At 59.3% G+C, this 56,950-nt stretch carries 53 protein-coding genes and 2 tRNA genes (2 of these 55 only partly in view); 43 read left to right on the forward strand and 12 right to left on the reverse strand.

Going from position 1 to position 56,950, the window contains the following annotated elements; translation table 11 throughout:
- From tsf to HRU82_19390, 9 genes are all read right to left on the reverse strand, one after another.
- Positions 1-38: the 5' portion of a translation elongation factor Ts gene (tsf, locus tag HRU82_19350; protein QOJ36972.1), read on the reverse strand. 559 nt of this gene lie to the left of the window's left edge; 38 of the gene's 597 nt are visible here — the first part of the coding sequence; its start codon is at positions 36-38; the stop codon falls past the left edge of the window.
- 44 nt (positions 39-82) lie between these two features.
- Positions 83-862 carry a 30S ribosomal protein S2 gene (rpsB, locus tag HRU82_19355; protein ID QOJ36973.1) on the reverse strand — a complete coding sequence of 260 codons (780 nt, stop codon included), beginning with the start codon at positions 860-862 and terminating at the stop codon, positions 83-85.
- 229 nt (positions 863-1,091) lie between these two features.
- The gene (gene argJ, locus HRU82_19360) at positions 1,092-2,303 is read right to left on the reverse strand and encodes a bifunctional glutamate N-acetyltransferase/amino-acid acetyltransferase ArgJ (protein ID QOJ36974.1); all 1,212 of its coding nucleotides are present in this window, start codon (positions 2,301-2,303) and stop codon (positions 1,092-1,094) included.
- 45 nt (positions 2,304-2,348) lie between these two features.
- On the reverse strand, positions 2,349-3,404 hold the full coding sequence (locus tag HRU82_19365) for an N-acetyl-gamma-glutamyl-phosphate reductase (protein QOJ36975.1): 1,056 nt from the start codon (positions 3,402-3,404) through the stop codon (positions 2,349-2,351).
- A gap of 110 nt (positions 3,405-3,514) precedes the next feature.
- Complete coding sequence (gene rpsI, locus HRU82_19370; GenBank protein ID QOJ36976.1) at positions 3,515-3,907, reverse strand: 30S ribosomal protein S9; 393 nt, start codon at positions 3,905-3,907, stop codon at positions 3,515-3,517.
- A gap of 42 nt (positions 3,908-3,949) precedes the next feature.
- Positions 3,950-4,381 carry a 50S ribosomal protein L13 gene (gene rplM, locus HRU82_19375; protein ID QOJ36977.1) on the reverse strand — a complete coding sequence of 144 codons (432 nt, stop codon included), beginning with the start codon at positions 4,379-4,381 and terminating at the stop codon, positions 3,950-3,952.
- 47 nt (positions 4,382-4,428) lie between these two features.
- On the reverse strand, positions 4,429-4,914 hold the full coding sequence (locus HRU82_19380) for a bifunctional nuclease family protein (GenBank protein QOJ36978.1): 486 nt from the start codon (positions 4,912-4,914) through the stop codon (positions 4,429-4,431).
- 2 nt (positions 4,915-4,916) lie between these two features.
- A complete protein-coding gene (locus tag HRU82_19385; protein ID QOJ36979.1) occupies positions 4,917-5,372 on the reverse strand; it encodes a bifunctional nuclease family protein in 456 nt (151 codons plus the stop codon).
- Between the two features lie 120 nt (positions 5,373-5,492).
- Positions 5,493-5,774: a Fe(2+)-trafficking protein gene (locus tag HRU82_19390; protein ID QOJ36980.1), complete on the reverse strand. Its 282-nt coding sequence runs from the start codon at positions 5,772-5,774 to the stop codon at positions 5,493-5,495.
- Between the two features lie 183 nt (positions 5,775-5,957).
- Between HRU82_19390 and HRU82_19395 the strand changes: the two genes are divergently transcribed.
- From HRU82_19395 to HRU82_19405, 3 genes are all read left to right on the forward strand, one after another.
- Positions 5,958-6,044, forward strand: a tRNA-Leu gene (locus HRU82_19395).
- Positions 6,045-6,297: 253 nt separating this feature from the next.
- The gene (locus HRU82_19400; protein QOJ36981.1) at positions 6,298-7,077 is read left to right on the forward strand and encodes a hypothetical protein; all 780 of its coding nucleotides are present in this window, start codon (positions 6,298-6,300) and stop codon (positions 7,075-7,077) included.
- A 147-nt stretch (positions 7,078-7,224) separates the two neighbouring features.
- Entirely contained in the window at positions 7,225-7,485 is a 261-nt protein-coding gene (locus HRU82_19405; protein QOJ36982.1) for a sulfurtransferase TusA family protein, read from the forward strand.
- Positions 7,486-7,508: 23 nt separating this feature from the next.
- On the opposite strand, the gene HRU82_19410 is transcribed toward HRU82_19405, so the two are convergent.
- Positions 7,509-8,237 carry a 16S rRNA (cytidine(1402)-2'-O)-methyltransferase gene (locus tag HRU82_19410; protein QOJ36983.1) on the reverse strand — a complete coding sequence of 243 codons (729 nt, stop codon included), beginning with the start codon at positions 8,235-8,237 and terminating at the stop codon, positions 7,509-7,511.
- Positions 8,238-8,299: 62 nt separating this feature from the next.
- On the opposite strand from HRU82_19410, the gene ccsA reads away from it, so the two are divergent.
- The 22 genes from ccsA to HRU82_19520 all read left to right on the forward strand — a co-directional run bounded on the left by ccsA (position 8,300) and on the right by HRU82_19520 (position 32,385).
- On the forward strand, positions 8,300-9,106 hold the full coding sequence (gene ccsA, locus HRU82_19415; GenBank protein QOJ36984.1) for a cytochrome c biogenesis protein CcsA: 807 nt from the start codon (positions 8,300-8,302) through the stop codon (positions 9,104-9,106).
- 1 nt (position 9,107) lies between these two features.
- Positions 9,108-10,514, forward strand: a complete 1,407-nt coding sequence (locus HRU82_19420; GenBank protein QOJ36985.1) for a glutamyl-tRNA reductase — start codon at positions 9,108-9,110, stop codon at positions 10,512-10,514.
- Positions 10,515-10,601: 87 nt separating this feature from the next.
- Complete coding sequence (hemC, locus tag HRU82_19425; protein ID QOJ36986.1) at positions 10,602-11,534, forward strand: hydroxymethylbilane synthase; 933 nt, start codon at positions 10,602-10,604, stop codon at positions 11,532-11,534.
- Between the two features lie 5 nt (positions 11,535-11,539).
- A complete protein-coding gene (gene cobA / locus HRU82_19430) occupies positions 11,540-13,099 on the forward strand; it encodes a uroporphyrinogen-III C-methyltransferase (GenBank protein QOJ36987.1) in 1,560 nt (519 codons plus the stop codon).
- A 50-nt stretch (positions 13,100-13,149) separates the two neighbouring features.
- Complete coding sequence (locus tag HRU82_19435; protein QOJ36988.1) at positions 13,150-13,542, forward strand: CBS domain-containing protein; 393 nt, start codon at positions 13,150-13,152, stop codon at positions 13,540-13,542.
- Positions 13,543-13,549: 7 nt separating this feature from the next.
- Entirely contained in the window at positions 13,550-14,521 is a 972-nt protein-coding gene (gene hemB / locus HRU82_19440; protein ID QOJ36989.1) for a porphobilinogen synthase, read from the forward strand.
- 8 nt (positions 14,522-14,529) lie between these two features.
- Positions 14,530-15,498 (forward strand): bifunctional riboflavin kinase/FAD synthetase, encoded by a 969-nt coding sequence (locus HRU82_19445; protein QOJ36990.1) that lies wholly within the window; start codon positions 14,530-14,532, stop codon positions 15,496-15,498.
- Entirely contained in the window at positions 15,498-16,952 is a 1,455-nt protein-coding gene (gene tilS, locus HRU82_19450) for a tRNA lysidine(34) synthetase TilS (GenBank protein QOJ36991.1), read from the forward strand. Before HRU82_19445 ends, tilS begins: the two co-directional genes overlap by 1 nt.
- Positions 16,953-16,954: 2 nt before the next feature.
- Complete coding sequence (hpt, locus tag HRU82_19455; protein QOJ36992.1) at positions 16,955-17,506, forward strand: hypoxanthine phosphoribosyltransferase; 552 nt, start codon at positions 16,955-16,957, stop codon at positions 17,504-17,506.
- Positions 17,507-17,594: 88 nt separating this feature from the next.
- On the forward strand, positions 17,595-19,409 hold the full coding sequence (locus HRU82_19460; protein QOJ36993.1) for an ATP-dependent metallopeptidase FtsH/Yme1/Tma family protein: 1,815 nt from the start codon (positions 17,595-17,597) through the stop codon (positions 19,407-19,409).
- Between the two features lie 201 nt (positions 19,410-19,610).
- Positions 19,611-20,489 carry a dihydropteroate synthase gene (gene folP, locus HRU82_19465; protein ID QOJ36994.1) on the forward strand — a complete coding sequence of 293 codons (879 nt, stop codon included), beginning with the start codon at positions 19,611-19,613 and terminating at the stop codon, positions 20,487-20,489.
- The gene (locus tag HRU82_19470) at positions 20,482-21,831 is read left to right on the forward strand and encodes a phosphoglucosamine mutase (GenBank protein ID QOJ36995.1); all 1,350 of its coding nucleotides are present in this window, start codon (positions 20,482-20,484) and stop codon (positions 21,829-21,831) included. The genes folP and HRU82_19470 overlap by 8 nt, the downstream gene beginning before the upstream one ends.
- A gap of 26 nt (positions 21,832-21,857) precedes the next feature.
- The gene (locus HRU82_19475) at positions 21,858-24,389 is read left to right on the forward strand and encodes a DNA internalization-related competence protein ComEC/Rec2 (GenBank protein QOJ36996.1); all 2,532 of its coding nucleotides are present in this window, start codon (positions 21,858-21,860) and stop codon (positions 24,387-24,389) included.
- Between the two features lie 84 nt (positions 24,390-24,473).
- The gene (locus HRU82_19480; GenBank protein QOJ36997.1) at positions 24,474-25,535 is read left to right on the forward strand and encodes a DegT/DnrJ/EryC1/StrS family aminotransferase; all 1,062 of its coding nucleotides are present in this window, start codon (positions 24,474-24,476) and stop codon (positions 25,533-25,535) included.
- 23 nt (positions 25,536-25,558) lie between these two features.
- Complete coding sequence (mtnA, locus tag HRU82_19485; protein ID QOJ37276.1) at positions 25,559-26,590, forward strand: S-methyl-5-thioribose-1-phosphate isomerase; 1,032 nt, start codon at positions 25,559-25,561, stop codon at positions 26,588-26,590.
- A gap of 113 nt (positions 26,591-26,703) precedes the next feature.
- The gene (gene ndk, locus HRU82_19490; GenBank protein QOJ36998.1) at positions 26,704-27,123 is read left to right on the forward strand and encodes a nucleoside-diphosphate kinase; all 420 of its coding nucleotides are present in this window, start codon (positions 26,704-26,706) and stop codon (positions 27,121-27,123) included.
- Positions 27,124-27,128: 5 nt separating this feature from the next.
- A complete protein-coding gene (locus HRU82_19495) occupies positions 27,129-28,676 on the forward strand; it encodes a tetratricopeptide repeat protein (protein QOJ36999.1) in 1,548 nt (515 codons plus the stop codon).
- A gap of 97 nt (positions 28,677-28,773) precedes the next feature.
- A complete protein-coding gene (gene gcvH, locus HRU82_19500; protein QOJ37000.1) occupies positions 28,774-29,160 on the forward strand; it encodes a glycine cleavage system protein GcvH in 387 nt (128 codons plus the stop codon).
- A gap of 32 nt (positions 29,161-29,192) precedes the next feature.
- Positions 29,193-30,614, forward strand: coding sequence for a dihydrolipoyl dehydrogenase (lpdA, locus tag HRU82_19505; GenBank protein ID QOJ37001.1), 1,422 nt, complete (start codon positions 29,193-29,195; stop codon positions 30,612-30,614).
- Positions 30,577-31,026 carry a helix-hairpin-helix domain-containing protein gene (locus tag HRU82_19510; protein QOJ37002.1) on the forward strand — a complete coding sequence of 150 codons (450 nt, stop codon included), beginning with the start codon at positions 30,577-30,579 and terminating at the stop codon, positions 31,024-31,026. Before lpdA ends, HRU82_19510 begins: the two co-directional genes overlap by 38 nt.
- Entirely contained in the window at positions 31,023-32,240 is a 1,218-nt protein-coding gene (locus HRU82_19515; GenBank protein QOJ37003.1) for a tyrosine--tRNA ligase, read from the forward strand. The genes HRU82_19510 and HRU82_19515 overlap by 4 nt, the downstream gene beginning before the upstream one ends.
- Positions 32,241-32,310: 70 nt before the next feature.
- Positions 32,311-32,385 (forward strand) — tRNA-Gly (locus HRU82_19520).
- A 199-nt stretch (positions 32,386-32,584) separates the two neighbouring features.
- On the opposite strand, the gene HRU82_19525 is transcribed toward HRU82_19520, so the two are convergent.
- The gene (locus HRU82_19525) at positions 32,585-33,280 is read right to left on the reverse strand and encodes a response regulator transcription factor (protein QOJ37004.1); all 696 of its coding nucleotides are present in this window, start codon (positions 33,278-33,280) and stop codon (positions 32,585-32,587) included.
- 553 nt (positions 33,281-33,833) lie between these two features.
- Between HRU82_19525 and HRU82_19530 the strand changes: the two genes are divergently transcribed.
- The 9 genes from HRU82_19530 to HRU82_19570 all read left to right on the forward strand — a co-directional run bounded on the left by HRU82_19530 (position 33,834) and on the right by HRU82_19570 (position 44,823).
- Complete coding sequence (locus tag HRU82_19530; GenBank protein QOJ37005.1) at positions 33,834-34,397, forward strand: UpxY family transcription antiterminator; 564 nt, start codon at positions 33,834-33,836, stop codon at positions 34,395-34,397.
- Between the two features lie 49 nt (positions 34,398-34,446).
- Positions 34,447-34,737, forward strand: a complete 291-nt coding sequence (locus HRU82_19535; protein QOJ37006.1) for a transposase — start codon at positions 34,447-34,449, stop codon at positions 34,735-34,737.
- Between the two features lie 371 nt (positions 34,738-35,108).
- Positions 35,109-36,326 (forward strand): outer membrane beta-barrel protein, encoded by a 1,218-nt coding sequence (locus tag HRU82_19540; GenBank protein QOJ37007.1) that lies wholly within the window; start codon positions 35,109-35,111, stop codon positions 36,324-36,326.
- 30 nt (positions 36,327-36,356) lie between these two features.
- A complete protein-coding gene (locus HRU82_19545) occupies positions 36,357-38,552 on the forward strand; it encodes a polysaccharide biosynthesis tyrosine autokinase (protein QOJ37008.1) in 2,196 nt (731 codons plus the stop codon).
- Between the two features lie 2 nt (positions 38,553-38,554).
- Positions 38,555-39,934: a virulence factor MviN gene (locus tag HRU82_19550; GenBank protein ID QOJ37009.1), complete on the forward strand. Its 1,380-nt coding sequence runs from the start codon at positions 38,555-38,557 to the stop codon at positions 39,932-39,934.
- A 25-nt stretch (positions 39,935-39,959) separates the two neighbouring features.
- Entirely contained in the window at positions 39,960-41,099 is a 1,140-nt protein-coding gene (locus tag HRU82_19555) for a glycosyltransferase family 4 protein (protein QOJ37010.1), read from the forward strand.
- On the forward strand, positions 41,096-42,247 hold the full coding sequence (locus HRU82_19560; protein ID QOJ37011.1) for a glycosyltransferase: 1,152 nt from the start codon (positions 41,096-41,098) through the stop codon (positions 42,245-42,247). Before HRU82_19555 ends, HRU82_19560 begins: the two co-directional genes overlap by 4 nt.
- A 29-nt stretch (positions 42,248-42,276) precedes the next feature.
- Positions 42,277-43,509: an O-antigen ligase family protein gene (locus tag HRU82_19565; GenBank protein ID QOJ37012.1), complete on the forward strand. Its 1,233-nt coding sequence runs from the start codon at positions 42,277-42,279 to the stop codon at positions 43,507-43,509.
- A gap of 27 nt (positions 43,510-43,536) precedes the next feature.
- Positions 43,537-44,823, forward strand: coding sequence for an SGNH/GDSL hydrolase family protein (locus HRU82_19570; protein ID QOJ37013.1), 1,287 nt, complete (start codon positions 43,537-43,539; stop codon positions 44,821-44,823).
- Between the two features lie 31 nt (positions 44,824-44,854).
- Here the strand turns inward: HRU82_19570 and HRU82_19575 are convergent, their stop codons facing one another.
- Entirely contained in the window at positions 44,855-46,273 is a 1,419-nt protein-coding gene (locus tag HRU82_19575; GenBank protein ID QOJ37014.1) for a hypothetical protein, read from the reverse strand.
- Between the two features lie 92 nt (positions 46,274-46,365).
- Here HRU82_19575 and HRU82_19580 point away from each other — a divergent pair, with 92 nt between their 5' ends.
- The 9 genes from HRU82_19580 to HRU82_19620 form a co-directional block, all read left to right on the forward strand.
- The gene (locus HRU82_19580) at positions 46,366-47,562 is read left to right on the forward strand and encodes a glycosyltransferase (GenBank protein QOJ37015.1); all 1,197 of its coding nucleotides are present in this window, start codon (positions 46,366-46,368) and stop codon (positions 47,560-47,562) included.
- A 2-nt stretch (positions 47,563-47,564) separates the two neighbouring features.
- Positions 47,565-49,544 (forward strand): asparagine synthase (glutamine-hydrolyzing), encoded by a 1,980-nt coding sequence (gene asnB / locus HRU82_19585; GenBank protein ID QOJ37016.1) that lies wholly within the window; start codon positions 47,565-47,567, stop codon positions 49,542-49,544.
- 26 nt (positions 49,545-49,570) lie between these two features.
- Positions 49,571-50,482: a hypothetical protein gene (locus HRU82_19590; protein ID QOJ37017.1), complete on the forward strand. Its 912-nt coding sequence runs from the start codon at positions 49,571-49,573 to the stop codon at positions 50,480-50,482.
- Between the two features lie 53 nt (positions 50,483-50,535).
- Positions 50,536-51,510, forward strand: coding sequence for a polysaccharide deacetylase family protein (locus HRU82_19595; GenBank protein ID QOJ37018.1), 975 nt, complete (start codon positions 50,536-50,538; stop codon positions 51,508-51,510).
- Between the two features lie 47 nt (positions 51,511-51,557).
- Entirely contained in the window at positions 51,558-52,811 is a 1,254-nt protein-coding gene (locus tag HRU82_19600) for a glycosyltransferase family 4 protein (GenBank protein QOJ37019.1), read from the forward strand.
- Between the two features lie 10 nt (positions 52,812-52,821).
- Positions 52,822-54,087, forward strand: a complete 1,266-nt coding sequence (locus HRU82_19605; protein QOJ37020.1) for an SGNH/GDSL hydrolase family protein — start codon at positions 52,822-52,824, stop codon at positions 54,085-54,087.
- The gene (locus HRU82_19610; protein ID QOJ37277.1) at positions 54,087-54,698 is read left to right on the forward strand and encodes a sugar transferase; all 612 of its coding nucleotides are present in this window, start codon (positions 54,087-54,089) and stop codon (positions 54,696-54,698) included. Before HRU82_19605 ends, HRU82_19610 begins: the two co-directional genes overlap by 1 nt.
- Positions 54,699-54,887: 189 nt before the next feature.
- Positions 54,888-55,910 carry an LLM class flavin-dependent oxidoreductase gene (locus tag HRU82_19615; protein ID QOJ37021.1) on the forward strand — a complete coding sequence of 341 codons (1,023 nt, stop codon included), beginning with the start codon at positions 54,888-54,890 and terminating at the stop codon, positions 55,908-55,910.
- Positions 55,911-55,914: 4 nt separating this feature from the next.
- Positions 55,915-56,950, forward strand: partial view of an amino acid adenylation domain-containing protein gene (locus HRU82_19620; GenBank protein QOJ37022.1) — the 5' portion only. It continues 572 nt past the right edge of the window; only the first 1,036 of its 1,608 coding nucleotides appear in the window; the start codon lies at positions 55,915-55,917; its stop codon lies beyond the right edge, outside the window.

A 56,950-nucleotide genomic window follows, 5' to 3' on the forward strand; every position in this document is an offset into this window, starting at 1 on the left:
TCACGCAATTCTTTCACGAGCTCACTTAAACTTGCCATGGACTCCTCAATTGAATCGAATAGAACATGCTGCCCTGGGGCGCTTAGGATGCCGCCGAGACGCCGGCTAGGTTCCCGGCCGGTTTACCTCCAGGGGTTTGAGCCTGAGCCGCTGCAAACTCGGTCTCTTCCTGTTGCGTTCGGAGGTGCGCCCCCTCCAGGCAGGCGTCCGCTATCTTGGAAATGATCAGCTTGATGGAACGGATCGCATCGTCGTTGCCGGGAATCGGGAACTGGATGTGATCGGGGTCGCAATTCGAGTCCACAATGGCGATGACCGGAATCTCGAGGCGGCTGGCCTCGAGGACGGCAATGTGCTCGATCCTGGTATCCAGTACGAACACGGCACCGGGGAGGGCGCGCATGTTCCGAATGCCGGACAGGTTCTTCTGGAGCTTCACGACTTCCTTCTGCATCTGCCCCAGTTCTTTTTTCGTATGCCCCTGGTGAGACGGATCGGCGAGGGTCGCCTCCATCTTTTTCATTTTGTCGATGCTGCGGCGGATGGTCTGGAAATTGGTGAGCATGCCGCCCAACCAGCGCTGATTGATGTAGAACTGGTTGGCGCGCTTGGCTTCCTCTTCGAGGATTTCCGCGGCTTGCCGCTTCGTGCCGACGAACAAGACGGATTCACCGGCCGCCACGGTGTCGCGTGCAAAGGCATAGGCCTGTTCCAAGCGCTCGACCGTCTGCTGCAAGTCGATGATATAGACGCCGTTTCGTTCACCGAACAGGAATCGCTTCATCTTCGGATTCCAGCGGTTGGTCTGGTGCCCGAAGTGGACACCCGCTTCCAATAGTTCTTTGATCGCAACAACTCCCATACCTTCACCTCCCTCCGAAGCCCGCAGAGCGCCGAGGCAACGCCGACGGCGAGGGGGCATGCCCCCTTATTCTCAGGCTGCGCAGCGTGCGCATCACGCTGGTGTGGATTTAGACGAGATGTCCCTGACTACTGCCTGTCGCAACGAACGATGGGACGAACCGTTCACTGCCCGGAAACGCATGGACGCTAGCACAATCCACCTGGCATTGCAACCGTGCCCGCGATCTTTATGATCGGTAACTCGCATTAATCCGAACGTAGTCATACGAGAGGTCCGTCGTCCACATGTGGGCTTCGGCCTTGCCTTGACCCAGGTCGATGTGGATCGTGAACTCGCGTGCCCGAAAGACTTTGCTCAGGCGCCGTTCCGCCTCGACGCCCAGCCCCTGGCCCTGCCGCACCATGGGAACCCCGCCGAAGTCAAGGCTGACCAGATTCGGATCGATGGCCACCCCGGCGCGGCCCAATGCCGCCATTACCCGCCCCCAGTTGGCGTCACCGCCGAACAGTGCCGTCTTGACAAGATTTGATGTGGCGACCGTCTGGGCCACCTGCTTCGCGGCCTTGATGGTTCGTGCGCCGGCCACCTTGACCTGCACCACCTTGGTGACACCTTCGCCGTCCCAACAAATCTTGAGCGCCAAGGTTCGGCAAACGGCCTCGATCATGGCGCAGAAGGTGTCAAAGTCTTGGGTGTCGCGCAGGAGCGGGCGATTGCCTGCCACGCCGTTGGCCAAGCACAAGACGGTGTCGTTCGTGCTGGTGTCCCCGTCGACGGTGATGCAGTTGAAAGACTGGTTGACGGCTCGCCGAAGCGCCAGTTGAAGCAACGGCTGTTCGATGACGGCGTCGGTGGTGACATAGGCCAGCATCGTGGCCATGTTGGGATGGATCATGCCCGATCCCTTAGCCATGCCGCCGACTGTGACCAGGCGTCCGCCCAGTCGCGCGCGAACGGCCGTTTCCTTGGGTTTGAGGTCGGTGGTCATGATGGCCCGTGCTGCGTCCCGTCCGCCTCGTCGCGAGAGGCGGGTGAGAAGGGAGGGGAAGGATGTCACGATGCGATCGATCGGCAGCGGCTGGCCGATGACGCCGGTAGAGCCGACGAAGATGGTATGGGACGCCGTGTCGAGAGCTTTCGCAACAAGCTGCGCCATCTCCTTGGCAGCGCGAAGGCCAGGCTCACCCGTGCAGGCATTCGCGTTGCCGCTATTGACGAAGATGGCTCGCCCAAGGCCCTTTTTCAAATGCAGGCGGTCCAGCAGCACCGGCGCTGCAGCGACGCGGTTCGTGGTGAAGACTCCAGCCATGGGGCCGGTCTGTTCCGAGACCAGCAGTGCCAGGTCGAGCTGTCGCTTCTCCTGCTTCTTGATGCCTGCGTAGATGCCGGCTGCGAGAAATCCGTGGGGCGCCGTAATGCCCCCAGCGATGGTCTGCATGGATCGTCCTTTGGCTTGTGTCCGACGCGTGAATGACATCAGCGCTCAGGGATACACGCCAGGCGACAGCAATCCTGCCTCTTCCGGGTACCCGAGCATGAGATTCATGGCTTGGATCGCCTGTCCCGCTGCGCCCTTGATCAAGTTGTCGAGCGCCGCCACCGTCACTACCCAGCCGGCGCGCGTATCGGCGTGCACGGCCAGATCGCAGTAGTTGGCTCCACGCACATGGCGCGGGTTCGGCATGGCGGTGTCAAGCAAGCGCACGAATCGCTCGCCCTTGTAGAAATCACGATAAAGGGCCCTTAGAGCCGGCAGGTCGATCGTGCCCTTCACACGTGCATAGGCGGTGCTGAGGATTCCTCGATTCATGGGAACCAAATGCGGAGTGAAGGCCACTGTTATGCCGCCGGGGGCCTTGGTACGGTCCAAACCGCCCAATTCCTGTTCGATCTCAGGGATGTGGCGGTGCCGACCGATCTTGTAGGGCTCCAACGATTCGTGCGCTTCCGGGAAATGGTAGGGGAGCGCCGGGCTTCTTCCGGCACCGGAAATTCCCGATTTTGCATCGATCACGATGGAGTCCTGCGCCACCAGGCCGTGCGCGACCAGCGGTGCCAATTGCAGAATGGCTGCCGTCGGGTAACAACCCGGTGAGGCCACGAGACGTGCCTGTGTGATCGCGGAGCGGTGCAGCTCCGGCAGTCCGTAGACAGCCTGCTGAATGAAATCTGGATGGGTATGGGCAGTCTGGTACCAGGTTTCATAGACCTGCGGATCTTTCAATCGGAAGTCCGCACTGAGGTCGATGACCCGTTTACCCGCTTGGAGACAACTTGCGACCGGACCCATGGATTTGGTGTGGGGCAAGGCGAGGAAGAGCACGTCGGCCCGCTCGGCCAAGGCTTTGGGCTCCAGAGCCTCGAAGGTGAGTGGGACGATCCCCTGCAAGTGCGGATAGACCGACGACACGGATATTCCGGCCGATTTTTCCGAAGTCACCGCCGTCAGGGTGACATGGGGATGCTGGGATAAGAGTCGAACCAATTCGGCGCCCGTGTATCCACTCGCTCCTGCCACCGCTACTCGTACCAGTGCCATAGACCTCCTCCTGACAGCTCACGAACCGATCTGGACCCCTTCGTCGACACGCATAAAAAAAGGGAAGGCTGCGGAGCCTTCCCTTTTGAGCCCTGTGCCCCAAGCCTGTGCTAGCGCTTCGAGTATTGGAAGCGCTTTCTGGCGCCCTTTTGGCCGTACTTTTTACGTTCCTTCACGCGCGAGTCGCGGGTGAGGAGGCCTTCCTTCTTGAGGGGGCCGCGGAAGGCGGCGCTCATGACGACAAGCGCCTTCGAAATCGCGTGTCGCAACGCACCGGCTTGACCGGCGGGACCGCCGCCATACACGGTCGCTCGCACGGAATATTTTCCCGCCACTCCGGCCAACTCAAACGGAAACTGAATCACGTTCCGCAAGGTTTGGCGTGGAAATGCCGTTTCGAGTGGTTTTTCGTTTACGACGATGTCGCCGGCGGCGGCGGTTACCCACGCGCGGGCAATCGCGCTCTTTCTCTTCCCGGTTGCATACTGTGTCAGTGCTGCCATATTCGGCTGTCTCCTTCAGTCCTCAAACTCACAGGATAATGGTCACAACGAAAGGGGTTCCAGTTGCTGCGCTTGGTGAGGATGCGTGGCGCCCGCGTAGACGCGCAGCTTCTTGGCCATGTGGTTGCCAAGGGGAGTCTTGGGCAACATGCCTTTGATCGCTCTGGTCAACAGCTCCGTCGGCTGTTTCTTATGGATGTGCTCGGCCGTCAAGGTCTTCAGGCCCCCTGGGTAGCCCGTATGGTAGGAGTAGGTCTTGTTTTCCATCTTGTTCCCGGTCAGCCGCACCTTTTCAGCGTTGACGATGACGACGTGATCGCCGGTGTCGACGTGGGGCGTAAAGGTCGGTTTATGTTTGCCGCGCAGCACGCTCGCGACTTTGGCCGCAAGCCGACCGAGCGTCTTCCCTTCAGCATCCACCAGGAACCATTTCCGTTTCACATCTGCCGGCTTCTCTAGATACGTTTTTGTCATGATCTCCATCTACTCCTGAACGGGTCTTGTGCGCGCGGCGTCAGGCCTCACGCTTGTTGGGGTTCGATATTCTTGGGATCCAGCTTGTTGACCCAGGCGTCCAAGTGCACAGCGGTTCGTCGATTGAGCACATCCTGTGTCGCATAGATCGGGCATTCGGCACGGAGTGCTAAGGCAATCGCATCACTGGGCCGGGCATCAAGGGTTCGATGCAGACCCTTCGAGGCACAGGCGACGCTGGCGTAATAGGTGCTACCCTTTACGTCGGTGATGATGACTCGCTCAATGCGGACGCCAAGGTGGCCGGCGAAACTTCTGATGAGGTCATGGCTCATGGGGCGGGGAGTGACGACCCGTTCCATGGCCAGACGGATGGCATTGCCCTCGGCCGAACCAACCCAAATTGGAAGCGTGACGGTTCCGTCATGGCTCTTGAGCACGACGATGCGTGTGTCGGTATTTCCGTCGTCGAGTACTTGCGCAACGGTAAGCGCCACGAGTTCAGAGGCCTGGTTGGGAGTGGCCGATTCCATCGTCAACTATCCAGTTTGCCGAAGTCTTCTGGTTTGAGGTTCTCAAGCCACTGTTCGAGTTCTTCAGACGATTGTTTCTTGATGACCTTCTCGCTCGCAAAAATCGGCGCCTGGGTCCGGAGGGCCAGCGCGACTGCATCGCTGGGCCGCGAGTCGACGGCGTACTCCGAGTCTTCGTACATCAGATGGATTTTGGCGTAGTAGGTATTGTCGTTCAGATCCGTGATGACGACGCTGATCACTTTGGCATCGAAGGTTTCCAAGAAGGACTTCATCAAATCATGGGTCATGGGTCGTGGCGCCGTGACGCTTTCCAAAGCCAGTCCGATGACGCTGGCTTCGGATTTTCCCACCCAAATCGGGAGCATATCCGAGTTGTCTTCGTCTCGCAGCACCACGATATAGGCGTTATTGTAGGGGTCGAAGATCAACCCCTTGACCTGCATTTGCGTGATCACGGCAAGATAGTCCTTGCGTGCGCTCTTTCAAAACCCTCGTGAATAGCGCACTTTAGCACTTCGTAAATTCGAGTGTCAATGAATTCGATGGCCGAAGAGGCACAGGGGTGCTGTCGTGCGTTATGATCCGGCCGGCCGATAGTTTTGATCCAGTTTCGAGGTGTCAGCCTGCTCCCCCAATTTCAGAAAGGCCTTCATCTGCTTCTTCACGAGTTCGCGACCGCTTTCGTCGCCCAGGTTGACCTGATATTCGTTAATGACCATCACGCGCATGCCTTCCCATTTTTTCCAGCAGGCTTGGCAGACCTTAGACTTGATCTCGGCCTCCAATTTGCCTAGGAACAGCATGCCTGTAATGGCTTCGCCGGTTTGTCCGCATGTGACGCACTGCACTTCCGCCATACTTCCCTCCTCGCTGGAATCTCGTCGTTGTCTGAAAACGAAGGCGCATTCTAACAAAGGATGTTTTGAGAAGAAAAGAGCGCGAGAGATGAAGCAGCCGATTGACCCTTGCGAGGCTTCATGTTAGAAATGGCGTCCTTATCTCCGAGATTCAGGTTTCGGATCACAATTTGATGCACACGTGCCCGGATGGCGGAACTGGCAGACGCGCCGGACTCAAAATCCGGTTCTCGCAAGAGAGTGGGAGTTCGACCCTCCCTCTGGGCACCATCGTCTAGCGCGATTCATCTCCCATCAAGAAGAGCTGCGTGATCAGGCAACGGAGCAAGGTATGGACCGGGAGGAGTGGCAGCCAACGTCATAGAACACTATATGTGGATGGATGCTCCGAAAACCTCTTGACATGATGTGGGCCTTGTCCTATAGTGCGCGCGAAATTGCGTTGGAATTACTATGGCCTGTTTAGTTCATCGCCGTTCATTATCAATCTCTTATCACTTACAACTCACTAAGGAGGCAGCACATGCGTAACGTGTTGGCACTTGGAGCTGCGGTGCTTTTGGTCGGCTCCGTGGGTGTTGCAGGCGCTCAAGAGCGTTTGCCGCAGTCCTCGTCCGGGTCAGGGTTCGGCGTCGGCGCCGGCGTCGGAGATGTGTCCGGAAACTCGGGCCGTACGGCGGCGTTTGATCGCAACGCTTTCATGGAACGGCTCTCCCAGCCAGAGACCGTTTTCGGCCGTGTGCTGGGCATTGACATCCCGGGTCATAAATTGCACCTGGAGACCGGCGGAAGTTCGCACGATGAGGGTCGGGCCGGAACCGGGGCCATGTCTTCACTGACGTTGTATTTCGACAATCACACCAACTTGGACCAGATCAAGTCACTCAATGCCGGCGATGACATCTCGGTGCAGGTTGTTGAGGCACCGAACGAGAGAGCCGATCTCGGCATTTACGGCTCTGGGCGTAAGCTGGTCCGCGAAGTGTATCTGTTCCGCGGTAACGAGAAGTTAGCTGGTTTCGGTGGATTGGGGCAGCGTCCGAGCCCGTCGAACGAGCGCGGCATTGAAACCAACTCCGGCACTGTGACTGGTGGCCCGGTCGGCGGCGTGATGCCCGGTACGATCAATAGCGGCGTAGTTACCACCAGTGTCGGCGAATTCACGGGGACGGCTCCCTGCTGGAATTGCGAGCCGCAGCCAGGGTGGGGTTATCAGACCGTGGCTCCGGAGACCAAGGTCCAGAACAAGTCGGACTATGGAACCGACGCTGCAAAGCCGAACTTGCAAAAGGGGCTGAACTAATTCGGGTTTCTTTTCAAGCTCTGTAGGTTCAGCGGGGTGCTTCGCAAGAGGCACCCCGCTTTTCTTTGCTCGGTATCGCCTAGAGGTCGTTGTACGCTGTGTGGGCGCTTGGTATCATCCTGCTATTACGAGGAGTGCAAAAGGCTTATGTCCGAGACGTCAGTCAATCTTCCGCCACCTGACGCAGAATTGGATTTACGCGGTGTGATTTGTCCGTACAACTTCGTGAAAACCAAGTTGAAGTTGGAAACCATGGAGGCAGGACAGTTGTTGTTGGTCCGTTTGGACGAGGGAGATCCCATCCGCAACGTCCCGCAGAGCGTCAGCAACGAGGGACATGACATTCTGTCGCAAGAGCGCGAGAATCAATCCTATCGCGTTATGATTCGGAAACGACAGGATGATTAACCGTTTCTTCCTTCCCTTGGTCGTCAATTCCTCCGTCTCCTTCCTTCGAGTACCAGCGTGGCTCGGACGTCGTCGCCGCCAGGAATTGTTGCGATAAAGTCGCTCAGGCTGCCCCGGATGACCTGTTCTTCGGGGCTGGTAAGGTTCAGCACCAACACCGCTCGCCGATCACCCAGAACGTCATGGATCAACGGCAGCATCTGTCGAAGGTCCTGTCCCGAAAAAAAGAACACCAAGGTGCGCGGCTCAGAACGCAAGGCCTCGAGCCGTGTCATCCTCGTACGTGAGCCGCTGCGGCCCCATCTCCCCTCGAACACAAATGCGTCGCCGTCCATTCCTGCCGCGACCACCGCTGCCGTCACGGCAGAGGGGCCGGGAATGACGCAGATCTGAATGTGATGTCGGGCGGCCGCTGCGATGAGCAACTTCCCAGGATCGAACACCAACGGCATCCCGCAGTCGGACACCAACGCAATGTGGTCGCCCCGCATCAGGCGCTGGATGAGAATCGGTACCTTTTCAGCAGCATTGTTCCGGTCGTACGCGGTTAAGGTGACATGAAGGCCATGATGTTCCAGCCATGATCGTGTGGCGAGGGGATTTTTGCTTGCAACGAGAGCAACCTTTCGTAAGGTCGTGAGGGCACGGATCGACACATCGTCCGGATGTCCGATCGGAACGCCGACGATGAACAAGATTCCGGGAGGAGCGATCTTTCGAGCATGCTTTTCTTGACTCCATTCTTGTCGCATCGATATAATTTTCAATTCCAAAAATTCAGTGTTGTTTCGATTGGTTGCGAGGTGGAAGCGAGATGTCGTCCGGGTTTTTTCTGCTTACGATGGCGCTGTACTTCGGGAGTACGGTCTGTTACCTCGCGTATCTCCTCCGGCGAGCGGAAACTCTCTCGAAAGTCTCCTTGGGCATTACCGCGGGTGGCTTCGGCACGCACACTGTGGCGTTGGTTGCCAGGATGACCGACAGTGCCCAAGCTCAGCTTCCGACCTTCCACGAAGCGCTCTCCTTTTTTTCTTGGATGTTGATTTTGGTGTTTCTTGCGGTCGAGTTCCGCCGTCAAATCCACGTGCTCGGTTCTTTCATGGTGCCGCTGGCCCTCGTATCGCTTGTGACCGCGGCGGCGTTTCGGTCCGAGGGAACCGCCACTCTCCAACCGGTTTTTAAAACGCTGTGGGTTCATGTCACCCTCAGCATGTTGGGCACGGTGGGGTTTGCCGTCGCGTTCGTTGCGGGTGTGATGTATCTCATTCAGGACGGGCTTCTCAAGTCCAAGCGGTTCAATATCCTCTATGCGAAATTGCCGGCGCTCGATTATCTGGACCATTTGAACCAGCAGTCCATCGTCATGGGATTTCCGCTCCTGACGCTGGGGATCATCAGCGGGGCCTTTTCGGCTGAGATCGTTCGCGGGACCTATGTGAACTGGAATCCCGAGCAAACCTGGGCCATGGTGACCTGGGGGTTTTACTTCGTGGTGCTCGTCGGCCGCCTCACGATCGGGTGGCGGGCGAAGCGGGCCGCGTATCTGACGATCATCGGCTTCGCGGGCGTCATTCTCACCCTGATCGGAGTCGTCATAAAGAGTCACGGGTCGGTGTCCTGACATGCATGTGATCGTCGTCGGGCTGAGCCATAAAACCGCACCGGTCGAAATCCGTGAAAAGCTCGCGGTTCCGGAAAGTCGTCTCCGGGAGGCCCTCTCGCGGCTCTGTTCGTATCAAGGAGTGCGCGAGGGGCTGCTGCTGTCGACGTGCAACCGCGTCGAAGTGTATGCGGTGGTCGAGGACCTGGAGCACGGATACGGTCGGGTGCAGGAATTTCTGGCCGACACACACCTGTCCCTCTCCTCTGAACACCTTACGCCGCATCTCTATTGGCATGCCGACGACCGAGCCATCGCCCACCTGTTTCGAGTGGCCGCCAGCCTCGATTCCATGATCGTCGGCGAATCGCAAATTCTCGGACAACTCAAAGATGCCTTCGAGGTGGCCTTGATCCATAAGGCCTCGGGCTTGTTCCTCAACAAGATCGTCAAGAAGGCGATCTCCGTCGCCAAGCGTGTTCGCACGGAGACGAAAATCGCTGAAACCGCCGTCTCGGTGAGTTATGCGGCTGTGGAACTGGCCAAAAAGATCTTTTCAAACCTGACCGAGAAGACGGTGCTCCTGATCGGAGCCGGCGAAATGGCCAAATTGGCGGCTCGGCACCTCATTGCCAACGGTGTCCGTCAGGTGCGGATCACGACGCGCAACTTCCAGCATGGGTTGGAATTAGCGCAGCGGTTTAACGGAACGGCGGTTCCGTTCGACGATTACCGGACGGAGTTGGCCGGCGCTGACATCGTCCTGGTCTCGACGGGCGCTGCGCATTATCTCGTCACCGCGGAGGACGTGCAACGGGCGATGCGGCAACGGATGAATCGTCCCATGTTCCTGATCGATATTTCTGTACCCCGTAACATTGATCCCGCCGTTCGGCCCATCGATGACGCGTTCCTGTTCGATATCGACGATTTACACATGCGGGTGGAACAGAACCGGGAAGATCGGCTGCGGGAGGCCTCCAAGGCCGAACAAATGGTGATCAAAGAGGTTGCTGTCCTGGGGCAGTGGTTGCAATCGTTGGAGGTGACGCCGACGATTGTGGCCTTGCGGAACCGAACGGAAGATATCAAACGGCGCGAAGTCGAAAAGCTCCTTGCCAGGCTCGCGCACCTGTCGCCCGAGGATCGAGCGGCGGTGGAAGGGATGGCCTCCGCCATCATCAATAAAATCGTGCATGGGACGATGGTCACGCTCAAGGCCGAGGCTGCATCTTCCAGCGGAGCGGCATATGTAGAGGCCGCCCGCCGATTTTTCAGTTTGGAACCGCCGGCGGCTTATGCCATGGCCCAACCAGGCGACGCGGAGCGCCCGAGCGAGGGTGCCTCCGGCAACGGCGCCGCACGTCTGCCGGAGCCGGCACCATTGATTCCGAAGGCCTCCAAAGAACAGGGCCGGCGCGTCAGTTGACGCAACCGGTTGTGAGGAGCAGATGAATACCAGTATACAAATCGATCGGCATCAGGCTGCCGCTCCATCCAAGAGCGGCGGTCACCAATGAATCGCACCACGCTTGTGCTTGGTACCAGAGGGAGCAAGCTTGCGCTACAGCAGAGTCAGTGGGTCCAGGCACGCTTGCAAGAATTGGCACCGGACGTCACTATCTCTCTGAAGCAGATTCACACCTCAGGAGACAAGATTCTCGATGTCCCATTGGCCAAGATCGGCGGCAAGGGGCTCTTCGTCAAGGAAATCGAAGACGCTCTCTTGAACAAGGAGATCGACCTGGCCGTCCACAGCATGAAGGATGTGCCCACGTCGCTCCCGGAAGGATTGGCCATCCTGTGCGTCCCGCCGCGAGAAGATCCACGTGATGCCCTCATCTCACGAGACGGGCGATCTCTCGACCAGTTGCCGTCAGGGGCCCGCATCGGCACCAGCAGTTTGCGTCGGCAGGCTCTGTTGCTCCACCGTCGTCCTGATTTCGTCATCGACATGTTGCGCGGCAATCTGGACACCCGCTTGAGAAAATTGCGCGAAGGACAGTTCGATGCCATCATCCTGGCTGCTGCGGGTTTGCGGCGGCTCGGATGGGAACAGGAAATTACGGAATACCTGGCAACCGACCTCAGCCTTCCTGCTATCGCACAGGGTGCGCTCGGTATTGAGGCCCGTCAGGACGACCGGTTTGTGGCTGAATTGTTGGCCCGCTTCGAACATCGTCCGACACGTATCACCGTGACCGCGGAACGCGCGCTGCTCCACCGCCTTGAGGGGGGGTGCCAGGTACCCATCGCGGCCCATGCCCTGTTAGAGGACGAGCGGGTGACATTGGACGGTTTGGTAGCCAGCGTGGATGGCCGCCGAATGGTTCGTCATCAGATCCAGGGTGATGCGTCAGAGGCTCGGCAGCTGGGCACTCAGCTGGCAGAGCGACTACTGGCCGACGGCGGCGAGGAAATTTTGAATGCCATCTATGGACGGGCGTGAGTGAGATGACGCTGCGTAGAGGCACGGTTTACTTGGTCGGGGCCGGTCCCGGCGATCCCAAGCTGCTGACGTTGCGCGGCAAGGAATGCCTTGAGGCAGCGGATGTCGTTTTGTACGATTACCTCGCCAATGAGGCCTTGCTGGACCACGTGCTCCCCCACGCGGAACGAATTTACGTCGGGCGGCGGGGGCGAGGGCACTATCGTGATCAAGGGGACATCAATCGGCTCTTGGTCGACCGTGCGGCTGAAGGGAAGATCGTGGTGCGGCTGAAGGGTGGCGACCCCTTCGTGTTCGGACGGGGCGGAGAGGAAGCGGAAGCTGTGGCGGCGGCAGGTCTTCCGTTCGAGGTGGTGCCTGGCGTGACGGCGGCAATCGCCGCACCGGCCTACGCCGGCATTCCCGTCACCCATCGCACCCTAGCTTCTACGGTGACCTTCGTCACCGGCCATGAAGATCCGACGAAGGACCGGAGCGGCGTGGAGTGGAGGCGACTGGCCACTGCGCATGGCACGTTGGTCTTTCTGATGGGGATGACCAACCTACCCAAGATTGTGGATTGCTTGCGCGCAGAGGGGAAGGAGGAGACGACCCCTGTTGCCGTGATTCGCTGGGGCACGAGGGCAGCGCAACGGACTGTGGTCGGTACCTTGAGCGACATTGTGGTGAAGGCGGCTGCGGCCCAGATGGAGCCGCCGACGGTGATCGTGGTGGGGGAGGTCGTCCGCCTGCGTGATCAACTAAATTGGTTTGAACGCCGGCCTCTGTTCGGTATGCGGGTTCTCGTCACCAGACCGAAGGCACAGGCATCGGAGTTTGCCGACCTCATTGCCGCATACGGGGGAGAGCCGGTGATGTGTCCGACCATTGAGATCGCGCCGCCCGAGGACTGGTCCCTCGTGGATCGTGCGTTGGATCGGTTGTCGAGCTACCGGTGGCTGATCTTCACCAGCGTCAACGGCGTGGCGCCGTTCATGGCCCGGTTGGCGCAGAAGGGGAAAGATGTCCGGGCCTTGGCTGGTCTGACGATCTGTTGTATCGGGCCTCGGACGGCCGAGGCGTTGACGCCCTATGGGCTGCGTGCCGACGTCATTCCCGAACAGTTCCAAGCGGAGGGGGTTCTGGATGCGCTGGCCGACCGGCCGATGGAGGGAGCGCGGGTCCTGATTCCACGCGCATTGGTGGCGCGGGAAATCCTGCCAGACCAATTGCGCGCGCGAGGAGCCGAGGTGGACGTGGTACCGGCCTATCGGACCATCCGGCCGACCGTGGCGGTGGATCGGCTGAAAGAACAACTCCGTGGCGGCGTGATCGACGTGCTGTCGTTCACCAGTTCCTCAACGGTGCGAAACTTTGTGGAATTGTTCGCATCTCCACAGGAGCTGCAGGAGGCGGTCGGAGGGACTACCGTGGCTTGTATCGGTCCCATCACTGCGGGAACTGCTCGCGAGGCGGGATTTGTCGTCCAGGTGGTGGCGGCAGAGAATACGGTCCCTGCCTTGGCGGAAGCCATGGTTCAACATGCGGAGGGACGGCACCGTGCAGCCGCTGCGGCGAGTCAATAACCAAGAGGCCAGGCAATCGAAGCTGTTCATTATCATGAGGAGGACATTACATGGTCCCAGTTAAATCGTTCATGGTTCCCAAGGAAAAGTTCATCACCGTCGAACGAGATATGGATGTGCGCACAGCCGGGCGATTGATGCGTGATCGCAACATCGGGAGCCTATTCGTCACGAACGGGAAGGACGTGATCGGCATCATCACCGATACGGACATGGTTCGGCGTGTCGTTGCGACCGGAGCCGACATGACGAAGACGACGGTCGAACAAATCATGTCGGCGCCGCTCGTGACGATCGAAGAGCACAAGACCCTCTTGGATGCGAACGATCTCATGGCGCAGACCCACCTTCGCCATCTAGGCGTGACGAGGGACGGTCAACTGGTCGGGATGATTTCCGTGCGTGATCTGGTAGTGTTTCTCACCAACCTTCCGAGGAAGTGAGCGGGGAATGGCCTTTCCGATTCAGCGCATGCGTCGCCTGCGGGAAACCGACGCCTTACGGCGCATGGTCCGCGAAACCGGGTTGACACCCAACGACTTCATCTACCCCGCATTTGTCACAGAGGGAGAGGGGAGACGGGAGCCGATCGCGTCGATGCCGGGCCAAGCGCGGCTGTCGGTCGACCTGTTGGTGAAGGAGGCATCGGAGGTCAAGGCGCTGGGAATTCCGGCGATGATTTTGTTCGGCATTCCCGGACGGAAGGATGAGCGCGGCAGTTCAGGGTATGACCCCGACGGCATCGTACAACGAGCCCTCCGAACACTCAAGGCGCAGGTGCCCGGCTTGGTCCTGATTACCGATGTCTGTATCGACGAGTACACCAGCCATGGCCACTGCGGTATCGTCCGAGACGGGAAGATTCTCAATGACGAGACGTTGGACTGTCTGAGGGCGATGGCCAAGACCCATGTCGAGGCAGGTGCGGACATGGTGGCACCGTCGGATATGATGGACGGCCGGGTCGCCGCCATTCGCGATGAACTCGACCGAGCGGGCTTCGTCGATGTGCCCATCATGGCCTATGCGGCAAAGTTTGCGTCGTGTTTTTATGCCCCCTTTCGTGATGCCGCCCATTCCTGTCCGCAGTTCGGAGACCGGCAGTCGTACCAGATGGATCCCGCCAACACACGCGAAGCCTTGCGGGAGATCGAACTGGATATCGAGGAGGGGGCCGACATCATTATGGTCAAGCCGGCCATGCCCTACCTCGACATCATCAGCGCGGCGCGCGGACGGACCCTGCTGCCGCTTGCCGCCTACCAGGTGAGCGGCGAGTACAGCATGGTCAAGGCGGCGGCCCAAGCCGGTTGGCTGGACGAAACCCGCGCGATGATGGAATCGTTGCTCTCGATCAAACGGGCCGGCGCGGACATGATCTTGACCTATTTCGCCAAAGAGGCCGCCGCACTTCTGCAGTGACACCAGTCATGAAGATTTCTCGCGGGCTCGCCGCTACCAAGCCCCATCCCCACGCGATCGTCACGATCGGAAACTTCGACGGTCATCACCACGGCCATCGGGCTTTGCTGAAAACGGTGGTCGATACGGCGCGTCGAGAGGGGGGTGCGGCCGTGGTGCTGACCTTCGACCCTCACCCTGTCAAGATCCTCGCTCCCCAGGTCAATTTGCAGTTTCTGACCTCGCCGGAAGAGAAATTGGCCTATTTCGATGCTGCGGGCATCGACGAAGTGTTGTTTCTCGAATTCACCCCGGTCTTCGCGCAGCTGAGTCCTGCCGAATTCGTGCGACAGGTGTTGTGCGACGGCATCGGGACTAAACAGCTGTTTGTGGGGGAACACTTCGCGTTCGGCCGGGGCCGTGCTGGTCGCATCGAGGAGTTGAAGACGTGGGGACGCCAATTTGGGTTCCGCGTCCACCCGGTGGCACCGGTGAGGATCGATGGTGAAGTGGTGAGCTCAACGCGGATCCGTCAACTCCTCCAGGCCGGAGAGGTGCAGAAGGCAGCTCGTTTGCTGGGCCGTCCCTATGGGCTCGGCGGAACGGTGATTCCCGGTGCCCACCGTGGAACTGATCTGGGATGGCCGACGGCGAACCTGCGGCTTCCGCCGGGGCGGGTGATTCCTCCGGACGGGGTCTATGCCGCGCACACGATCTGGAAGGATTCCAGTCGCGATTCAATCGTTTACATCGGGACGAGACCGACATTCGGCGCTGGAGAACGGTTGCTGGAAGTCTCCATTCTCGACGAGCGGCTTGAACTGTACGGTGAATCGATCCTCGTGCACTTCATCGGGTTTGTGCGGGGCGATAGGGTCTTTGTTTCCGCATCGGAACTAACCCGGCAGATTAGCCGGGACGTGGAGACCGCGCGGGTGTTCCTTCGCGAAGCGGGGGGGACGGCATCGCGTTTGCCCACGTTGCCTCGGTCGGAGTAATGGCGCCTCCGCCAAAGATTCCCCATCAGCCAATTCATCGTCAGGTTGTCCTGGCTCTGCGTACCAAAGGGTTGGTGACTCCTGGAGAGAAGGTCCTGGTAGCTTTGTCCGGCGGGCCTGACTCCGTGGCCCTGCTTTCCATCCTACACGACCTGGCTCCGGCCTGGAACCTGTCGCTTGCGGCGGTGCATTGCAACTTCGGTTTACGCGGAGCCGAATCAGCCGCCGATGAAGCCTTCGTGGCCGATTTCTCCCAACGGCTGCGCGTACCCTGCGTGATCCGAGACCTCAGCTCGCTGTTCCCGCGCGACAAGCCGCCGCGATCGGTGCAGGCCACCGCGAGGGCTGCACGCTATCGCGTGTTCCAGGAAGTGGCGCGCGAGCTGGGAGCGAATCGGGTAGCTCTTGGACACCAGGCGGACGATCAAGCCGAAACAGTCTTGCTCCGGATGTTGCGAGGAGCAGGGCTCCGCGGCTTGTCCGGTATGCCGCATCGGCGAGGGCTGTTCATCCGTCCGCTCTTGACGGTGTCACGGCGAGAGATTTTGACGTACCTGCAATCTAGGGAGGTGCCCTATCGGCTCGATTCGAGTAACAGGAAATCCATCTATCTCCGAAATCGTATCCGGCAGGAAGTCTTGCCGGTCCTGACCGCCCTATCCCCCGCCGTGGTTCCATTGTTGGCGCGACAAGCCGACCTGGTCCGGGAAGATGATCGATTCTTGGATGCGCTCGCCGCCGGTCGACTGAAGCGGTTGGTTCACTCTCGAGACCGAACGACGATCCTGGTTGATCGGTACGGCCTGACCGCCCAGCCGACGGCCTTGCAGCGGCGAATGCTCCGGCAGGCTGTGGAGGCTCTGGTATCCCCTCCGCGAGTGATGCGTGGAGAGGAGCTGTTATCCATCTTGGACACTGTGGCCTCGGCACGGTCTGGCAAGGTATGGAGGGTGGGCGCGGTGACAGTGCGCTGTGAACAACGACTCATTCGTCTTTCGGTGGAGCCGTCGCCTGAAATCTCAACTTCTCCACCTCTATCCGTCACCATCCCTTCGCTGCCTTGGAGGGCATTGTGGCCCCCTACCGGGGAGTCGGTGTCCCTCCACGTGCTGGAGGAGAAAGAGGCGAACAGCATCCTCGACGGGAAATCGCCCGCGCTCGCGCTGTTTGATGCGGACCGCTTGTCGCTGCCTCTGATGCTGCGTACATGGCAGCCGGGCGATTGGTTTTGTCCTGTTGGGATGGAGGGGCGGCGAAAGAAATTGCAAGATTACTTCGTAGATGCGAAACTGGGCCCCTCTGTGCGTCAACGTATCCCTTTGTTGGTGTCCGGTGACGAGATTCTTTGGGTCGTCGGGCGACGGGTTGATGCCCGATTTGCTGCGACGCGGTCAACCCGCCGATCCCTCGTCGCGCACGTGGCGCCGCCAACAAGCCGGAAAGGAGCCAGGTAGGAATGGAACGCATTTTTGGCCGTCCGATCGTCACACAAGAGCAGATGCGGACGCGCATTCGGGAACTCGGCAGACAGATTGCCTCCGACTATACGGGGAAAGATCTGGTGTTGGTCGGGGTGCTGAAGGGGGCCTATGCGTTCTATGCCGATTTGGCAAGAGCGATCCGTATTCCGATGCGGGTGGAATTCATCGTGGTGACGAGTTACGGATCCGGAAAGAAAACCTCGGGCAAGGTCAAACTGGTGTCGGACCTCACCGAACCGATCGCGGGCAAGGACGTGTTGCTTGTGGAGGATATCGTCGATTCGGGTCTCACCATCAGTTACTTGCTAAAGACCCTGTCCAAACGCAAGCCGCGATCGCTGAAAGTCTGCACCCTCTTGAGCAAGCCGGAGCGCCGGACCGTCGAAGTGGATTTGGAGTACGTCGGCTTCAAGATCCCAAACAAGTTCGTGGTCGGCTATGGACTCGACTACCGACAGAAATATCGCAATCTGCCGTATCTCGCGGCCCTGGATCAGGACGAGGAGTTGGAGCAGGAGTCGGCATGAGAGGTTGTTCCACTTGCGAGACCTATGGTAACATCCTGCAGGATCATTTCTTTTCGCAGTCTGCCTACAATCCTCAAAGGAGAGGTGGATGAATTCACGGGTAAAGAATCTTTTATTCTGGGTCGTCGTCGGCCTGTTCATGATTTTGTTATTCAATCTGTTCAGTGTGCCGACCCATGCACCGGAAGATGAAGTGATATTCAGTGATTTCATGGCCAAGCTCGATAAGGGCGAGGTCATGAAGGTGACCATCAAGGCCAACCACATCAGCGCAATTTTAAAGGACCAAAGCCGTATCAGAACCTATACGGCTGAGTATCCGGAATTGGTCAAGCAACTGCGCGAAAAAGACGTGCAGATCGAGGCCCGTCCGCCTGACGAAAGTCCGTGGTACATCACGTTTTTGGTCACGTGGGGTCCCTTCATTCTCTTCCTCGGTCTCTGGTTCTTCTTGATGCGGCAGATGCAGATCGGCGGCAACAAGGCTCTTTCCTTTGGAAAGAGTCGAGCCAGAATGTTGACCGAAGAGCGGAAGAAGGTGACCTTCTCCGATGTGGCTGGGATTGAGGAAGCTAAGGAAGAGGTGCTCGAGATTATTGAATTCCTCAAGGACCCTCGCAAGTTCCAAAAGCTTGGTGGGCGTATTCCGAAGGGAGTGCTCATCGTCGGTCCTCCCGGGACCGGCAAGACCTTGCTGGCTAAAGCGATTGCGGGAGAGGCCGGAGTGCCGTTCTTCAGCATCAGCGGCTCCGACTTCGTCGAAATGTTCGTCGGCGTGGGGGCGTCGCGCGTGCGCGATCTCTTTGAGCAAGGGAAGAAGCATGCGCCATGCATTATCTTCATCGATGAAATCGATGCAGTCGGACGTTTGCGCGGTGCGGGGCTCGGTGGAGGGCATGATGAGCGCGAGCAGACTTTGAACCAGCTGTTGGTTGAAATGGATGGGTTCGATACGACGGAAGGAGTCATCCTGATTGCGGCGACGAACCGCCCGGATGTGTTGGACCCGGCCTTGTTGCGCCCTGGTCGCTTCGATCGCCAGGTGGTCGTCAACCGACCCGACTTGCGCGGGCGCTCGGAGATCCTGAAGGTCCACACGAAGAAGGTGCCCTTGGCGACCAATGTTGAATTGGAGAAGATTGCTCGAGGGACCCCAGGGTTCTCCGGTGCCGACCTGGAGAATTTGGTCAATGAGGCCGCACTCTGGGCTGCACGGCAGAACAAGAAGGAAGTTGAGCTGATTGATTTCGAAATGGCCAAGGATAAGGTCCTGATGGGTGCCGAACGCAAGAGTATGATGCTCAGCGACGAGGAGAAACGCACGACGGCCTATCACGAAGCCGGCCATGCGCTTATGGCCAAACTGCTTCCCGGTACGGACCCGGTTCATAAGGTCACGATCATTCCGCGAGGGCGGGCGTTAGGCGTCACTATGCAGCTCCCGACGGACGATCGGCACAGTTACTCGAAAGACTTCTTGTATAACAACTTGGCGATCCTCATGGGAGGTCGGGTAGCTGAAGAGCTAATCTTCAGCAGCGTGACCACCGGGGCTGGAAATGATCTGGAACGAGCGACCGAACTGGCTCGCAAAATGGTGTGCGAATGGGGCATGAGCGAGAAGCTGGGGCCGCTCACCTTCGGTAGAAAGGAAGAAGAAATCTTCCTCGGCCGAGAGATTGCGACGAAGCGGGATTTCAGTGAGCAAGTGGCTCTGGAAATCGATCATGAGATCAAGCGCCTGGTCACGGAAAACTACGAGCGGGCTAAACGACTGCTCACGGAAAATATGACCAGCTTGAAGGCGCTTGCGGAGGCCTTGCTGGAAAAGGAAGTGCTCGACGCGTTAGAGATCGATCAGATCATCGTTCAGGGTTCTTCGTCACAGACCGTCCCTGCCTAAATTCCGCAGGGCCTGCTTTACAGGATGCTCGGTATGGCTCCTGTGAAGCAGGCCTGAGATAGATTCCCTGCTCGCTGCCGGGAAAATGTTTTGAAGGTATTCGATTCCCGGCGCCGCTTTCCCACCGTCGGGTCGTGTGTCCCTCAGGAGACTTCTTCGGCTCCGTGGTTTCGTCGGAGCTGCCGCAGATGCGGTTTGGCAATGTCGGCCGACCTTCCTATCTTGACAGCGGGGGCCCATCTGTTTCGGTTCGATAGCGGACCGCTTGTGATGGGCATTCTTAATGTCACACCGGATTCCTTTTCCGATGGCGGGTCGTACATGACGGTTGATCGCGCTGTGGAGCACGCCAAGCAGATGGAAGCCGAGGGTGCGGATGTGATCGATCTCGGCGCGGAGTCTTCCAGACCTGGCGCCCTGGGTATTTCTGAGGAAGAAGAGATTCGACGTTTACTCCCAGTGTTGGAGGCGGTGCGTCGCGCGGTCGCCCTTCCTCTCTCAGTCGACACCGCAAAGGCGGGCGTTGCGCGGTTGGCGGTTCAAGCCGGCGCTAGTCTCATCAACGATATTACGGCCCTACGTGGAGATCCCAAGATGGCCGGGGTGGTTGCTCAAACCGGCGTCGGCGTGGTGCTCATGCATATGCAGGGGACCCCTCAGACCATGCAACAGGCTCCGCAGTATACGAACGTGGTCCAGGAGGTGCTCGAATTTCTGACCGAACGGATTGCGGTCGCCATAGATCGCGGTATTCTACGGAGGCAAATCGTCCTTGACCCGGGTTTCGGTTTTGGTAAGCTCGAAGAGCATAATCTTCAGCTCCTGGCGGAGTTCGATCGTTTGACCCGCCTCGGATATCCGGTGCTTGCCGGTCTGTCTCGGAAGCAATTCATCGGGAACCTCACGCATCAGCCGGTACAGCAGCGCGGGTATGGGACGGCTGCTGCGGTCGCGGTGGCGATGTTCAAAGGCGCCCATATCATTCGAGTCCACGACGTGCGGGCGATGAAGGATGCGGCTGCGGTCGTGTCAGCCATCCGGCGTCATGTGCGTTCTAAGTCAGAGGTAACCAATGCGTAAACTGTTCGGCACAGACGGCGTTCGCGGTGTCGCGAACCTTGAACCGATGACGAGCGAAATCGCCATGCAACTGGGGCGGGCTGCGGCGCATATCTTTATGCGGCGGGCCGGTCGGCACCAGGTCGTGATCGGGAAGGATACGCGGTTGTCCGGTTACATGTTGGAGTCGGCGCTGACGTCCGGCATCTGCTCCATGGGGGTGGATGTGTTGCTGGTCGGCCCCATGCCGACCCCCGCCATCGCCTTTCTGACGCGGAGCCTGCGTGCCGATGCCGGCGTGGTGATTTCGGCTTCGCATAATCCTTACCAAGACAACGGGATTAAGTTTTTTTCCAATCAGGGTTTCAAATTGCCGGACGAGGTGGAGGCCCGAATTGAACAGCTGATCGTGTCGGACGAGATCAAGCATCTCCGCCCGACGGCCGACGCCATTGGGAAGGCCTATCGGATCGGAGACGCCGAAGGACGCTACATTGAGTTCGTCAAACGCTCCCTTCCTCGCGACCTGGATTTTCAAGGCATCAAACTGGTCGTCGACTGTGCCAATGGAGCGGCTTATAAGGTGGCGCCTTCCGTGCTTCGCGAACTTGGTGCGACCATTGAGGTGTTTGGGGACAAGCCGGACGGCATGAACATCAACGATCGCTGCGGGGCGGTGCATCCGGAGCGTTTGCAGGAGCTGGTGTGGGAACATCAGGCCGATCTCGGCATCGCATTGGACGGTGACGCGGACCGCGCGATCTTCGTCTGTGAACAGGGGAAGGTCGTCGACGGTGACCATGTCATGGCGGCATTGGGATTGGATCTCTTTGCGCAGGGGCAGCTGGCGAACAAGACCGTGGTCGGGACAGTGATGAGTAATTTCGGATTGGAACTCGCCATGAACAAGGCGGGGATTCAATTGGCCCGGACGCCGGTGGGTGATCGCTACTTACTCGAGCGGATGCTGGCCGATGGGCATAATTTCGGTGGAGAGCAATCTGGGCATTTTATTTTTTTGGATCATAATACGACCGGCGACGGGTTGATCTCGGCGTTGCAGATCCTCTCGCTGATGAAGCGGACCGGGAAGCCGCTGTCCGAGTTGGCCAAGGCGATGACGGCCGTCCCGCAGGTTCTCCTGAACGTCCATGTCAAACACAAACCCGATCTGGATCAGATTCCCGATATCCAGTCCGCGATCAGGACCGCCGAATCCACACTGAACGGCAGCGGTCGAGTGCTCGTGCGCTATTCCGGCACCGAGCCCTTGTTGCGAATCATGGTGGAAGGTGAGCGCGATGTCATGATCCGCGAGGTGGCGGACCATCTCGCACAGGTTGTTCGGGCTCGTATCGGCTAGCAGCGGGTCCTCCCCGAAGGCACCGGATGTTGCCGAGCCTCACCAGCTTCTTTGTCCTCGGGCTCGCACTCGGTTCTCAATTCACCTACTTCCCTTACAGCATCGCCCTGCTCCTAATTATCGCATCGGGTTTGCTCACTGCCCTGGAGCGACGGGCTGTGCTTACAGGCCGTCAGAGTCTGGGATTGTTGACGAGTCTCTTGGCCGGCACAATCTATTGGGTCCTCTTCGCCTGGCTCACCGCCGATCCGCCAATCCCCGAGCGCGACCGTCACCTCCCAATACAGTGTGAAGGGACCATCGTGGAATCCGTGCGCCATGCTCCTGGTCGATTGACGGCGACCGTATTGGTCACGGCCACCGACGACGCGGAGTTGCCGATTCCCTTTCACCTGCGCCTCACCTGGCGGGATCCTGACCGCGGCCTTCATCGCGGCATGAAGATTCGCCTCCGTACGCACGTCCACGCGCCACTGGGGACGATGAACCCGAGAGGATTCGATTATGCCGCCTATTTGGATGCCCATGGAGTCGACGCGGTGAGTTCGGTCTCCGGTCCCGGAGCCGTTGCAATAACGCCCGACAGGAGTGACACCCTCACGGACCGACTTACCGCTCAGGTCGAATCGTGGCGAGATCTCGTGCGGTCGGCGGCTGACCCACTTCCTCAGCCCAGCCGCGGATTATTCCTGAGTCTTACGGTGGGGGAACAAGGGTTTCTGGATCCGGTCGTTCGCGACTGGTTCATGGCCGGTGGAACGGTCCACATCCTGTCGATTTCCGGGTCCCATCTCGGGCTGATCGCCCTATTGTCGTTCGCCTCGATCCGTTTTCTCTGCATCCGCTTACCCTCAGGCTGGTTGCTCCGCCTGTCGCGATGGCTTACCGCCACGCGACTAGCTGCGCTCCTCACGGTGTTGCCGGTTGCGGCCTACACCCTGTTGGCAGGCGCAGAGACGGCGACGATCCGTTCCGCCATCATGATTGCCATCGGGTTATGGACCGTCTGGCTAGGTGGGGCTCCCTATGTGTTGCATGCCCTCGCAGCCGCCGCTGCGGCCACGTTGCTCGCAAGCCCTCCTGCGTTATACGACATCTCGTTTCAACTGTCGTATGTATCCGTAATGGCGCTGGCGATCGTATTCGGTCGGCGCTCTGACCAGGAGATCCGATCGGACGTCGGACCGACCTTCCGGGAACGGGGCCTCAGGTGGCTGCGTGGGTCTCTCAGCGTGACGGCGCTCGTGACGCTCGCCACGCTGCCGTTGGTGGCGTTCTATTTCAACCAAGTTCCCTGGCTCGGACTGGTGGCCAACCTGGTGGTGGTTCCCTTCGTCGGATTCCTGCTCTTGCCGCTGAGCCTCCTCTCCGCCCTGTGGGTGATCATCGTGCAGAGCGGTGACTTGCCGTTCGCCGGTCTGCTCGACCTCGCGAGCCGGGCCTTAATCGCCATTGCCCAGTGGATGGCAGGGCTGCCTGGTGCTGAATGGTATGTGGCGGCGCCGACGGTTCCCATGATGCTGCTCTTTTACGGGTTGGGATGGGCCTTGCTGATGCAGGTGCCGACGGGATTCAACTCTTGGCAGAGAGGCGCCATGGTCATCGGTCTCACGCTGATCGTGGGGTGGTGGTTGTGGTCTCCGCGCCCCATCAGCCGAGAGGGAGAGTGGCGGGTCACCTTCCTCGACGTGGGGCAGGGTGATAGTGCCGTGCTCGAACTCCCGACCGGCGAAGTGGTGTTGATCGATGGCGGTGCGGCCTATGAGCGTTTTGACATGGGCCGTGGTATCGTGGGGCCGTTTTTGTGGAATCGGGGAATTCGACATATCACCCACGTCGTCGGCACGCATCCCCAGCTCGACCATGTCGGTGGATTGGCCTGGGTGCTGTCACATTTCCCGGTCGAACAATTCTGGACCAACGGGGCGACCAGGACAGAGGATTTTTGGAAAAGGATCGAAGAGGTCGTCGCGCAGCGCAGCGTGCCACTACAGGTCGCGAGTGCGGGACAGGTATTGTCTGCCGACGCGTCCTGTCGTCTGTCGGTCCACAATCCGCCGATGCCTTCTGCTGGCGGGAATGGAGGCAGGAGTGAGTCGCTCAACAATCGGTCGGTGGTGATGGGCTTGGCTTGCGAAGGACGGCAGGTCTTGTTTACCGCAGATATTGAGCGAGAGGCTCTGTCGAGGTTGGGAGAGGTTGCGGCGGCAGTTCCCGTTGCGGTGGTCAAAGTCCCACACCATGGGGCCACAAGTTCGTTCGATCCGCTGTGGATTGCGTCGCTCCGACCGGACGTGGCGGTGGTGTCCGCCGGCCGCCGCAATCCCTACGGCCATCCAGTGCGCGGAGTTCTGGAGGCGTATCAGGCGGCAGGCGCGCAGGTGCTTCGGACCGATCGAGACGGAGCGGTCTGGGTTACGTGGGATTCTGCGCGACGGCAGATCTCCGTGCATACGGCGAGGGAATGGAGGCTGCAACCGGCGGCAGGCCGGTCGGACGTCTGGCGGGTTGAGCAGGAAAACATTCATCGGCTCTGGCAGCGTTGGAACTGGGTGTAGGCATCATCCGTCCGTCGGATAGCGGGCGGCAGGCTTTATTCTTGCGTAGGGGTTCGGTACTATTCAGCCCGTGAGAAGACCATTATGATTCCGCATTCGCGTCCCTCGTTGGGGCCAGAGGAAATTCGGGCGGTCACCGATGTGTTGCGGTCTGGCCAGGTCGCCGAGGGGCCTGCCGTCGCACAGTTCGAACGGGGGATGGCCGCCTATCTCGGCCTTCAAGGTGGCGTCGCGGTCAGCTCCGGTACCGTCGCGTTGGAGCTGGCCCTGCGCGCGTTCGGGGTCGGCCACGGCGACAATGTCATCCTGCCGAGCTATGTCTGTTCGGCGCCATGGCTCGCCGTGCAGCGGGTTGGAGCCCAAGCGAGGCTTGTCGACATCGATCCTGAGACCTATAACCTCGACCCGCAGAAGGTCCGCAAAGCGAGGACCATGCGCACGCGTGCCGTGATCGTTCCGCATCTCTTCGGCCTGCCTGCGGATCTGACCACGTTGCAGTCGATCGGGATCCCCATCATCGAAGATTGCGCCCAGACGTTGGGGGCCATAGAGCAGGGGCGGGCGGTCGGCACGGTCGGCCAGCTGACGGTGTGTTCGTTTTACGCGACCAAGCTCCTTTGTGCCGGTGAAGGGGGAATGGTCCTGTCAAACGACGAAGCTTTGTTGGAGCGAGTGCGTGAGCTCAGGGAATATGACCAAGCTCCCTCGCTCAACGCCGCAGCCTTTAACTGCAAGATGACCGACTTGCAGGCCGCGTTGGGGCTGGCCCAGCTTAATCGACTCGGAACGTTTCTTGAGCAGCGGGCCATCTTGGCGTCCTGTTACCGAGGCTGTCTCTCGAAAGACTTCTTTCACCTGCCGTTCGTGCCCCCAGGCACGACGCATTCTTACTATCGGTTCGTGGTGCGTCTGCCAAAGGGTGTTCAGGCGCCGGATGAGATGACGGCCTACTTGTCACGGGTGGCGCACCGAGGTATCCAATGCCGGAAGCCTGTGTTCCGTCCGCTGCACCGCTACTTGGACCTCCCGGACTTTCCCTCGAGCGACGAGGCTGATGCGGCGGCCATTTCCTTGCCGATCTATCCGGCGCTCACGGAAGAGGACGTTGGCCGGATCGCTCAGATCCTGCAGGAAGAGCTGCAATGAATCGACAGGGCTGGCCGATGGGGATGGTTCCTACCGTCGAATGGAAGGATGGCGCTGTTCGCCTCTTGGACCAAAGTCGATTGCCGGGCAGCGTCGAGTTCCTCGATTGCCGCGACTACCGAGCGGTCGCTCAGGCGATCCGCGACCTGAAGGTGCGGGGTGCGCCGGCGATCGGAGTGGCTGCAGCCATGGGGATCGCCTTAGGAGCCAGAGCCGTGACCACGAATGATTGGCACACGTTCTCGCAGGCGGTCGAAGGTATCTGTGCGCATCTGGCTGCCTCTCGACCCACGGCCGTGAATCTCTTTTGGGCCATCGACAGGATGAAGCGTGCAATGCGCGCGTGCGGCGGTCATTCGTTGGCCGCCGTACAAGAAGCGCTGCTCGAAGAAGCTCAAGCAATACTGGAAGAAGATGTGGCGCTCTGTCGGGCGATGGGGCGGCACGGAGCCTCCGTCATCAAGGATGGCGATACCATCTTGACTCACTGCAACGCCGGAGCACTGGCGACCGCCGGCTATGGAACGGCGTTAGGTGTGATTCGGGCGGCCTGGGAGGAGGGCAAGCGAATCCACGTTATCGCGGACGAGACCAGACCCGTCTTACAGGGCGCGCGTCTGACGGCATGGGAACTGATGCAGGATCGTATTCCTGTCACCTTGATCACTGACAACATGGCTGGGGCTCTGATGCGGCTAGGGAAAATCCAGCTCTGTGTGGTCGGCGCCGATCGCATCGCCGCCAACGGCGACGTGGCCAACAAGATCGGCACCTACTCAGTGGCGGTATTGGCGCGGGCCCACGGCATTCCCTTTTATGTCGCTGCGCCCTATTCGACGATTGATCTTCATACCAAGACCGGTGCTGATATTCCGATCGAAGAGCGCGCAGCGATGGAAGTGACCTCCATCCACGGCAGCCATCCGATCGCCCCTAAGGGGGTGTCGGTCTATAATCCTGCCTTTGATGTGACTCCGGCCGAATTGATCACCGGCATCATTACCGAACGCGGGATCGTCCTTCCTCGGGAGCTGTCGGCCCTGTTTGGGAACTGACTGCTCCATCCGGCCCTTATCTTGCCAGTACTTCCACGGTTTCTTTATAATGCCGCTGGAGTTCTTTTGATCGAACCGTCCGGTTATTTTTAGCCCAAGGAGCGCGACGACCCATGAGTGAACGAACCCTTGCGATCATCAAGCCCGATGCCGTCAAGAAACATGTCATCGGCGACATCATCTCTCGTTATGAAAAGGCCGGCCTTAGGCCGATTGCGGTGCGCCTGATGCAGCTATCGAAGTCGACGGCCCAGGGGTTCTATGCCGTGCATAAGGCCCGTCCATTCTATGACAGTCTCTGTACGTTCATGTCTTCCGGGCCTTGCGTGGTGTTGGTGCTGGAGGGCGACAATGCCATCAAGGCGAATCGTGACCTGATGGGGGCCACGGACCCGGCAAAGGCCGAGAACGGAACCATCCGTGCCGCCCATGGCGCGAATATCGAATTCAACGCCGTGCATGGCTCCGATGGGCCGGATACGGCGAAGTTTGAAATCGGATATTTCTTTCCGGAAATGGAGTTGGTCGGGTAGGCGCCTTGGGCGCGCATCCCGTTCAAGCCCGGGAGGCTCGACGCGCCGGACGAGGGCGTCGAGCCGGCCTCTCTCTTGTCGCTCCGGCGCTCGCCGCGTTGCTGTCGGGCTGTAGCTTCCTCTCCAGCGCTCCTTCCGTACAACCGCCCCATGCGCCGGCCATCGAGGCTGAGGCCAGACTCTGGCACCAGGCCTCCACGGCTTTTTCCGACGGGCGGTACGCCGCTGCCGTACATCTTTACGAGCGGTACTTGACCACCTACCCAAAGTCGAGGCGGGTCCCGGAGGCCCACTGGGAGCTTGGGCAATCCTACGAACAAATGGGAGAAGTCACGGCGGCCTTAAAGGAATATCGGACGTTGACCACTGCCGGGGGAGCGACAGCCGCCATCCTAAGCACCTACGCCGATCGTGCCCTCCATCGGATCGAGTCCTTGAAGAATCACACGATTCCCACCGCAGGGGCCGGCTCCGGCCACACGGCGATGTATATCTCCTTTGCGAGCCTGCCTCCGATGGGCCAGGTGCAAACGTGGTTGCGTCAGTTAAGTGCCCAAGGGATCAGTGCGGTGGTGATGGACGCCAGCCCGGATGCCTCTTTCAGCAGACCCGCACTGCCGCTCTCTGCCGGAGTTGCTGAGCAGGCCAGGGATCAGCCGACGGGAGCGTTATTTGCCACGTCACGCGCGCCGGTCGTGGCTGACTGGTTGGGCGTGGTCGTACCGCAGGCCCATGAGCTGGGGCTCTCCATCTATGCCGTCGTTGATCTGTGGCGCGCACCCCTGTTCGAGCGGCGTCCGGAGTTCCGCAGCCTGATCTATGATCCGACGCGTCGCCGTCTCCATCCCTGGAGGCAGTTCGACCTCTTGTCGCCGGCCACGCAATCCTTGATCGCGCCGTTCCTGACAGACCTAGCACGGACCGGGGTGGACGGCATGGTGCTCCGAGCCCGGACAGACAACAGTTTTGCCTATGAAATCAGCGACAGTACGTTGCGCCGGTTTGAGGCACACTTCCAGCAGCCGTCCTCAGACGTGGCGCAGGCGTTGCGTGACCGGATGGCCGTCAGGCCGAACGAGCCGGTGCCCACCTCGGATAAAACACTGTGGCGATGGGTAGGTTGGAAAGCTCGTGAGGAACTTGAAGTATTAGGTGGGTGGCGCAAGCAACTCCAGAAGGCCATGCCCCGTTTGCGGCTGGTCTTGGAAATCCACCCTGAAGCCCTATCTAATCCGACCGCTGCACTTGTGAATTGGGGTGAAGATGCGGCGGAAGCGCGCCGACGAGGATTCGATCTCTTGTTAGGTGGAACGTCCCGTGAGGCTTCCGATGTCCGCGCCTTTGCCGGGGCCTACAAGGGGTGGAGCCGTGATGTCGTGCAGCAGGAAAAGGGCGAACCGCAGACTTTGCCGCAAGGATGGGTGATGCTTCGAACCCCTGCCGATCATCAGAACGGTATGTTTCTGGGCCTCGCTCAGCAGGCTGATGAACTGCGTACGCCCGATATCCGGCATCTCGTTTTCGTTCCGTCTGCCGTCGGGACGCTTCCTTGACAAAGCCGCCGGCAACTTTTACGATCGCGCCACAGCTCGGTTCCATCCCCGTGTCTACACCTACGTCACTTAATCGGAGGCCGCTGAGAGGAGTGCCATGATACCGTCCAATCTTCGTTATCACCAAGAGCATGAGTGGGCCCGTGTCGACGGTGCGCAGGCGACGATCGGCATCAGCCATTTCGCGCAGGACGCATTGGGCGACATCGTCTTTATCGATCTGCCCAAGGTCGGCGCCAAAGTCACCGCCGGTCAGCAGATCGGCGAAGTCGAGTCCACCAAGACCACCTCGACGATTTACACCCCTCTGAGCGGCACCATCGCCAAGATCAACACGGACCTCAAGGACCATCCCGAAGTCGTCAACTCGGACCCCTACGGCAAGGGTTGGATGGTGGTCATCGAACTCTCGGCTCCCGCTGAGGTGGACCAGCTCATGACGTCCACCCAATACGAGGAGTTTCTGAGCAAACAGAAACACTGACCATCTCATCGACCATTCCACATCAGCTGACGATGGCGAAGCACCTGCTCATTCTCGGCGCCGGACCCGGCGGGTATGTCGCGGCGATTCGCGCGGCCCAGCTCGGCGCGCGCGTCACCGTGATCGAAAATCAGGCGCTGGGCGGGGTCTGCCTCAACTGGGGCTGTATCCCCAGCAAGGCGCTACTCTCGGTCGTGGAGCTGGGCGACAAGGCGAAGAAAGCCAAAGAGGTCGGCCTTCTGCTGAACGGGTCGGTCGCATACGATCCCACCGCCATGGTGGCCAGAAAAAACAAGGTCGTCGCTGCCTTGGTGAAGGGAATCGCCACACTCTTCAAAACGTGGAATATCGCGCTGGTGGAAGGCACGGGTGAGTTGGTGGATGCGCGGACGATTCGCGTCGTGAGGCCGGATGGAAGCGACCTTCGGGTGGAGGGCGACGGCATCATCATCGCCACCGGTTCCTCCTGGCCGAAGCTGCCGTTGTTTCCTATCGATGGGACGCAGATTATCACCAGCAAACAGGCCTTGGACTTGGCCCAGGTTCCGGAGCGTCTGCTGATCGTGGGCGGCGGCGTGGAAGGCTGTGAATTTGCGTCGCTCTACAGCGGGCTCGGTACGCAGGTGACGATGGTCGAGCTCCTGCCGCGTGTCTTGCCTCTGGAGGATGAGGAGATCAGCCAGACGATGGAGCGCGAGCTGAAAAAGCGTGGCGTAGACGTGCGAGTCGGCGTCACCGTCGAGAGCCTGGCCCGACAGGCTGATGTCGTCTCCGTCCATCTGCAGGACGGACAGTCTTTGAATGTGAATCAGGTCCTCGTCTCAGTCGGACGCAGGTTCAATTCACGGGGAATCGGGCTCGAGCGGGCGGGGGTGCACCTCGGGAGCCGCGGGGAAGTGGTCGTGAATGACCGGATGGAGACCAACGTGCCCGGCATCTATGCGATCGGGGATGTGGTCGGAAAGGCCATGCTGGCGCACGTGGCGTCGGCGCAGGGAAAGGTAGCCGCCGAACAGTTTCTTGGGCATGGCAGCACCATGAACTATGAGGTCATTCCCACGGGGATTTTCACGCTACCGGAGGTCGGGCGGGCGGGCTTGACGGAACAGCAGGCGCGGGACCGTAGTCTGGCCGCGGGCCAGGATCCGCAGCTGGCGATCAAGGTTGGCCGGTTTCGTTACGGGGGGTTGGGGAAGGCTCAGGCGACGGGGGATATTCAAGGCTTTGTGAAGGTGATCTCCGATGCGAGCACGGATCGGATTCTGGGGGTACACATTCTCGGAGCCCACGCAACCGATCTCATTCATGAAGCCGCCCTGGCCATGCAGGTGAAGGCGTCGGTGACGGATCTGGCCGGCATGATTCACGCGCACCCCACTTTTTCCGAGGGGCTCATGGAAGCCATGGAGGATGTCCATGGGAAGGCGATTCATCTTGCGCGCAGACCGTCTTGAGATGCTCCAGTCGTTTCTGATCAAGTTGGCGATGGTCGGCGTGACGCTGGGGGCTTTGATTTGGATCGGCTCGGTCGCCCCCGCGAATCAAACGAGAGTCATGCCCTTGGAAACGGCCGAGCCGGTCGCCGCACAGGTCGCTGTGCAAGGGGAACGTCATTCGGACGACGTTAATCTCCCGCGGCAGGTCGATCTGAATGAGGCGACGCAGCTCGATCTGGAGACCTTGCCCGGGATCGGACCCAAACTGGCGCAGCGGATTCTTGACCATCGGCTCGCGCACGGCTCGTTCGAGCGTATTGAGGACCTTCGCCAGGTGAAGGGGATCGGCCAGAAAACATTTGAGCGGCTGCGGCCGCACGTGCTCGTCTCACGGCGGGCGACGTCTCCTGAGCGTAAAGGAACCCTGTGACGTCCCTCACGCAACAACTGGATCTCATTCGTCGGGGTACGGTGGAGGTCATCCAGCAAAACGAGTTGGAGGCAAAGCTGGCCCGTTCCATCAAAGAGCAGCGCCCGCTTCGTGTGAAGGCCGGCTTCGATCCCACGGCCCCCGATCTTCACCTCGGGCATACCGTCCTGATCCACAAGCTGAAACACTTTCAGGACTTGGGGCACCAGGTGATTTTTCTCATCGGCGATTTTACCGGCATGATCGGCGATCCGACCGGTCGGTCGGAAACACGGGTGGCCCTGTCCAGAGAAAAGGTTCTGGAGAACGCCAAGACCTATGAACGGCAAATCTTCAAGATTCTGGATCCGGATAAAACGCAGGTAGCGTTCAACAGCCGCTGGATGAGCAAGATGACTGCGGACGGCCTGATCGAATTGAGCGCTCACTACAATGTTGCGCGGATGTTGGAACGGGAGGATTTTCACAAGCGTTATACGGAGCAGAAGCCGATCAGCATTCATGAGTTCCTGTATCCCTTGATTCAGGGTTACGATTCCGTCGAACTGAAGGCCGATATCGAGCTGGGCGGTACCGATCAGAAGTTCAACCTGCTGATGGGCCGTGACTTGCAACGGGATTACGGCCAGGACGCGCAAGTGGTGATCACGATGCCGCTCTTGGAGGGAACGGACGGCATCCGCAAGATGAGCAAGAGCATCGGCAACTATATCGCGCTGGAGGATACTCCCGGCGACATGTTCGGCAAGCTGATGTCGATCAGCGATGTGCTGATGCATCGCTACTATGAGCTGTTGACGACGGAAGATCTGGCGTTGGTAAAGACTCAACATCCGATGGAGTCCAAGCTCAATCTCGCCTACGGGATTGTTGCGCGGTATCACGGAGCTGCGGCAGGCGAGGCAGCCAGAGCGGCCTTTCGACAGAAGTTCACGGAGCGCGAGTTTCCGGAACAACCGGACGCCCATGTGCTCTTGACGTCGGCTGATGTCAAGGATCGGTCGGCACCGGCCATCGGCCTCGTCGACCTGATCGCCCGAACCGGCCTGGTACCGAGTAAGAGCGAGGCTCGGCGGCTCATCGCGCAGGGCGGAGTCGAAGTGGACGGGCAAAAGTTGACGGACGCCAACGCGATGCTGCCCCTGACGGCCGGCCGGTTGTTGCGATTACGGGTGGGCCGCCGCAAGTTCGCGGTGGCGGAATATAAGAACTGAGCCGTGCGTGAGCCGTTGCCTTGACTTAGGCACGCTCGCGGCGTAGGATTCGATCTCTCGTTCTCATGGGGCGGGCGTAGCTCAGTGGTAGAGTCCTTGCTTCCCAAGCAAGTTGTCGTGGGTTCAAATCCCATCGCCCGCTCCACTTTTCTCCAGTTTCCCTCATACCAACCTCCATTCAACGCAACGGTTCCCCGCGTTTGTTTCTAGTCGACGTCTGGATCCTGATGATGGCGGATCGGACACGATGCTTGAAGCTCGCGGCCGAGGTGGCTGCTACAGACGCTTGTGATGAAAACAGGAAGAAATTCCCCGTGGACTCGAGGGGACGTGCGACATGCGCTCTAGGCCGACGCGGTCAGTTCGACCAGGCCGTACTGATGGGCGCGGATGAGGAGTTTCTGGCGGTTCGGGACACCAAGTTTATCGAAGATGCTGGTCAAATGGTGGCGGACGGTTGTTTCCGAAATGCAGAGCTGGCCGGCAATGTCTCGATTCGAAAGCCCTTTGCCGAGCAGCGCAATGACGGTTCGTTCGCGGTCCGTCAAGGAACTCGGCCATGCTGGTGGGGATGAGGTGCCAGGGCTGACCGGCTGTTCCGCCCTATTATTGATCAGGGCTTGGTTAGAGGAAGCCAGTAACGCAGCCGTGGCAGCTTCGGCCAGGCTTTCGACGGTGGCCAAAAGAACGGACGGCGGTTGGCATTTGAGCACGATGCTGCTGGCTCCCGCCGTCAAGGCCTGTTTCGCTTGAGCAATGTCATCCCATCCGCTCAGCAGAATGATCTTCAACGACGGGACGGATTTCCGTAAATTTCTGGTCAATTCGGTGATGCGCATGTCGGGCTCGATATCAAGAATGGCGATGTCGGGGCGTTCATGCAACACGAGGTCCTGAGCAGAGGCTCCACCGTGCGATTCTCCTACGAGGATCACACCGAGGGTATTTTCCATAATTCGTCGCAACCCCACCCGAACCAGATAGTTACTGCTCACCAGCACCATTCGCACGGAAGAGGGAATTTGTCTCGACAGGGTCATTCGTGAATCGCTTTCTTTCCGGTGAGGCGCTGTTCGGCGAGAGTCATTGCCGTATCGCGTGCGTTCATTTTCTCGCGGATGTCAGTCGAATAAATACGTACATTCGACTAGATTGAATGGCTGTATGTCTCATCCTGCGGATGAGGATAATCGCATAATTGGTCAGGTTACTGCAACTGAATCTGGGCACTCCCGATCGCGGCAAAACCCCTCAGGACAAGGGATTGTAAGGAATCGAGACCTACCGAAATTAGCGATGTACAGAATTGTGCGAATGTGGAGCGAGCAGAGAGAGTCGGAGGGCGAGGTGGTCAAACCTAAAGCCTGAATGTCATCCAGTATAGATGTGTTTTTGCTGGGTTTTTGCCATCTCGATGGAACCTTTTTATTCGCCGATCAATTTTTGGCTCGTATATTTACCAGGCGATACGGGGCACAAATGTGCCAAACAGAATGTGGCGATGCTCCAAAGAAAAGCACAATTGTCCGATGTGCATCGGGACTCGAGCCATGTAAAACGAAGCCCGCTTACTGGGACTCAGAGGGCGAAGCTATGTCGATACTCTCTCCGCCGGAACTTCAATTCGCCGATGCCTCATCGCGACTGGTCTCTACGGACGCTCACTGGTATGCCGTCAGCACCAGATCACGTCATGAGAGGTCAGTCCGCGATCGGCTCGCGGCCATCGGGGTCGAACCGTTTCTTCCCCTGACGAAAACTCTGCGCCAGTGGTCAGACCGAAAAGTCTGGACGGAGATGCCGCTTTTCAGCGGGTACTGCTTCGCAAGATTTTCGCTCCGCGATAGTCTGTCGATTCTCCAAACTCCTGGTGTCGTCAGAATTGTAGGGTCGATCGGGCCGGAATCAGTGCCGGACGAAGAGTTGATGGCGTTGAAGGCCTTATCTACCAGCGAGCGCGCGATGGAGCCTCATGAGTATTACATCGAGGGAGCGTGGGTGGAAGTCATCCGAGGTCCCTTGGCCGGCATTCGAGGGCAGCTGATACGACGGGCTGGAGCTCATGGTTTAGTCATTCGGGTCCATCTCATACAGCAGGCGGCCGCCGTACATATTGATATGACCGAAGTGCGGATTCTTGATGGCGTGGCCTCCTGACGGTTCGTGTTTCCCCGCCTGCTTTTCATTCCCCGGACGGAATCTATCAATGCGATCCAAATCTCGTAAACCAGTTCGATTTACCGAGGACCAGAAAAAGCGAATCGTAGCCAAAGGTGTTCATGTCCCGGTGGCGACGGTCTGTCAGGAATTCAACATCTCCCTGAGCACGTTCTACCGCTGGCGATTGCGATTTGCACAGCCCAAAAGCCAGGAGGGAACGCGCTTGCACGACCTTGAATCAGAAAACCGACGCCTGAAACGGCAGGTGGCCGAACTGTGGCTGGACTACACCAGCCTCAGAAACGCGCTGATCAACGGGATGGGACGGGAGTGTTGAACCGGTAGCCGAGACGATACGCGAGTGCCGGTGCGAGAAGTGCGCGCGAGGCAGGTCTGGTCCATGTGCATTCATGAGGCTTGGAATGCGCGCTAAGAGTGCGCGATCGCGTCGTCATGAAAAAGGGGTAGTGGAGTACCACGATGACTCGGGGTGGGCAATTGATGCACAGGTGTGGGTTCTATCGACTACAGGCTGTTGCCGCCCTCTGCCTGATAGTGATCCTGTGGTCCATGCTCGTGCCTTCGCCCGGGTTCGGGCAGCAGTCTTCATCTCCACTGCCATCGGGTCCGCGCAGCCTGTCGTTCGGCGGTATGGGATGGGCGTGGTTCTCCCAGTTTGCGAATCCTGCGCTCGTGGGAGCGCTCTACATGACTCCCGATTGGCCGAAAACCGGGTATTATCCCGTCTATCCGGGCTCCTTCTCCAGGCCGACCGGGGAGGAGGGTATTGCGGTCGGTGCTGCGCGACTGCATCCGATGATCGGAGTGGCGGAAATTTATACGGACAACGTGTTCCGAACGAATACCAATCGACGCAGTGATTTCGCGACGACCCTGGCACCGGGAATCCAGGCTGAGTTGCCGTTTGCGGGCCGCCACACCTTTGTGGCCGATTATCGCAGCAACATCCAATTGTTTCACCAGAATCCCTCGAATAACGTCCAGGATCAAACCGCGTCCGGACGATTCAGCTTCGATTTTCCCGGCGGCATGCGGATCGACCTGCAGGGCGAGCACAAGTTGGGACACGATCCCCGTGGCTCGGCCCTCGATACCCAAAACGTGGAGGTCAACAAGTGGACCGCCAACAGCGTGCTTGGCCGCCTGACTTATGAAGGGGCCATGGCGGGTGTCCGGCTCAACCTCTCATCGACTCGTTGGACGTACTTGAACAACGAGCAGAACCTGTTCCGCAATCGCTTGAGCAATTATGCCGGGGTGACGCTCTTTGGGAACTTGACGAGCAAGACGGCGCTGGTGGCCAACTTTGCAGCCAATCAAGAGGTCTACGACGAAAGTAAGACGCTGAACAGCACAACCTACAGCGCCAGCACGGGGCTCCAATGGAATGTGACGGAGAAGACTTCAGGCGAAATTTTGGCCGGCTACCAGCATCTCAAGTTTGCCAATGCCGAATCCGGACAAACGGTGGCAGGACTTCAGTTCCCGAGGAGTAGCGACTCGTACGGCAATTTCTTTTTTGTCGGCAACCTATCGTGGAAACCGACGCCGTTCTTGACTCTGTACCTTCAAGGGTATCGGAGTTTTCAGCAATCGGTCGTGCTGAACACGCTGTTCTTTACATCAACGGGAGCCAACTTTTCCGCCATCCACACGTTGACGGATAGCACCGCGTTGACGCTGAATGCCGGCGTCGAAAACGATAGTTTCGAAAATCCGGCTCCCACGCCCGACAATCCCAACAGGGTGGACCTGATCAAAAATGTGGCGGTCGGAGTTCGATACCGAACCGTGAAGTGGGCGGGCCTGGCGCTGCAATACATTTTCGAAGATCGAAGCTCCAACGTCGACCGATTCAACTATTATGCTAATTCGGTCATGCTTTCGCTGCAAGCCACCTTTTAGTGCCATGAATGGATGGTCAAAGGAGACAGTGTGAACGCAAAACCTATGGTATTGGATGAAGCCGAGCAAACACTCAGCGAGTATGCGACCGCCTGTTGGCGACATCGCTGGTTGATCGTGCTCGTGGCCGGATGTTTTGGGTTCGGGGCGGCGGTCTGGTCTTTTCTCCAAGTTCCGGTCTATCAGGCCAAGGCCACCGTGGTGATCGATAATCCGACCCCTGGTGGGTTGGACAAGGATAAGTCGTTCTACCCGGACAATAGTCCCGAGTATTTTCAAACCCATTTTGAGTTGATGAAGAGCCATTTTGTGCTGCAGCGGACGGCCAGGTTGCTGGATTTGGCGGAGCGCGACGAGTATCAACCCAAGCCCTCCGTGATCAGGCAATTCGTCAAGTCGCTCATGCCGGAATCGGTACTCGCGTTCGTGCGGCCGCCCAAGAAAGAGGAGGTCGATCCCGCCGACGACGCCGAGGAAGCCTTGATCAAGCAGTTTGCCCAGGACATCGAAATCATGCCGATCCGCGGTGCGCGGTTGGCGCATGTCACGGCCAATGCCATCGAACCGGAACTTGCCGCCCAGATCGCCAACACGCTCGTGTCGGTTTATATCGAGCGTAATCAGGAACTCAGCGCCAATTCCAAGGAACAGGCTGCGCAATGGTTCACGACCCACCTCGAAGAGTTGCGGCAAAAGGTACAGAACTCCCAGCAGGCACTCTATCTGTTTCGAGCCAAGCACGGGTTGTTGACCGGCGAAGAGCGAAAATCGGTCGCGGCCCATACATTGGCGGAGTTGAATTCACAGTTGGTCAAGACCGAGATGGCCAAGGCCGAAGCACACTCGCGGTTTCTGCAAATTCGATCGGTGCTGAATCCGCAAGGAGCGGGAACGGCGGGGTTAGATTGGTCGAAGCTGGATTCCCAGATTCAGGTCCTGAATTCGCCGTTGATACAAACCCTCCGTGCGCAAGAAATCACCGTGTCGGCGCAGGTGGCGGAGCTGTCGGAAAAGTATGGGCCGCTCCATCCCAAATTGGCACATATGAAGGCAGAGTTACAGGACCTGCGGCAGCGGACTCAGCAAGAGGTCCAAAAGATCTACGATTCCGTCAAACATCAATATGACATGGCCTTGGCGCAGGACAAAGCCGTGAAGGAGGCGATCACTCGGTACAATACCGATAAGATCCGTCTGGAGCAGAACGAAATCGAGCACAGCATGCTGGAACGTGATGCCGAAACGAGCCAGCATCTGTACGACGTCTTCCTCAAGGCGACGAAGGAAACGGATCTCTCCTCGGGGATGCGGGCCAACAATGTGTACTTGGCCGATCCGGCCGCTCCAAGTTCGGTCCCCTCCAAGCCGCGGACCAAGCTCAACATTATGTTGGGGCTTTTGGCTGGATTGATGAGCGGGGTCGGGTTGGCGATATTCGTCGAAGGCCGAAGCAAGAAACTCATGGCGCCGGCCGACGTCGAACGTTATCTCCCAAATGTGTCTTTACTCGGGGTCGTGCCGCGACTCTCTAAGGCCGCAGCCCAAAAGAAAGCCTTGGCGCCGCCCAACGCGTTGACACCGGTCGCAGAAAGTTTCCGCATCATTCGCACCAGTCTTCTCTTGTCGAACCCCGACATGCTGCCCTCTCGCATCTTAATCACGAGTCCCGGGGAAAACGAAGGCAAGACGACCCTGGCGGTCAACTTGGCGATGGCGATGGCTCAGTTGGAGGATACGCAGGTCGTTCTCATCGACGTGGACTTCCGCAACCAACAAATTCATCCCCTCTATGAAGTGGGGAGTCCCGAGCAGCCGCCCAAAGGATTGGGACATCTCTTGCGAGGCGAGGCGAGCTTGGCCGACGTCGTGCACCAGACGTTCGTCAGCAACCTTTCCGTCATCCCGCACGGAGGGCGTCCGGCGAATCCGACGGAATTGCTCCACTCCAAATCCATGGCCCAATTGCTCAACTGGGGAGCCACCAATCGCTATCACATCATCCTAGACTGTCCGCCGGTCCTGCCCATCGCCGATGCCGCGGTGCTGGCCTCCAAGGTGGACGGCGTCTTATTGGTCGTGAGTGCGGGAGAAACGACCCGCGATGCGTGCCACCTCGCCATACAACGCATCAAGCAAGCCGGCGGGCGGCTGCTGGGGGTGGTGATGCAGAAGGCGCCCGTGGCCGACTCGCCCTATTACTACGGGGCCTACCAGCAGCAGCGTTGAGCATGATTCACGGCCTTCGGATCGGATTGAACTGGTGGACCGCATGGCAACGTCAAGCCTCCAACCGCCGGGTGTTAGCGGCTTTGTTCACGGTCGGGGGTTGCTCGCTGCTCGCCAAGGTGTCGGCCTTCGCCAAGGATGCGGTCGTGGCCTATCAATTCGGGCGGGGCGACGAGTTGGACGCGTTTCTCATTGCGCTGGTCGTGCCCCAGTTCACCATTACTCTGCTGGGCGGATCGCTGAATGCCGCTCTGATCCCTACCTATATTCAGGTTCGAGAGCAGGAAGGGCCGGAAGCGGCGCAACGAGTGTTCTCGACGGTCACGATGTTGACCGGGAACTTTCTGCTGTTGACCTGTCTGGTGCTGATGCTGTCCGCACCATGGCTGATGCCGATCTTGGCCGGGGGGTATGCTCCCGAAAAACTCTCCCTGGCAAAGGCGTTGTACGCAGTCCTCTTGAGCACGGTCTTGTTCAGCGGGATCGGAACGACCTGGGGAGCGGTGTTGAATGCCGGAAACCGGTTCGCGTGGGCTGCGGCGGTTCCCATGGTGACGTCGTTCACTACCATGCTGGCGGTGCTGTTGCTGGCTCGTTTTTGGTCGGTGTATGCGTTGGCGGCTGCGGCGGTCATGGGAGCGTTCATCGAGGCTGCGTTGCTCGGATGGCAGTTGAAGCGGGTGGGGGTCTCGTTGGTTCCCCAGTGGTACGGTCTTAACCAGGCGACCAGACAGGTGCTCGGGCAGTACTGGCCCATGGTTGCGGCGGCATTTCTGATGGGAAGTACGCATCTCATCAGTCAAGGGATGGCTGCGATGTTGGATCCTGGTAGCGTGTCGGCCCTGGGGTATGGAAACAAACTGACGGCCGTCTTGCTGGGTATCGGAGCAACAGCCGTGGGCACGGCCTTTCTGCCGCACTTCTCCAACATGGCCGCATCGGGTGATTGGGTCGGTATGCGCCACACCCTGGTGACGTATAGCGGGCTTTTGCTTGCTGCGACAGTCCCGCTGTCGGCCTTGCTGATCTACCTGTCGGAGCCCCTTGTCGGAATCTTGTTTCAACGAGGCGCATTCAATGCCGGGGATACGCATGTCGTGGGACAGGTGCAGGCTGCCTATCTGCTGCAGGTCCCATTTTATCTGATGGGCATGTTGTGCGTCCGCTGTGTGACGGCACTCCGCTCTACACAGGTGATGGTCTGGGGCAACATCATCAACCTGGTGGCATGCATCCTTTTGACGTACCTGTTCATGCGCCTGTTCGGGGTAGTGGGGATTGCTCTTGCCACCAGCGCGATGTACGGCATTTCCTGCCTGTTTTTGATGGTGGTCTCCTGGATGCTGTTGCAGGCCCATCTCAGCCGTGCCAAGGTGGCCTGAGGCACTGTCCCGACGGTCTTCACCTATGCGTATCACACTGGTCATTTCGACATTCGGAGCCGGCGGGGCCGAACGGGTGATGGCTCTCATGGCCAGCTATTGGGCCGAGCGCGGCCATGAAGTCACGCTCGTCACGCTGGCTCGATCCGATGAGGACTTCTATCCGCTTCATCCGGCCGTTCAGCGGGTGGGACTCGGCGTGATGAAGGTGTCCTCCGGTCTCGGGGATGCATTGTGGAACAATGTTGCGAGACTCAAACGATTGCGGGACGTCATTCGTGTTTCGCAGCCTGGCGTGGTCATCAGCTTCATCGAACGAACGAACATTCTCGTGCTGTTATCGACGATCGGCCTGCAGGTTCCCATCGTCGCCTGCGAACGAATCGACCCCCGCCACCATTCCATAGGAACGGTGTGGTCCTGGCTTCGATGGTGTCTGTACAGAAGGGCGGCTTCATTGGTCGTGCAGACCGAAGGGCTTCGATCTTGGGCCGAAGGATTTGTGCCCGCCCGGTCTGTTCATGTGATTCCGAATCCCATTGCGACCATTCCAGGCGAGGCCTCGACGGAAGCTGGGACCAAGGGGAGAACAAAATGCGTGTCGGCGTTGGGCAGACTGGTTCCGCAGAAGGGGTTTGACACCCTGCTCCAGGCTTTCGCACATTGCACGCGGACACACGAGGACTGGTCTCTTACGATCATTGGAGAAGGGCCGGAGCGCTCTCGGTTAGAGGCCCTCTCTGCCCGATTAGGCATCGGAGATCGCGTCTCCATGATCGGCCGCCGATCCAATCCATTTCCGATCCTCCGTCGGACTGATCTGTTTGTGCTGTCGTCCCGCTATGAAGGGTTTCCGATGGCGCTGGTGGAGGCCATGGCCTGCCGCCTTCCCGTGATTAGTACAGATTGTCCGAGCGGTCCCAGGGACATCATTCGGGACGGAGTGGACGGCGTGTTGGTTCCACCCGACGACGTGCCGGCTTTGACCGAGGCGATGACGCGTTTGATGGACAATCCCGAGGAACGAGATCGATTGAGGAGGCGGGCCGTGGAGGTGGTCGACCGCTTCGGCACCGAGCGAATCATGGCCTTGTGGAACGAGGTAGTGGCGCGCGTCGTCAGCCCGTCCTCCTGCTGGTCGATTACGTCAGGACGATCCGTATGAAAGTTCTGTTCCTGACACGGGCGCTGAACGTGGGCGGAGCGGAACGCCAACTGGTCGTGCTGGCTAGGGGGCTTCGAAAGCGAGGGCATGAGGTGGCAGTGGCAGTGTTTTATCCTGGCGGCCTGTTGGAAGCGGAGCTGAAGGATGTCGGTATCCCCATCCTCTCGTTGGCGAAACGCGGACGTTGGGATCTCGTGGGGTTCGTTCTCAGGCTGATTCAGATGACGCGGCGCTATCGACCTGACGTGTTGCATAGTTATATCAGTAACCTGGTCACGGTGGTGGTGCAGCCATTCTTGACGTCGACCAAGATCGTGTGGGGCGTACGGAGTTCCTACATGGATTTCAGCCGATATGACTGGCTCTTTCGCGTGAGTTATGGGTTAGCTTGCCGACTGTCGCACTCCGCAGATTTGATTATTGCCAACTCGCACGCTGGGCGGCGAGGCCATGTGGCCGACGGATATCCGGCCGACAAAATGGTGGTGATCCCGAACGGTATCGATATCGAACGATTCCGTCCCAGTCCGGAGGCGCGCGTGCGGATTCGAGGCGAGTGGGGCCTATCGGAGGACGCATTGCTGATTGGTATGGTGGGTCGGCTCGATCCGATGAAGGACGTGGAGACGTTTTTATCGGCTGCGGCCGCCGTTGCCTCGACGCGTCACGCCGTCCATTTTGTCTGCGTCGGCGACGGCCATCCTGAGTATAAAGCCGTCTTGCAAGAACAGGCGCGCACTCTGGGCCTTGCCGATCGCGTCCGCTGGACCGGCACGCGGACGGATGTGGCCGATGTCTATAGCGCACTCGATCTCTTGGTGAACTGTTCCTATGGGGAAGGTTTCTCCAACGTCATCGGAGAGGCGATGGCCTGCGGTATTCCCTGCATCGCGACCGACGTCGGGGATTCCGGCGTCGTCCTTGGGTCGCTGGGGGAGGTGGTCGAGCCCAAGAACGTGGAGTCGCTCGTGCAAGGGATCGAACGGTTGCTCCGGCGCCGGCCCGCACCGGCCCAGATCAGGCAACGGATCATCGACCATTTCTCCCTGGACGCGCTGGTGCTGAACACTGAGCGCGAGTTGCTGGCTCTCTGCGGCTCCTCATCCGGAAATCGGATTCCGGCGGGCGAAAACCAGCCCGTCTGCTGAAGTGTCGCTCCCGACGCGGTATCACACCGATGAACTCGACCATTCGAATCGTCTATGCCGTCTGTGCGGTGGTGGTGTTCTATGGCAATGTCCACAACTATCTCCACGACCACCATGGGATAGGCGTACCGTGGCACTGGGTCCTGGCTTTTATCGTCTTTTCGCTGCCCGTGCTGTTCAGGCAGGTGATGCAGACCGATCTGTTGCGGCAACCAATCGTGCTCTGGTGTCTCGGGTATGCGTGGTTGACGATGGTGTGGTTCCTGTGGGGCCCGCAGTCGGACATGGCCTGGCAGGAGGTACGATGGCGGGTGCTTGCCATCGTCGAAATGCTGAGCTTCCTGGCCGTGTTCATGGATCCGCAGGCCGATCGATTCGCTCGAATCACCTTGGTGGTCGGGGTGCATGTCGGGATTGCAATTAATGTCTATGAACTGTTCGTGCCGATGTCGTTTAGCAATGTCTTCGGGCGCTCGGCCGGCCTTTACCTGAGCCCTAATTTATCCGGGGAGGCTCTGGTCTTAGGCATGATTCTGGGCATCACAGTGTTGCCGGTCTGGTATCGAGGCATTTTCGTATTGCTCACTGCCGTCGGAGTGTTTGTGACCTTTTCCCGAGGGGGACTGGTCGGGTGGGGCATCGGCCTGCTCGGATTGCTGGTGGGGAGATTCATGGGCGTGGCGCATCTGATGCGGACCGGCCTGGTGGTCATGGCAGTCGTCACCCTCGTCCTCCTACCGAAGGCCGATGACATCATGGCGACGCTCGAGCGAACCGGATCACTGAATGCCAACGTGCTGGAGCGGTTGGCATGGCTGATGGACCCGTCGGGCGTGTCGGATGCTTCGAGTTGGTCACGGAAATATGTCGCGCAACAGGCGTGGGAACGAGTGGCGGAACAACCGTTCTTGGGCGGAGGAACCGGGGCGGTCCATGAGCGCTTGGATATTCCTCCGCACAACCAGTTTTTGGCCTACATGATGGATCATGGCTTGTTGGGAGCCATGCTGCTGCCGCTGTTGTTGCTGGCCTTGCTCTGGAGGGCTCAAGAGGAGAGTCTGCGTGTGGGGCTGATTTTCTGTTGCGCCGTGTTATGGTTCAGCTTTTTTACCCATACGATGCTGAACAATTCTCATAGCCTGCTGCTGTTTTCTTTGATGGCCGCCCTCGCTTCGGCCGGCCTGCGGCCGGTGGACCGTGTAGTTCTCAGCAGGACGGTCGCCGAACATCCGTCGCCGACCTTGGTGCGAACTCATTCGTAGCCCCGCATTCATGGGGAATCTCACGCGATGACCCGCATGCGCAATCTTTTGCTGGTCGGAATCGGTCTTTTGATCGGGGTCGTCGTGTGTGAACTCGGCCTGCGCCTAGCCGGAGTGTCTTACCCCATTTTTTCCAAAATCGACGGTGATCTGGGCGTGGCGTTACGACCGGATGCCGAAGGTTGGTGGAAAACAGAGGGAGAAGCGTACGTGCGCATCAACGGCGATGGTCTTCGAGATCGCGATCATTCTCGAGCGAAGCCTACGGAAGTGCTGCGGATCGCGGTGTTGGGAGACTCGTTTGCCGAAGCTGTTCAAGTACCGAGCGAGGACGCCTTTTGGTCTGTCTTGGAACGGGAACTCCGCGGCTGCCTTGCCCTCGAGGGGCGCGAGCCGGAAGTCATCAATTTCGGCGTCTCGGGCTATGGCACTGCACAAGAACTCATCATGCTGCGGCGGCGCGTGTGGGCCTATTCGCCGGATGTGGTGCTCTTGGCCGTGACCCCCACGAATGATATTCGGAATAACTTTAAGGCGTTGGAGAAGGATGAGCGGCGCCCGTACTTTGTTCGCGACGGTGGGCAGCTGCTGGAAGACACCTCCTTTCGCGATCGGATGGCGTTTCGCCTCCGCTACTCATCGGTGGGACAAGCGTTGACGTCCATTCGTGATGCGTCCCGGTTCTTTCAACTGGTGAACGAGGCCCTCCGTCGTGTCAGCCGGCCCGTCCGTCCGGGCCCCTCAGTTCCGTCCCAGGAGGGACGCAATGGCGTCGGTCAGGCCGACGCGGCGCAGCCGGGAGACCTCCCGGCTTGGTTGCGGGGTGAGGTGGGGTTGGACATGGCCACCTATACCGACCCGCCGAATCAGGCATGGCAAGAGGCATGGCTGGTGACGGAAGCTCTCGTGCGTCAGATGCATGCGGAAGTCGAAGCGCACGGCAAGTTATTCATGGTGCTGACGGTCAGCAGCGGTCCGCAGGTGGGGCCGGATCAGGGGGCGCGGCGCGCGTTGGAGCAGCGTCTGGGCGTGTCGGATCTTTTTTATGCCGAGAAACGGTTGCAAGACCTTGGCAAGTATCGCTTCCCCGTCGTGCCTCTTGCGCCGCTGTTCCAAGCCTATGCCGAGGAGCGCAAGGTCTTTCTTCACGGCTTTGCGAATTCAGGTCTTGGGCAGGGCCACTGGAATGTGGCCGGTCATCGGTTGGCTGGCCAAGTGGTTGCAGAGCGGCTCTGTCATGCCCTGCAAGGGCCGCGACCGAATCAGACTGCGGGGACTACGGTGGCGTCGGGCGCCGTCCATCGGGCGCCCTAGCCTCGACCTCAGGCTGCTCTCCTCCCCCGGCTCACCGGACGACGAGGTTGCGGGGAGTGTTGGGAGGGGTGGTGTCGGCCGTGATGCCGCTTTCGATCTGCACCACATACACGTCCGTTCGCCCGCCGGAGTTACCCCAATTGCTGGTGAAGGCGATGAGGTTTCCGTCGCGGCTGATCGCCGCCTTGGGTTGTGCGCTGTAATTGTTGTTCAGCACGACGCTGCGATGATGTGCAATGCGCTGCACCCGATTGGTTCCGTCAGTGGCCACTTTCACGATCTCGTTGTCGAAGGTCCGGAGAACCGGACCTCCGTTGGTCGAATAGCGGCTGGCCATGGCCCATTCCTCGTTGTCGGCCAGCATCGAAAAGTGATCCTGCTGCCCAGAATAGGACCAGTAGCCCGGAACCAGTTGTTGGATGGTGAAGGGCGTAGCCAATTGCCGATAACTCAGGGCGCTTCCGGAAGTGGCGGCAAAAACGGTCCCCACTCCGCAGTCATGGTGGTTGAAGCCGCTTGAACCGCTGAGGTAAGCCACAAAACGAGGCGGGCTGGTGGTGAGATCATAAATCTCGTCCGTGCCGTTGTTGTAGACCACAAGCAGATACCGGCCTGACTTGTCGACCTGCACTTCATCCAGATTGCCGACCAGCTTTCGAAGCAAGACCGTGTCGGTGCTTCGTTTGTAGACGACATACCCCACGATATCACCACCAGCGTCGACGATCGAGGCGGCAAAGACGTCGTCATCGAGGCTCTTGAGCATTTGCGTGAGGTACCCTCCCGCTCCTTGGCTGCTCAGATCCTTCACCAGCGTGGCCTGTTGAGTCTCGATATTGATTTCCCAGATTTTGTGGCCGCCGACACCGTACGTGAGACTCGGAGAAATGCCCGACCACGACAAACCATATTCCTGCAATCCGGACGGTGGAGAACTGAGGATGAAACCTGGTCCGGCTGTGAAGTTGACGGCATCGAAACGAAAAAATTTGGCGCGGGAATATCCCAGCGCTTCTCGCACGACCAGATACGTGTTGTCCCGATTGAAGGCCGGATAATACGAATACAAGGTTCCGGCCCCGGTGTTTCCATCCGCAGCGTCGGTCAGGCGAAGAATCCTGGTGCCAAACACAGGATCCGTAATCTTAGCGCCCGCCTGCGTCAGTGGTTGAAGAGGTGGCTCAGGATAGACGCCGAAGTCGGTCTTGAGTTCGGCGGCGGCGGGGGTCAGGGAGCAAGCCAGCAAAAATCCGGTGATGATGAGAACGGCTTTGCTCAACGGGAAATTCTTTCTATGCGACTGCGTTTGGATTGTGACGTCGGTAGTGGATGTCATGGGTGCTTCCTCCCGTGTGCGTGCCGATATTAGAGCAATCAGCATGCCAAATGGACCCGAGAGGAATGCTCCCAGGTTAGCACCTATGTAGTTGTTTTTCTGGTGCGTCTTCATGACCGCATGGTAGTCCAGAATCGTCCAAGCTTGGACGGAGTGTAGAGTACTCCATACAGATCGGCCACTGCCGTCATCTCGAAGGCTTGTATATGCCGTCCCAGTCAAAGGCCTCTGCCCCCGTGTCTCTTCTCTGTCTGATTACCGCCCTCACGGGGGGCGGGGCGGAGATGATGCTCTACCGCCTGATGTCGCGTCTGGATCGTACCCGGTTTCGACCGCAGGTGGTGTCCATGATGGAACTGGGGCCTGTGGGAGAGAAGATTCGGGCATTGGGAGTGCCGGTGCGATCGCTCGGCATGCGTCAGGGGAAACCCAACCCATTTGCATTGGTCAGGTTGGTGCAATGGCTGAAACAAGATAAGCCGGATGTCATGCAAACTTGGATGTACCATGCAGACCTCTTAGGGAGTCTGGCGGCCAAACTCATTGGCGATATTCCCATCTCGTGGAACATCCGCCACAGCGACCTCAGCGGGCAGGAGTCCAAGCGGCTCACCCACCTCACGGCCGGCTTCTGTGCGAAGCTTTCACGGTGGGCTCCTCAGCGCATTGTCTGTTGTTCCGAATCGGCTCGGACGGTGCATGCGGCGTTGGGTTATGCCGTTGAGAAAATGGTGGTCATTCCGAACGGGTACGATTTGGAGACCTTTCGGCCCGACTCTGCAGCTCGTCACGCCATTCGAGAGGAATTGAAGATCCCCGAATCGGCGCCCGTGATCGGACTGGTGGGACGGTTTGACCCTCAAAAAGATCATCGCACATTTCTCAAAGCCGCGTCGCTCCTCCATCGCGACAAGCGAGGGGCGCAGTTCATTTTATGCGGAGAAGACATCGTGCCTCAAAACGGGACGCTCATGGGGTGGGTCGGTGAAGCGAACCTTGGCGATCGTTGCCACGTCCTGGGGCGACGCGAGGATGTTCCCAGGTTGATGGCGGCCTTCGATATTGCGGCACTGTCGTCTTCTTTTGGAGAGGCCTTTCCCAACGTGGTCAGCGAGGCGATGAGCTGCGGGGTGCCATGTGTCGTGACGGACGTGGGAGATGCCGCGTTGATCGTCGGAGAAACGGGGTTGGTTGTTCCGCCCAGGGATCCCGCCGCGTTGGCCTCCGCTTGGCGGCGCCTCCTGGACATGGATGATCACACACGCAGACAGCTAGGCTTGGCGGCCAGACAACGGGTCACGGAACGGTATAACTTGCCGGACATCGTGTCTCGCTACGAACGCCTCTTTGAAGACTTGGCCGGTCGCGTGACGCTGTCGGATGGGCTGGTTCGCCAGGGATAATTATGTGTGGAATCAGCGGGTACATCAATGCGGCCAGGAACCAGGATGAGCGTGAACTTACGCTGACCGTTCTACGGATGGCGTCGACCCTCCATCACCGTGGGCCGGATGATGTGGGAACGTGGGTCGATCCGGTCGCCGGGGTGGCATTCGGACATCGACGGTTATCGATCCTCGATCTCTCCTCGCTGGGGCATCAACCCATGGAGTCCGCCTGTGGCCGCTATGTGACAACCTTTAACGGGGAGATCTACAACTTTAGAGCGTTACGCCAGGAGCTAGAAGGGTGGGGACATCGCTTCCGAGGGCACTCGGATACCGAGGTGATGCTGGCGGCGTTGTCGCAGTGGGGCGTGGAGTCAGCCGTTCGGCGCCTTAACGGCATGTTTGCCATTGCCCTGTGGGACCGGGAGACCAGGCTCCTCCATCTCGTACGTGATCGGATGGGCGAAAAGCCGCTATATTATGGGTGGATGGGGAAGCATTTCGTGTTTGCGTCGGAGCTCAAAGCGATCCGCACCCATCCGCAATTCGACCGAGCCATCGACCGTGGCGCCGTGGCCCTCTTCCTCCGGCACAACTATATTCCAGCTCCTTATTCCATCTATACGGGCATCGCCAAGCTGCCCGCTGGGAGCATCGCGACGATCGCACCGGATCCGGCTGTCGCGCCCCATGTCCGACCCTATTGGACGGTCCGTGGGGCGGCAGCGCAGGGCCAATCGCATCCCTTCCGAGGCACGGAAGAAGAGGCGATCGAGACGTTGGACGATCTGCTCAGGGATGCGGTTAAGATACGGATGGAGTCGGATGTGCCTCTGGGAGCCTTTCTGTCCGGGGGGATCGATTCTTCGACCGTGGTGGCCTTGATGCAAGCGCAAAGCAGCCGCCCGGTTCAAACGTTTTCGATCGGGTTTCATGAAGCGGAGTACAACGAGGCCCACCATGCGAAGGCGGTGGCGGAGCATCTGCGCACGGCCCATACGGAGTTGTATGTCTCACCGGCGGAGGCGATGAACGTCATCCCGAAGCTCCCGGCCTTGTACGATGAACCCTTCGCCGATGCCTCGCAAATTCCGACCTACCTTGTCTGTGAGCTGACCAGACGTCATGTCACCGTGGCGCTCTCGGGAGATGCCGGGGACGAACTGTTCGCCGGCTACAACCAATATCGGTGGGCGTTGCGTTTCTGGAGCCATGTGTCGGAGGTGCCGTCGGTGCTCCGGACCCTCCTCGCCAACGGTGTTACCGGCCTTGATCCGGAATCGTGGGAGAGGGGGCTGCGGTTGGTCGGCCCGCTGTTGCCCGCTCGGTTTCGACGGCGAGGCAACGGACATACACTGCACACGCTTGCCGAGATGGCGCGAGCCGACTCACCCGAAACGATGTATCGAACGATCGTCTCGCATTGGCACGATCCAGCCTCGCTGGTGATCGGGGCGGCGGAACCGCGCACGGCATTGACGGATCGGGATCAGTGGGGAGATATCCCCGACGTCATTCAGAAGCTGATGTATGTCGACATGATGATGTATCTCCCGGACGACATTCTCGTCAAAGTCGACCGAGCCAGCATGGCCGTGAGCTTGGAGGCTCGAGTGCCATTTTTGGATCACCGCCTCGTGGAGTTTGCCTGGCAACTGCCGGTGCAGATGAAGCTCCGTCAGGGGCAGGGAAAGTGGATTTTGCGGCGAGTGCTGGATCGGTACGTGCCGGCTGCGCTGTTGGACCGTCCGAAGATGGGGTTCGGTGTGCCGATCGACAGCTGGCTGCGTGGTCCCATGAAGGAATGGGCCGAGACGCTGCTGGAGGAAAAGCGGCTTCGAGACCAGGGATTTCTTGAGCCCGGCCCCATCAAGCGAAAATGGGAGGAACACTGTTCCGGCTCCTACAACTGGAAAGGACAGCTTTGGGTCGTGCTGATGTTTCAGGCCTGGTTGGACCATGTGCAAAACGATGCGCCGATGGTCGCAGAACGATGAGTGCCCCCTGTAAGGAATGACTCGACATGCTTCCCACCGCACAAGATTTATTTCTCACGCCCGCGACCACTCCGACAGACAGCCAGGCGACCCGAGATCGCCTGGAAGAGCAGTTCTTCTATTCCATCGAATTGAGCAACGGGACTCACAAGAGAACCTGGGCCGGTCGGTTGGACGATGTGGACCAAAGGGTGGTGGCGGCGTTCCGGAAACTCGGCATCGCTCCGACGACGTTTATGGATGTCGCGGTCTCATCGGGTGTGTCGACGGTCTCCTGGTTCGACGCCTTGCGGCAGGCGGGACTTCGTCCGCGCATGGCCGCGACCGACCTGACGATGACCGCCTATCTGATTCGATTGCGTTCCTGGTTGCATGTCCTTGTCGACAAGCAGGGGTTTCCGCTGCAATACGACGTGTGTGGCTATGTCTGGCGTCCCCGCTGCCGACTCAGATACTACCCCTTGGGAAACGGCCTGCTCACGCTGCTTTGGGATCGCTTGTACCGCGAGGTGGCCGGGCGGCATGACCTCCTGGGCCGATTGAAATCCCTCGGGAGTCAGCCGCCGGCAGCCGACGACCCGTTGATCAAGGCAGAGATCAAATTGGTTACCCATCGGCTCCGAAACAATCGCGACATCGAACTGCTGGACGACGATATCCTAGCGCCGAATCCCTTGTCGCTAAGGCGCCGGTTTGACGTCATCCGAGCCGCCAACATTCTCAATCGCAGTTATTTTCCGGCGGAACAGTTGCGAGTAGCGATCAGCAATCTCCGTGAGCGCCTGACCGGAGCCGGCGCCTGTCTATTGATTGTTCGAACCGATGAAAGCTCGACCAATAATGGGAGCCTCTTCTCGTTGAGTCCCGATGAAACCTTTTCGGTGGTGGAGCGAATGGGGAAGGGATCGGAAGTCGAAGACATCGTATTGAGTCTGTGACCGGGAATCGTCGGCTTTCTGGACAGGCGACGGCAGGACAAGGGGCAAGTGGTATGAACGGACAGCGCGGAACCATGGTGGTGAGTCTGGATCTCGAGCTCTGCTGGGGACGGTTCGACAAGGTTCCCGTTTCCGCCTTGGAGGCGGATGCCCAAGAGGAGCGGGTTCAAATCAGGCGGTTGTTGGCGTTGCTTGACCGGTACGAGATTCCCGCCACGTGGGCGATGGTAGGCCATTTGATGTTGCCCGGCTGTTCGCGCAAGGCCGGTGCGGCGCATGCCGACGTGATGCCGCGTCCCGCCTATTCGTGGTTCCCCAAGGACTGGTACGTCCACGATCCCTGCACCCCGGCCGGGCACGCACCAGGGTGGTATGCCCCCGACATCCTCGCCTGGATCCGGGGGATGAAGGTGCGGCATGAAATCGCGTCCCATTCCTTCGCGCACATCTATTACGGCGATCCGGAATGCAGCGCCGCGGCGGCACGAGCCGATCTGAGCGCAGCCGTGGCGGCGGCTGCAGACCAATCGGTCTCGCTCAAGAGTTTTGTGTTCCCTCGCAATCAGGTGGGGCATCTCGAGGTGCTGCGTGAGCAGGGGATTCGCACCTATCGCGGCGCAGATCCCACGCGGTTTCGCACCTTCAAGGGTATGCTGTACAAGACATTGAGCTTTCTCGATCAATTGCTGGGCCTGCCTCCCAAGGCCGTGCGACCGGAGGAAGTGATGCCGGGGCTCTGGAATATTCCAGGCAATCACTTCTACATGGCCCGTAACGGCATCCGGAAGCTGATCCCGATCGCCAGTCGCGTGTGGAAGGGCAAACAGGGGATCAGGCAGGCCGTCAAGACCGGCGGCGTCTATCACCTGTGGTTTCATCCGTTCAATTTGAATGCGGATGCCGATGCCATGCTGTCCGGCCTTGAGCGACTCTTTGCCTATGCCGACCGGCTGCGGGCGCAGGGTGTGCTCGAGATCGCGACCATGGATGAGTACGCAGCTCGACTGGCGGCGACGGACTTCGCCTAGTGCTCTCGGTTCCTCTCCAAATCGACGTTCGACTCTTAAGGGGCGCGATGGTTTCCATCAAAATCGTGCATGTCACCACGGTGCCGCAGTCTCTCTTTTTTCTCCGGGGACAGGTCGGCTACATGAAGGAACGCGGTTTTGACATTCACGGCCTGTCATCGCCTGGTGAGTTCTTGACGAGGTTCGCCGAGCAAGAACAGGTGCCGGTCTATCCGGTGGAGATGCCGCGGCGTATCACTCCTTTGCGGGATCTCGTTGCGGTGGCCGGAATTTGGAGAGTGCTGCGGACCATTCGGCCTCAGATCGTTCATGCCCATACACCGAAGGGCGGCGTACTGGGGATGGTCGCGGCCTGGCTGGCTCGCACTCCCGTGCGCATGTATCACATGCGCGGCTTGCCCTTTACGACCGCATCCGGCTGGAAGCGGATGCTGCTGATCTGGAGCGAACGGATCTCCTGCGGTCTTGCCCATCAGGTGTTCTGTGTGAGTGCGTCGATTCGTCAGGTAGCCTTGGAGACCGGGCTCTGTCGGCCGGCCAAGATCGCCGTCTTGGCGCGAGGGAGCGGGAACGGAGTCGATGCGACCCAGCGTTTCAACGGTACGCAGGTGGCGTCGCTACGAGAGGAGACGAGAAAGCGGTACGGCATTCCGGCCGACGCGCTGGTCGTAGGGTTCATCGGCCGCATCGTGCGCAACAAGGGCATCGTCGAATTGGCCGGAGCCTGGACGCGACTGCGGGAAGCGTTCCCGCAACTCCATCTGTTACTCGTCGGACCCTACGAACCGCAAGATCCCATCCCTCCCGAGGTCGACGCCGGGTTGCGTCAGGATCCACGGGTGCACCTCATCGGCGAAGAATGGAATACCCCGCCCTTGTACGCCGCCATGGATGTCCTGGCGTTGCCGACCTACCGCGAAGGGTTTCCGAATGTGTTGTTGGAGGCGGCCGGAATGATGGTCCCGGTCGTGGCGACTCGCGTGCCGGGCTGCGTGGACGCGGTGCAGGACGGGGTCACCGGGCAGTTGGTGCCACCCTTCGATCCTGAGCGGCTGGCGGCGGCTCTCAAGGCTTATCTCGCCGATCCCGAGCTGCGCCGTCGACATGGCGCGGCGGCTCGCGAGTGGGTCCTGCATGAATTCCGTCCGCAGGGCATCTGGCAGGCCCTGCATGACGCCTATGTGCACTGTTTGCGAGGCAAGGGATTGCTTTCGGCGGATCAGTCGGAAAACGAAGGAACTCAATCGGTTCCGCCGGGGGTGCCCGCAGAAACGCGCGCCTCCGGTGCAGGGAATCGATAAGGGAACTGCGATGGACGCGGCAGACGTGGGCAAAGCAAGTGGAATGGGATCGACTGCGGCGGTAGCGCCGGCGCGGCGGCGCATTTCCAGGCTGGCGCTGGTCGTGGGGCTGTTATTGACCGCGCTGGTGGGGGGCGCGCTGCTCGAAATCGTGTCTTATCTCTATTTGCGCATGGCGGAGGGCTACGACGGCGAGCACCTGATGATGCACCAATTCGACGATTACAAGAACATTCACCCGACGCCGCACTATCAGGACACTCGGGGCGTGATGCACAACGCCCAGGGTTTTCGCCGCGCCGAGGACGTGCCGATGGAGAAACCGGCCGGCACGTACCGCATTTTCCTGATGGGCGGATCGACCGCCTACGGGCTCGGGTCCTTGTCCCCGCAAGGCCATCAGAAGTATCCCGTGCTGAAGAACAGCGAAACGATCGACCACTATCTGGAGGGCTACCTGAAGGACCTGCTGCCCTCTCGTCGCATCGAGGTGATCAACGCGGCCATTCCTAGCCACTCCAGCCACCATCATCTTATCTATCTGAATCAGACGATCCTGAAATACCATCCCGACATGGTGGTGTTCATCGACGGCTACAACGACTATTACCCGTGGGAGCGCGGGTACGATCAATTCCGCGACTACCCCTATCGGCAATGGTCCCATCTCTATCTCGACGAACCGTCGCTCAAGGCGTGGGCCGGATACACGGGCTTTTGGCTCTATCGGAAGAGTCACTTCGTGTACCTGGCCGGAAAAAAACTGCGTCCGCTCTGGTGGGCCATTCAGAACCTGCGTCCGCAGCCGCGACGTGAACTCAACGTGGAGGAGGCGCTGCGAAATCTCGAGGTCAATGCGGAAGGCAACTTCCTTCGCATGGTGGAACGAGACGCCCTCATCCTCAATCACGAGGGCATCGTTCCGGTCTTTACGTTGCAACCGGATCTCTTGTTCGAACAGCGAAAGGTGCTGACGGACTTCGAACAGCGATTGTCGGCGGAAGTCGATCAGGCGCAGCCGATCAACTACCGGCAATTCAAGAATCGAGCGCGCCCCTTCGTGACCGCCAAGCTGCAGCAGGTCACAGCGGCACAGGACGCGCCGTTCATCGACATGACGGACATCCTCGGCGAGATCAAGGACGATGCCTTTACGGACGATTGCCACCTGACGCCGACGGCGAACGAGACAGTGGCGCGGTACATCGGGCATCGCATCGCGCCGCTCATTACCGCCTCGATCGAGCGAAAGGAAAAGGGGAGCCGAGCCTCGTGATGGTTGATCGGTGGGATAAATGGGTGCTGGACTTGACCCTCATCCTCCTGGCTGCGCCGATTGCCTTGCCGCTTCTGGCAGCACTTGCGCTGGCGACATGGGCTATTCAGGGCTCGCCCGTGTTGTTCCGCCAGCAGAGGCCAGGCCTCCACGGAAAACCCTTCACTATCTATAAGTTCCGCACCATGCGTCAGCTCCCTCCCGGGGTCGCAGCCGACGCGAAATCGGACGGGCAGCGGCTGACAAGGTTCGGGAAGCTGCTCCGGAGCACGAGTCTCGATGAACTGCCAGAATTGATCAACGTCCTCAAGGGCGACATGAGCCTCGTCGGTCCGCGGCCCCTGCTCATGCAATACCTCGACCGTTATACCCCGGAGCAACAACATCGGCATGATGTCTTACCGGGGATCACAGGGTGGGCCCAAATCAACGGCCGGAACGCACTCACCTGGGAACAGAAGTTCGACCTCGATCTCTGGTATGTCGCGCATCATTCGTTCTGGGTCGACGTGAAGATCCTGGCTCTGACGTTGTGGAAAGTCATCCGTCGCGAGGGGATCCAGCACCCCGGTCAAGTGATCATGGAAGAGTTCAAAGGCTATCGCAATTGACGGCCGTCTCCCGCTAATCGCTCACAACCCGACAGGCGCCCGAAAGCCCGCAGCGACCGTATGGATGGGCGTCGCCATGCCAGGGGATCCGCACTGCGGCGTGCGCCGCTGACTGCTTGATCCATCGCAGTTCTGTGTACACCGGTTCCGTCGTCGGCCACCCGATATTTTTGGCAAAGGAAGGTCCCTATGAAAACTCACTCGTTCGGCGATGCGGTTGAAGTATTCGCGACCAGCCCCCAGTCTGCGGAAAGCACTACGGATGCGTATGTGAAGGAAGTCATCGACGTGGCGCAATGGAGCGAGCAGGAAGGATGCACGGGCACGCTCGTCTATACCGACAATCGGCTGGCTGATCCCTGGCTGGTCGCGCAGATCATTCTGCAGAACACGAAGACCCTCTGTCCGCTCGTGGCAGTGCAACCTCTCTACATGCATCCCTATGCGGTGGCCAAGATGGTCAGCACCCTGGCCTTCCTGCATGGGCGACGGGTGTATCTGAACATGGTCGCCGGTGGGTTCGCGTACGATCTCAAGACGCTCAAGGACGCGACACCTCATGATAAGCGGTATGATCGATTGCGTGAGTACACGCACGTCATCAAGGCCCTGCTCTCCGGAGGCACGGTCACGTTCCAGGGCGAGTATTATGCGGTGGACAATCTCCGCCTGACCCCTGCCTTGCCGCCGGAGCTGTTTCCTGGAATTTTCCTGTCGGGTTCATCCGAAGCGGGGCTCGATTGCTGCCGCGCCTTGGGTGCCACCGCCATCAAATATCCGAAGGCGCCGAACGAAGAGATGAATGCGCTCGACGGGCTTGAGAAGGCCGGGATCAGAATCGGTGTCATCGCGCGACCCGAAGAAGACGTGGCCTGGAACGTGGCCTACAAACGGTTTCCGGAAGACCGAAAAGGGCAGTTAGCCCACCAATTGACGATGAAGGTATCGGATTCCACCTGGCACAAGCAGTTGTCCGAGTTGGCGGAGAGCAAGACGGTCGACCGCAATCCCTACTGGCTGGTGCCCTTCCAGAACTACAAGACCTTCTGTCCCTATCTCGTGGGCGGCTATGAGACCGTGGCACGGGAGATCGCTCGGTATATCGGCGCGGGGTACCGGAGTTTCATCCTGGATATTCCGCCCGACAAGGAGGAACTGCGGCACACAGGTATTGCGTTTCAACAGGCCTGGACTCTCGCTGAAAAGGGGTGACCATATGGAGATACAGCAACCGATAGGCGGCCCCCTGAGGGGGTTTCTGGAATCCACGCGGAGAGTCGGATCGAGGCCGGCCCTCTTCGTCGACGGCAAGGTGCACTCCTACGAGGACCTGGGCCGCTTGGCCGGAAACATCGCGACGACGATTCGCAAGACCTCTCCCCCTTCCATGCCGCTCGTGGCGTTGCTGGCTCACCGGAGTCTCACAGCCTATGCGGGGGTGTTGGGGATCCTGGGTGCGGGCAAGGGCTACGTGCCGCTCAATCCCAAGCTGCCGACCGAACGGCTCTTGCGGATCTTGACGTTGGCCGGCCCCGATACCCTCGTTGTCGGCAAGGAGGTGAAAAAACATCTGGAACTGCTGCTCCCGAAGCTACCCCAACGGACCAGCATCATCTGTCCGGACTTGGAGGACCTCGAGAGCGTGAGCCTGGCGCATCCTCAACACCAGTTCGTGGTCGGAAGCGCCATGGCGGAGGGGAGCCTTACCGACGGGTCGTCACGGGAGGGAAACGACCCGATTGCGTACCTGCTGTTTACGTCGGGAAGCACCGGTGATCCTAAGGGGGTACCGGTTCGGCAGAGCAACCTGGCGGCCTACGTCGGGTACATTGCCGATCGGTATGGAGTCACGGAGGAAGATCGCTTCTCGCAGATGTTCGAGATGAGCTTTGATTTGAGCGTCCATGACATGTTTGTCTGTTGGGAACGGGGCGCCTGCCTCTATGCCATGCCGGACCATACCGTCATGGCGCCATCCAAGTTCATTCGAGACCATGGGATCACGATGTGGTTTTCCGTCCCGTCGGTGATCGGGGTCATGGATAAACTCGGGATGCTGAAGCCTGGGGCGTTCCCGACGTTGCGCGGAAGCCTGTTTTGCGGAGAGCCGTTGTTGAGCCGGCACGCACAGGCCTGGCAGGAGGCGGCGCCGAATTCCTTCGTTGAAAATCTCTATGGGCCGACGGAGGCGACCATCGCCATCACGCACTATCGCTGGACTCCCGCCACGTCGCCGGCTCTAAGCAAAGCGG

The sequence above is a fragment of the Nitrospira sp. genome, from assembly GCA_015709715.1.
Taxonomy (GTDB): domain Bacteria; phylum Nitrospirota; class Nitrospiria; order Nitrospirales; family Nitrospiraceae; genus Nitrospira_A.

What these genes read in the sequence shown, in the direction of transcription:
- rpsB (QOJ36973.1), bottom strand. Translation starts at nt 862, where the DNA reads ATGGGAGTTGTTGCGATCAAAGAACTATTGGAAGCGGGTGTCCACTTC.
- argJ (QOJ36974.1), bottom strand. Translation starts at nt 2,303, where the DNA reads ATGCAGACCATCGCTGGGGGCATTACGGCGCCCCACGGATTTCTCGCA.
- HRU82_19365 (QOJ36975.1), bottom strand. Translation starts at nt 3,404, where the DNA reads ATGGCACTGGTACGAGTAGCGGTGGCAGGAGCGAGTGGATACACGGGC.
- rpsI (QOJ36976.1), bottom strand. Translation starts at nt 3,907, where the DNA reads ATGGCAGCACTGACACAGTATGCAACCGGGAAGAGAAAGAGCGCGATT.
- rplM (QOJ36977.1), bottom strand. Translation starts at nt 4,381, where the DNA reads ATGACAAAAACGTATCTAGAGAAGCCGGCAGATGTGAAACGGAAATGG.
- HRU82_19380 (QOJ36978.1), bottom strand. Translation starts at nt 4,914, where the DNA reads ATGGAATCGGCCACTCCCAACCAGGCCTCTGAACTCGTGGCGCTTACC.
- HRU82_19390 (QOJ36980.1), bottom strand. Translation starts at nt 5,774, where the DNA reads ATGGCGGAAGTGCAGTGCGTCACATGCGGACAAACCGGCGAAGCCATT.
- HRU82_19400 (QOJ36981.1), top strand. Translation starts at nt 6,298, where the DNA reads ATGCGTAACGTGTTGGCACTTGGAGCTGCGGTGCTTTTGGTCGGCTCC.
- HRU82_19405 (QOJ36982.1), top strand. Translation starts at nt 7,225, where the DNA reads ATGTCCGAGACGTCAGTCAATCTTCCGCCACCTGACGCAGAATTGGAT.
- HRU82_19410 (QOJ36983.1), bottom strand. Translation starts at nt 8,237, where the DNA reads ATGCGACAAGAATGGAGTCAAGAAAAGCATGCTCGAAAGATCGCTCCT.
- ccsA (QOJ36984.1), top strand. Translation starts at nt 8,300, where the DNA reads ATGTCGTCCGGGTTTTTTCTGCTTACGATGGCGCTGTACTTCGGGAGT.
- HRU82_19420 (QOJ36985.1), top strand. Translation starts at nt 9,108, where the DNA reads ATGCATGTGATCGTCGTCGGGCTGAGCCATAAAACCGCACCGGTCGAA.
- hemC (QOJ36986.1), top strand. Translation starts at nt 10,602, where the DNA reads ATGAATCGCACCACGCTTGTGCTTGGTACCAGAGGGAGCAAGCTTGCG.
- cobA (QOJ36987.1), top strand. Translation starts at nt 11,540, where the DNA reads ATGACGCTGCGTAGAGGCACGGTTTACTTGGTCGGGGCCGGTCCCGGC.
- HRU82_19435 (QOJ36988.1), top strand. Translation starts at nt 13,150, where the DNA reads ATGGTCCCAGTTAAATCGTTCATGGTTCCCAAGGAAAAGTTCATCACC.
- hemB (QOJ36989.1), top strand. Translation starts at nt 13,550, where the DNA reads ATGGCCTTTCCGATTCAGCGCATGCGTCGCCTGCGGGAAACCGACGCC.
- HRU82_19445 (QOJ36990.1), top strand. Translation starts at nt 14,530, where the DNA reads ATGAAGATTTCTCGCGGGCTCGCCGCTACCAAGCCCCATCCCCACGCG.
- tilS (QOJ36991.1), top strand. Translation starts at nt 15,498, where the DNA reads ATGGCGCCTCCGCCAAAGATTCCCCATCAGCCAATTCATCGTCAGGTT.
- hpt (QOJ36992.1), top strand. Translation starts at nt 16,955, where the DNA reads ATGGAACGCATTTTTGGCCGTCCGATCGTCACACAAGAGCAGATGCGG.
- HRU82_19460 (QOJ36993.1), top strand. Translation starts at nt 17,595, where the DNA reads ATGAATTCACGGGTAAAGAATCTTTTATTCTGGGTCGTCGTCGGCCTG.
- folP (QOJ36994.1), top strand. Translation starts at nt 19,611, where the DNA reads ATGTCGGCCGACCTTCCTATCTTGACAGCGGGGGCCCATCTGTTTCGG.
- HRU82_19470 (QOJ36995.1), top strand. Translation starts at nt 20,482, where the DNA reads ATGCGTAAACTGTTCGGCACAGACGGCGTTCGCGGTGTCGCGAACCTT.
- HRU82_19475 (QOJ36996.1), top strand. Translation starts at nt 21,858, where the DNA reads ATGTTGCCGAGCCTCACCAGCTTCTTTGTCCTCGGGCTCGCACTCGGT.
- HRU82_19480 (QOJ36997.1), top strand. Translation starts at nt 24,474, where the DNA reads ATGATTCCGCATTCGCGTCCCTCGTTGGGGCCAGAGGAAATTCGGGCG.
- mtnA (QOJ37276.1), top strand. Translation starts at nt 25,559, where the DNA reads ATGGTTCCTACCGTCGAATGGAAGGATGGCGCTGTTCGCCTCTTGGAC.
- ndk (QOJ36998.1), top strand. Translation starts at nt 26,704, where the DNA reads ATGAGTGAACGAACCCTTGCGATCATCAAGCCCGATGCCGTCAAGAAA.
- gcvH (QOJ37000.1), top strand. Translation starts at nt 28,774, where the DNA reads ATGATACCGTCCAATCTTCGTTATCACCAAGAGCATGAGTGGGCCCGT.
- lpdA (QOJ37001.1), top strand. Translation starts at nt 29,193, where the DNA reads ATGGCGAAGCACCTGCTCATTCTCGGCGCCGGACCCGGCGGGTATGTC.
- HRU82_19510 (QOJ37002.1), top strand. Translation starts at nt 30,577, where the DNA reads ATGGGAAGGCGATTCATCTTGCGCGCAGACCGTCTTGAGATGCTCCAG.
- HRU82_19525 (QOJ37004.1), bottom strand. Translation starts at nt 33,280, where the DNA reads ATGACCCTGTCGAGACAAATTCCCTCTTCCGTGCGAATGGTGCTGGTG.
- HRU82_19530 (QOJ37005.1), top strand. Translation starts at nt 33,834, where the DNA reads ATGTCGATACTCTCTCCGCCGGAACTTCAATTCGCCGATGCCTCATCG.
- HRU82_19535 (QOJ37006.1), top strand. Translation starts at nt 34,447, where the DNA reads ATGCGATCCAAATCTCGTAAACCAGTTCGATTTACCGAGGACCAGAAA.
- HRU82_19540 (QOJ37007.1), top strand. Translation starts at nt 35,109, where the DNA reads ATGACTCCCGATTGGCCGAAAACCGGGTATTATCCCGTCTATCCGGGC.
- HRU82_19550 (QOJ37009.1), top strand. Translation starts at nt 38,555, where the DNA reads ATGATTCACGGCCTTCGGATCGGATTGAACTGGTGGACCGCATGGCAA.
- HRU82_19555 (QOJ37010.1), top strand. Translation starts at nt 39,960, where the DNA reads ATGCGTATCACACTGGTCATTTCGACATTCGGAGCCGGCGGGGCCGAA.
- HRU82_19560 (QOJ37011.1), top strand. Translation starts at nt 41,096, where the DNA reads ATGAAAGTTCTGTTCCTGACACGGGCGCTGAACGTGGGCGGAGCGGAA.
- HRU82_19565 (QOJ37012.1), top strand. Translation starts at nt 42,277, where the DNA reads ATGAACTCGACCATTCGAATCGTCTATGCCGTCTGTGCGGTGGTGGTG.
- HRU82_19570 (QOJ37013.1), top strand. Translation starts at nt 43,537, where the DNA reads ATGACCCGCATGCGCAATCTTTTGCTGGTCGGAATCGGTCTTTTGATC.
- HRU82_19575 (QOJ37014.1), bottom strand. Translation starts at nt 46,273, where the DNA reads ATGAAGACGCACCAGAAAAACAACTACATAGGTGCTAACCTGGGAGCA.
- HRU82_19580 (QOJ37015.1), top strand. Translation starts at nt 46,366, where the DNA reads ATGCCGTCCCAGTCAAAGGCCTCTGCCCCCGTGTCTCTTCTCTGTCTG.
- asnB (QOJ37016.1), top strand. Translation starts at nt 47,565, where the DNA reads ATGTGTGGAATCAGCGGGTACATCAATGCGGCCAGGAACCAGGATGAG.
- HRU82_19590 (QOJ37017.1), top strand. Translation starts at nt 49,571, where the DNA reads ATGCTTCCCACCGCACAAGATTTATTTCTCACGCCCGCGACCACTCCG.
- HRU82_19595 (QOJ37018.1), top strand. Translation starts at nt 50,536, where the DNA reads ATGAACGGACAGCGCGGAACCATGGTGGTGAGTCTGGATCTCGAGCTC.
- HRU82_19600 (QOJ37019.1), top strand. Translation starts at nt 51,558, where the DNA reads ATGGTTTCCATCAAAATCGTGCATGTCACCACGGTGCCGCAGTCTCTC.
- HRU82_19605 (QOJ37020.1), top strand. Translation starts at nt 52,822, where the DNA reads ATGGACGCGGCAGACGTGGGCAAAGCAAGTGGAATGGGATCGACTGCG.
- HRU82_19610 (QOJ37277.1), top strand. Translation starts at nt 54,087, where the DNA reads ATGGTTGATCGGTGGGATAAATGGGTGCTGGACTTGACCCTCATCCTC.
- HRU82_19615 (QOJ37021.1), top strand. Translation starts at nt 54,888, where the DNA reads ATGAAAACTCACTCGTTCGGCGATGCGGTTGAAGTATTCGCGACCAGC.